This is a genomic window from Bradyrhizobium shewense, from assembly GCF_900094605.1.
GTDB classification, from domain to species: domain Bacteria; phylum Pseudomonadota; class Alphaproteobacteria; order Rhizobiales; family Xanthobacteraceae; genus Bradyrhizobium; species Bradyrhizobium shewense.
The window spans coordinates 112471-168004 of sequence record NZ_FMAI01000005.1; the positions used below are offsets into that span (position 1 = coordinate 112471).

The window sequence follows — 55534 nt, forward strand, 5'->3', positions numbered from 1 at the left end:
TGCGCCTTGCGCCAGGCGGCGAGGCGATCGGACAAGGCCGGGTCGGACAACGCCAGGACGGCCGCCGCCAGCAGTGCGGCGTTGGTTGCGCCGGCCTTGCCGATGGCGAGGGTGCCGACCGGGATGCCGGCGGGCATCTGGACGATCGAATAGAGCGAATCGAGGCCTTTGAGCGTCTTGGATTCGACGGGAACGCCGAACACCGGGAGTTCGGTCAGCGCCGCCGCCATACCGGGCAGGTGCGCAGCGCCACCAGCGCCGGCGATGATGACCTTGTAACCCGCGGCCTTGGCGCCCTTGGCGAAAGCAAAGAGACGGTCGGGGGTGCGGTGGGCCGAGACGATGCGGGTGTCGGCGGCGACGCCGAGCGCGGCAAGCGTGTCGGCGGCATGCCGCATCGTGTCCCAGTCCGACTGGCTTCCCATGATGATGGCGATCGGCGCGGTCATGACGTTAATTGTGCCCGAAAAACAGAAAGATAGGCCAGATTAACGGTTCCGGCCGGCGGCTCGCAAGGCGGTGGCAAGGAGAAGGGAATCCACTATCCTGTCTTGGTGAATCCCCGCAAGCCTTCATTGAGCAGGATGCCCATGAAGAAACCAAAAAGGGCAGGCGCTGCGAAGGCCAAAAAGGGCCGGAAGACCAGCGCCGGCCGATCCAAAGCCGCCGCCAAACGGCTGACCACGCGTTCGGCGAGGCCGCCGGGGCGCGGCGCGTCGGGCGATGGGGTCACGGATACCGTCAGGGCGACGATCCGGGGCTTGCGGACCAAGCTCAAGGAGGCGCAGCGCCGTGTCGCGGAACTGGAAGCTGCGGCCGACACCGATTTCCTGCTGGAGATTCCGAACCGGCGCGGCTTCGAGCGCGAGCTCGCGCGCGCCATCGCCTACATGAAGCGTTACCGCGCCAGCGGGGCGCTGATCGTGCTCGACGTCGATCGGTTGAAGCCGATCAACGATTCGTTCGGTCATGGCGCCGGCGACGAGGTGCTCAAGGCGATTGCCGCCACGCTGACGCGGCAGGTCCGCGCCTCCGACGTGGTCGGCCGGCTCGGGGGCGACGAGTTCGCGCTGCTGCTGTGGAATCTCAGCGAGACCGACGCCAAGGCGAAGGCGGCCATCTTCGAGCAGGCGGTCGACGAATTGTCCTTTGTCTTTCGCGGCCAGGAGGTGACCGCGGGCGCCTCAGCCGGTGTCGCGCTGCTGGGGGCGCAGTCCGACGCGGGCCGCGCCCTGGAGGAGGCGGATGCCGCCATGTATGTGCGCAAGGCGCACCGGCGGCACGAGCCGCGGGTCAGGCTGGTCGGCAGCTAAAGCGCGCTGAGATATGGCGGTACGTTACCGAATTTCCGCAGCAATTTGGCGTCGCCAAACTCGCCGGTCAGGGGATCGCCGCTGCGGCTGAAGGCGACGGCGCCGATATGGCCGGCGCCGTGCGCCAGCATTTCCGCACGACGCAGGGCGGCAGCCGACGTCTGGCATTCCTCGGCAGCGCCCGCCACCGGCGATCCGTCCTCGTCGATCAGGAAGGGCAATGCAACGTAGTAGGTGACGTCGGGCATGGTCGGCTCCGATAGCTGACGGTTCAGGCGGCGCTGCTCTTGCTCCGCATCTTGCTGCGCGAGGTGTCCGGAATGCAGCCGGCGGAAATCGCCGCCTGCAATTCCTCCAGCTCGGCCTCCAGATATTCGTTGGCCATGATCAGCGCCTTGATGGTGCTGCGCAGATTGCCGTCGCACATCGCGATCGCCTGATCGCAGGCCTGTTCATAATGGCTGTTGTCGAGAAGGGCGGCTGTCGACATCTGCATTGTCCTTGTCAGTTGTCCTGGGCGTTTTCTGGGGGCGCTGGGGTCCTCAAATGTTCCTATTTTGTTCTTTTGGAGTCAAGCGGATTCATCCGCGCGAGGGAAAACCGGATCGCAGGTCAGGCGATGATGTCGGGGGTGATCTGGTCTTCGATGAACGCGATGCGGTCTCGTAACAACAGCTTGCGCTTCTTCAGGCGCTGTAACCGCAATAGGTCGGGGGCGGGCGATTGATGCAGTGCATCGATCGCCGCATCGAGATCTCGGTGTTCCTGCTGCAACCGGGTGAGCTCGGCTTCGAGCTCACGCTCGTCTTCATTGGTCATGTCTGCGGTGGCCGAAAACCGATAGGCGTGGGATTAAGGCTGTGGATGCCCTGTGGAAATTATCGTCCTTGCGCGGCGCGATCGCAAGCGATCTGCGACCATCGTTCGCCGATCTCCAGCGACATATTTCCGCTGATCGCTGCGGCGCTGCGCAAGCGCATTGATATCATGGATTTTTCCCGCGCGGTTCCTTTACTCACGCTTCGTTACATATGAATTTTCAAAAATGAAGCTGCGCCGGCGGTTACCCATCGACAGAACGAATCGCTGATGTACACTTCGGTGTCCGGATCGAATCCTGAGGTTCAACCCTACCGAGGAGGTTTCGAATGACAATTCAGGCACATCTCGTTGAATTGGAGCGGAAGCACAAACTTCTCGAAAACGAATTGCACGAAGCTCTCGTGCACCTTTCAACAGACGACCTGCAAATTGTTGAGTTGAAGCGCCGGAAGTTGATGGTCAAGGACCAGATCGAGCGTCTGAGGCACGGCGACACGCTCCACTAATAACCCCCGTAACAGCGTAGAGTTGAACGTACCCTTATCCCGCAGGGGTGAGAGCTTTTGCGCTCATCCCTGCAGCAAGGTGCGAAACCGTGCAGGAAGTTTGCGCGGTGTTTGGTTTTTGTCGCAACGCGTAGTCTTGCCGCGAACTGATATCCACGTCGCTCGAAAACGCTTCAGATGTCTGCGAGCTCGGCGACGTGATCTGCGATCGCGAGCGACGACGTCAGTCCCGGCGATTCGATGCCGAACAGATTGATCAGGCCAGCGACGCCGTGATCGCGCGGGCCCTGCATCAGGAAGTCCTGCGTGGCCACCGCGGGCGGTACGATCTTCGGCCGGATACCCGAATAGCTCGGCATCAACGCGCCGTCAGGCAGCGTCGGCCAGTATTTGCGGATCGCCGGGTAGAACCGCTCGGCGCGTGACGGGTCGACCTCGTAGTCGATCGTCTCGATCCACTCGACGTCAGGGCCGAAGCGCGCTTGGCCTGCCATGTCCAGCGTCAAATGCACTCCTAACCCGCCGGGTTCGGGCACCGGGTAGATCAGGCGCGAGAACGGCGCCTTGGCATTGCAGCTGAAGTAATTTCCCTTGGCGAGATAGGCGCGCGGAATTCGGTCTAGCGGCATGCCGTCGATGTTGCGCGCCACATTGGTCGCCGAGAGCCCCGCGGCGTTGACGAGGAGGCTGCATTGCAGCGTCATTGGCGCCTCGCCGCCGGCGTCGATCTCGATCAGGCCGTTTGCCGCCTTGGCGCGGATCAGCGGAGTGTGAAACGCGAACGCCGCGCCGGCTTCCTCGGCTTCGCCGCGCAGCGAGAGCATGTAGGCGTGGCTGTCGATGATGCCCGTCGATGGCGACAGCAGCGCGGCGTCGCAGGCCAGCGCCGGCTCCAGCGCGCGTGCCGCCTCGCCCGTGAGCTGCTGCATGTCGAGCACGCCATTGGCCTCGGCATGCGCCTTGATCGATTGCAGCTTCTCGGTCTCCTGCGGGCTGGTCGCGACGATCAGCTTGCCGCAATTCTTGTGCGGGATGCCGCGCTCGGCGCAGTAGCGGTAGAGCGCGTGCTTGCCGTCGACGCACATGCGCGCCATCCAGCTCCCGGCGCGATAGTAGATGCCGGCATGGACCACCTCGCTGTTGCGCGAGGAGGTGATGGTGCCGATCGCCTCGGCCTCTTCGAGCACGATGACCTCGCGTCCGGCCTGCGCAAGCTTTCGAGCCACCGCGAGCCCGACCACGCCGGCTCCGATGACGACGCAATCGACCTTATCCATGGTTGTGCAGGAGGTCCGCTGGAGGCGCCGGTGGCATCAGGCCTGGAGAGAATGCCGCGGGGCCATTTTCCGTTAAGGAAGAATTTATCATGTCAGGGCAATTGCCGCATTTCACGTCACATTTTTCTGTTGCGCGTACAGGCGTTTACCCGATCCAAACGCGTGAAGCCAGACAATCCGACGTTGAAATCGCGGGTGGCTGATGGCTGAGAAGAACTGGCACGAGGGCAGCACGCTTCCGATTGCTGTGCAGGCCGTTGTGTGCCTGGCCGGCACGGTTGCGCCCGCGCGCGCCTTTGCGCTGTCGGACAGCTTCGCCGCGCCGAGCTATCTCGGTCAGCTCGATCCCAACGTCGTCTGGGAAGTCCTGATCGCGGGCATCGTCGTCTGCGCCTTCCTCGCCGCGATCGTTCTGTGGATCCATTCCTCGCTGCGCCGGACCAGGCGCTTGCAGTTGCGGCGCAACGCCTTCGTCTCCTCCGCCATGAACAATCTCAATCAGGGCGTGGTGATGACGGATGCGCAGCGCCGCATCATCTTCTGCAACGACCGCTATCTCGATCTCTACGGCCTGATGCGGTCGGAACTCTGGGCCAATATGGACGGCTATGAGCTTCTCGAGCTCAGGCGCAAGCGCGGGGTGCTCGGCGGCATCTCCGACGACGAATTCTACGAGAAGGCGGCAAGCCACAACGGCCTGATCACCGAGCTGCCCGACGGGCGAGCCATCCTGGTGAAGTTTTTCGTGCTGCCGAACGGCGGCTCGGTGGCGACGCATCTGGATGTCAGCGAGCAGCGCAAGCTGTCGCGACAGCTCGCTTCCACCAAGCAATTCCTGGAATCGGTGCTGGACCATGTGCCGGCCTGCGTGGCCGCGAAGAACATCGAGGACGGCTGCTACATCTTCGCCAACAGCGCCTATGAGCGGTTCTGGGGGCTCTCGCGGGATCATGCCGTCGGCAAGAACGCACGCGAGCTGTTTGCGCCGGTCTCGGCAGCCAGTATCGAGGCGACCGACCGGGCGGCGCTCAACTCCCCGGACGGCCAGTTCCGTAACGAGTTCGAGGTCGACCGCGGCGGTGAGCGCCGCATGGTCGCCTCGATCCGGATCGTGGTCCGCAACGAGAGCAACAAGCCCGAGTTTCTGCTGCTGGTGTTCGAGGACATCACCGATCGCCGGTCGCTGTCGCAGGAATTGGAGAGCACCAAGAAGTTCCTCGAACTCGTGGTCGACAACATCCCGGTGGCGCTGATCGTCGAGCAGGTCAAGGACGGCCGCTATCTGCTCGCCAATCGCAGCGCGGAGACGATCCTCAACCGCCGGCGCGAGGAGGCCACGGGCCTGACCGCGTCCGACATCTTCAACCCCAAGGAAGCCAAGCTGATCATCGCGCGCGACGAGGCCGCGATCAAGAAACGTGGGATGATCACCGAGGAGCATCCGATCTCCACCAAGGACGGCCTGCGGCTGTTCCTGACCCGCCGCGCCACCGTGCTCGGCGATTCCGGCGAGCCGCAATACCTGATCAAGACCCACGAGGACGTCACCGACCGACGGCAGACCGAGTCGCGCATGGCGCACATGGCCTATCACGACGGCCTCACCGATCTGCCGAACCGCGCCGCCTTCCTTCAGGCGCTGACCCAGATGATCGAGGCCTGCGAAGGCACCGGCGAGGAGTTCGCCGTCCTCTGCGTCGACCTCGACGGCCTCAAGGAGGTCAACGACGTCTTCGGTCATGCGCTCGGCGACAAGCTCCTGATCGAGGTGGCCCAGCGGCTCCAGGACTCCGCCCGTGGCGGCGTGGTGGCGCGCCTGTCCGGCGACGAATTCGGCCTGATCATCGACGGCAAGCAGCCGGACGCGGGTCTTGCGCTGGCGCAGCAGATCGGCGACGCCGTCGCGAAGGACTTCCAGATCGACGGCCGGCCGGTCCGCGCCGGCGTCACCACCGGCATGTCGATCTTCCCGCACAATGGCGCTGACGGCGCCTCGCTGCTCGCCAATGCCGGTGCGGCGCTGTTCCGCGCCAAGCAGAAGTCGCGCGGCACGATCAGCCTCTACCAGCCCGAGATGGACCAGCAGATCCGCGACCGCCGCGTGCTGCACCAGGACCTGTCGGTGGCCATCAAGAACGGCGAGCTCTCGCTTGCCTTCCAGCCGCAGGGCGCCGCCGGCCACAGCGTCGCCGAGAGCGAGATCATCGGCTTCGAGGCGCTGGCGCGCTGGCAGCATCCGGTGCGCGGCCAGGTCTCGCCGGCCGAATTCATCCCGATCGCCGAGGAGAGCGGTCTGATCGTCGAGATGGGCGAGTGGATCCTGCGCCAGGCCTGCCGCGAGGCGGCGTCCTGGCCGAAGCCGCTCCAGGTCGCGGTCAATCTGTCGCCGGCGCAGTTCATGCACGGCGACGTGGTTGGCCTCGTCCATTCGATCCTGATCGAGACCGGCCTGGCACCCGGCCGGCTCGAGCTGGAGATCACCGAGGGCGTGCTGATCGAGGACTTCGACAGAGGCCTCGCGCTGCTGCGCCGCCTGAAGGCGCTCGGCGTGCGTATCTCCATGGACGATTTCGGCAGCGGTTACTCCTCGCTGAGCTACCTCCAGGCGTTCCCTTTCGACAAGATCAAGATCGACCGGGCCTTCATCACCAATCTCGGCCGCAATCCGCAATCGGCTGCGATCGTTCGCGCGGTGATCGATCTCGGCCACGGCCTCGAAATGTCGATCATCGCCGAGGGCGTCGAGACGGTCGAGCAACTCGCCTTCCTCGCCAAGGAGGGCTGTGACGGCGTGCAAGGCTATCTGCTCGGCAAGCCCCTGCCGATCGGGAAATATGCCGGGCTCGTCGGCCGCGCTGAAGTCATGGAGCTTGCGCTCAAGACCGGCTAGAGCGTTTTCGAGCGAAGTGGACGCCGGTTCGCGTCAAGAAAAAACCGTCAGAGTAGGAATCTAGAGCCCCGTTCCGATTTCATCGGAACGGAAATGGCTCTAGTGATGATGGGGCGCTTTGCTCCCATTCGACGGCTTCATGGCGGATTACGATCTCGCGATCATCGGCGGCGGCCTGAACGGTGTCAGCCTCGCGCGCGATGCGGCAGGCCGCGGCCTGCGGGTGATCCTGTTCGAGCAGGGCGATCTCGGCGGCGCGGCATCCTCGGCAACACCGCGGCTGATCCACGGCGATCTGTCGGTGCTGGAGCGGCGCAGGTTCCGGCGGGTGCGCCGGGCCCTGGCCGAGCGCCGGATCTGGCTCCGGATCGCGCCGCATCTGGTCCGGCCGATGCGCTTCGTGATCCCCGCGCATTCCGACGAGCGGCCGCCATGGCTGCTGCGCGCCGGCCTGTATGTCTATGACGGTCTCACGAACCGGGGCGGCCTGCCGCCATCGGCCACCCTCGACATCACGCATCATCCGGTCGGCAATGCGCTGAAGCGCCCGTTCGGCACGGCCTTCGAATATTCGGACTGCGTTGTCGATGACTCTCGCCTCGTCGTGCTGACGGCACTGGATGCCGCTGAGCATGGGGCGGCGATCCGGACTGGTGCGCGTTGTGTCCGTGCGGACAGAACCGACACATGGCGGCTCGCGGTGGTCGATCGCGGCCACCGCCGCACCATCACGGCGCGGGCGCTGGCCAACGCCACCGGCGGCTGGACGCCAATGGTCGCTGAGACCGTGCTGCGGCAGCCGCAGCCCGCGATGGCGGCCACGCAGATGAGCCAGATCATCGTGCCCAGTCTGTTCGACTCCGAAAATGTCTACGTCTTTCAGAACAACGATGGACGGCTGATCTTTGCCCGGCCCTTCGAGCGCGACTTTACGCTGATCGGCACGGTCACACACGCCTTCACCGGCGATCCCGCAATTGTGGCGATGCCGGGGGCCGACGTCGGCTATCTCTGCGAAGCGGCGAGCCGCTATTTTCGTGAGCGCGTCGCCCCGACCGACGTGGTCCGGACGGTCTCCGGCGTCAACCCGACGCTGGCGTCCGCGCGCGGCCGCGACGGCACGATGCTGTTCCATGCGCGCCGGCGCAAGGCGCCGCTGCTCACGATGTTCGGCGGCGACGTCACCACCTCGCGCCTGCGCGCGGAGTGGGCGGTGACGAAGCTGACGCCGTTCTATCCGATGTCGCCGCCCTGGACTGCCGGCGCCGCGCTGCCCGGCGGAGATTTTGCCTGGGACCGTTTCGACACCGAAGTCGACCTCGCGCGCGACCGCTGGCGCTTTCTGTCGGAGCCCGAGGCGCAGCGTCTGGTCGGGGCTTATGGGACGCGATTGCCGGCTGTGCTAGGCGAGGCGAAGACCCGCGACGAACTTGGCCCGGTGTTCGGCCCCGAGCTGACCGGTGCCGAGGTGCGTTATCTGATGGCTCGCGAATGGGCGCGCTTCCCCGAGGACGTCCTGTGGCGCCGCTCCAAGCTGGGCTTGACCATGCCTGCGGCGGACCGCGACGCGCTGGCGTCGTTCATGGCGAATGTGATGTGATCGATCTCTTCCGGCACGGTTGAGCTGGGGACGATCGGCGGCTAGCGTGCGGCGGAATCGGGGTTGGCAGGATCATGACGGACGAGTTGCCCAGAACAGGGGCCGCGGCTGATGCGGCCGGCGGAGATGCGCTTCCTGCGGCGGGCCAGCCGCTGCTGCGCATCGAGGGCGTTGCCAAAACCTTTGGCACCTTCCGCGCCGTGGATGGCGTCTCGCTCGACATCAAGGCCGGCGAGTTCCTTGCGCTGCTCGGCCCGAGCGGCTGCGGCAAGACCACGCTGCTGCGTATGCTCGCCGGCTTCGAGGCGCCGGACGAGGGCCGCATCCTGCTCGGGGACAAGGACATCGCGCAGGCGCTGCCGCATGAGCGCCCGATCAACATGATGTTCCAGAATTACGCGTTGTTTCCGCATCTGTCGGTACGCGACAACATCGCCTTCGGCCTGAAGCGCGCCGGCATGGCACGCGCCGACATCGCCGCCCGTGTGGCCGAGATGGTCGCCCTGGTGAAGCTCGAAGGGCTCGAGAAGCGCAGGCCGGATCAGCTCTCCGGCGGCCAGCGCCAGCGCGTCGCGCTTGCCCGCGCACTGGCGCGCCGCCCGCAACTGCTGCTGCTCGACGAGCCGCTCGCGGCGCTCGACAAGAAGCTGCGCGAGAATACGCAAGGCGAGCTGATGGAGCTGCAGCGCCGTCTCGGCATGACCTTCATCGTCGTCACGCACGACCAGGAGGAAGCCATGACGATGGCGAGCCGGATCGGCGTGATGAACGCCGGCAGGCTTGCTCAGGTCGCAAGCCCCCGCGAACTTTACGAAGCGCCGCGCTCGCGCTGGATCGCCGAGTTCGTCGGCGACGTCAATGTGTTCGACGGCGAGACCAGATTGCGCGACGGTCATCGTCTGGTCATTGGCACGCGTGATGCGGGTACGTTGGTGGTGGCCGAGCCGCGCGAACCGGTCGGTGCGGGAAAATTCTCGATCGCGATTCGTCCCGAGAAGATCAAGTTGTCGCGCCGCGCCCCGGTGAGCGAAGTCGGTCGTGAAACCACGATCAACATCATAGACGGCGTGATCGCGGACATCTGCTATCTTGGCGGCACCACCACCTACAAAGTGAAGCTCGATACCGGCGGAATCGTCCGGGCCTCTGTCGCCAACAGCGCGCGTCTGGACGTCGACGCCTATAGCGTGGGCCAGCAAATCGTCGCCTGGTTCACGCCCGATGATTGCGTGGTGCTGCCGTCATGAGCTCCCGCCGCATCTTCGCGCGCCCGGCGCGCTTTGCCGCGATCGCGCCCTATGTCTGGATGGCGCTGTTCTTCCTGGTGCCGTTCGCCTTCGTGCTGAAGATCAGCCTGTCGCAGACGGCGATCGCGCAGCCGCCTTACGAGCCGGTATTCGACCTGACCGCGGGGTGGGATGCGCTCAGGGCGGCCTTTGCCGCACTGTCGATCGACAATTTCAAGCTGCTCGTCTCCGACGACATCTATGTGTTCGCCTATGTGCGCAGCCTCACCGTCGCTCTGACCGCGACGGCGCTGCTGCTGCTGATCGGCTATCCCATCGCCTATGGCATGGCGCGGCTGCCGAAGAGCTGGCAGGCGGTGGCGATGGTGCTGGTGATCGTGCCGTTCTGGACCTCGTTCCTGATCCGCATCTATGCCTGGATCAACATCCTCCAGCACGACGGCCTGCTGAACCAGATCCTGCTGGCTCTGCACCTGGTCGGCCAGCCCGTGGTCTGGCTTTCCACCGACAGCGCGATGTATATCGGCATCGTCTATTCCTATCTGCCGTTCATGATCCTGCCGCTCTACGCCACGCTCGCCAAGATGGAGCCAGCGCTGGAGGAGGCGGCTGGCGATCTCGGCGCGCCGCCGTGGCAGGTGTTCTGGCTCGTCACCTTCCCGTTGTCGCTGCCCGGCGTCGGTGCCGGCGTGCTCTTGTGCTTCATTCCCATCGTCGGCGAATTCGTCATTCCGGACCTTCTGGCCGGCTCCAATTCGCTGATGATCGGCCAGACCCTGTGGCTCGAATTCTTCACCAACAAGGACTGGCCGGTCGCCTCTGCCGCCGCCATCGTGCTGCTGCTGGTGCTGCTGGTGCCGCTGCTGCTGTATGAGCGGCTCCAGAAGCGGCAGCTGGAACAGGGGCGCTGACGCGATGCGCAAGGTCTCGCGCCTGTCCCGTTTCAACGTCGCCTCGCTCGCGCTGGGGCTGGCGTTCCTTTATTTGCCGATCCTCATTCTCGTCATCTATTCCTTCAATGCCTCGCGGCTGGTGACGGTGTGGGGCGGCTGGTCGCTGCGCTGGTATCACGAGTTCTTCAATGACCGCGCCATGATCGAGGCGGCCTGGATGAGCTTTCGCGTCGCGGTCTCCTCCGCGACCATCGCCACGCTGCTCGGCACGCTCGCCGCGGTCGCATTGTCGCGCGGTGAGCGCTTCCGCGGCCGTACGCTGTTCTCCGGCATGCTCTACGCGCCGCTGGTAATGCCCGAGGTGATCACGGGCTTGTCGCTGCTGTTGTTGTTCGTCGCGCTGAACGCCGAGCGCGGCTTCTGGACGGTGACGATCGCCCATACCACGCTGACGATGTGTTTCGTCGCCGTGGTCGTGCAGTCCCGCCTCGGCTCGCTCGACCGTTCGCTGGAGGAGGCGGCGATGGACCTTGGCTGCGACCCGGTGCGCGCCTTTCTTTCGGTGACGCTGCCGTTGATCGCTCCCGCGATCGTCGCGGGCTGGATGCTGGCCTTCACGCTGTCGCTGGACGATCTCGTCATCGCGAGCTTCACGACCGGGCCGGGCTCGGCGACCTTGCCGATCCGGATCTATTCCGAGGTGCGGCTGGGCGTGAAGCCGGAGATCAACGCAATCTGCACGCTGGTGATCGCCCTGATCGCGGTGGTCATCGTGATCGCCTCGCTCGCCTCAAAACTGTCGAGCTCGCAGGGCGAGAGCGCGGCGCCGCTGTAAGCCGAGGAGGGCGACCATGACGATGGCCTACCAGATCCTGACCCATACGCCGCTCTGGGTCTGGATCTTGCTCGCTTATCTCGTCTGGCAGGGTATCCAATCGATGCAGCCACGCACGACGCCGATCTGGCGTGCGCTGATCCTGCCGGTCGTGTTCATCGTCTGGGGGGTGTCCCGGATCGGCTTCGGGCCTCAGGGCAGTGCGTGGCCGCTGATGGCGTGGATCGCGGCCGCGCTGGCACTGCTGCCGCTGGGCGTGCTGACGCCGCGTCCTTTCGACGTCGATCACAAGACAGGTGAGATGATCCGCCCGGGCAGCGCGTTTGCCCTGATCCGCAACCTTGTCGTGTTCTCGCTGCAATATGCGGTCGGCGTGATCTCGGCGATAGACGCGGCCGACCGTGCATTTGCGATGATGTTCGGCCGCGCCGTCTCGGGCGCGACCGCCGGCTACTTCATCGGCTCGACGATCGCGCTGGTGATTGCCTATCGACGAAAGCGCGCCCTCGGATAATCAGCGCGACCGGGGCGGACGTTTCGAGCCTCTGGTGCCTGTGGGGCGCGGCCGCGTTGCGGTGGCTGCGACGGGGGCGGCATACCGCGCGCGCACTGCGCCCTGCACTGCCGCCCCGAGCTGCCGCAGCGCCAGGGCGTCGAGCGGAAATTCCAGCAGGATATGGATCAGGCTCAGCGCCAGCAGGAAGGTGAAACCGAACGCGTAGTCGTAGAAATAGAGCGCGGTGGAAGCTGCGCTGGCGGCGGCCATCGCCGCCAGCCGCGCCTTCGGGACTGCGGTCCAGCGGATCACGTCGGCTTTGATGAACCAGTTGAGGTAATGATAGGTGTAGACGAAGGCCAGCAGGCTCGTCAGCCTGGTGTCGAGGACGAGGCCGGGCACGCCGAACAGCCGGCTGAGCGCCGGGCCGACATTGCCGAAATAATCCTGTCCGACCCGGGCAAAGCTTGCGATCCGGATTTCAGCGGTTGGCGGCAGCAGCAGGATCGTAGCAATCGCGACGAGGTAGACAGCCACCAGCGCAGCCTGGACGCGGCTGCCGGATCGGTGCGCGCCGAGCACCATGAAGATCAGCGTGAACAGCGAGACGTGGATCAGGGTCGGAATCAGGATGCCGATGACCGCGAGCGAGGACCCGCTCGAATACATGAGCGCGGACAGGGCGAGTGCCGTCATGAACAGCAGCATGCTCTCGATCGCCGAGGTGGTGGCCGCTAGCATGGCGCAGACGATCAGCGCGCCCCACATCGCAAAACCGAACCAGGAGGCGTTGTCGATCAGGGCCGCGATCACGGCGATGATTGCGAGGGCTGCCGCAATCCCGCGATGTGGCAGGTAGTAGCTGCGGTCGTGCAGCCACGAAATCTCGGTGAAGTAGTGCGCCGGGCCGAGCACGACATAAGCCAGCAGCAACAGCTCGAACGGCATCAGATAGGCTGCCGCGAGCGCCAGCAGCATCAGGCCGAGATGGATCGCGTCGTTGCTGCGCATGATGCCGTGCCCTGCATTGGGGCACGGAGGTTAGAGCAGGCGTGGACAACCCGCAATTGTCCACGTTGTCGCTCGAACGTCCTGCTTGCGGCGACTCGATGCGTCCTGTCGCGTCAGGACTTCACCGCACCTGCCGTGAGCCCGCCCACCATGTAGCGGCGGAAGGCATAGTAGATCGCGGCCGGCGGCAGCGCATAGATGAAGCCGGTCGTCATCAACAGCTCCCACGGCGAGTCGTCGGCGGCGAGGAAGTTGCCGAGCGCGACGGGGAGGGTGATCTCGCGGTCGTTCGACAGCAGCAGGAACGCGTAGAGATATTCGTTCCAGGCCAGCAGCACCGCATAAGTGCCGATCGCGACCAGCGAGGGCATCATCAGCGGCAGATAGACCAGGCGGAAGATCTGGAGCGTCGTCGCACCGTCCATCACGGCGGCTTCGTCCAATTCGACGGGCAGCTTGTCGGAGGCCTGTTTGAGCACCCAGATCGCGTAAGGGCTGGCGATGGTCACCATCGCCAGGATCAGCGACCAGTGATTGTTGAGCAGGCCGTAATTGCCCATGGTGCGGTACATCGGCACGGCAAGGAACGCCGCCGGGATGAAATAGGTGAACAGCGCGAGATTCATCACGGCCCGCCCGCCCGGCACCTTCAGCCGCGAGATCGAGAACGCTGCGGCGGTGGCGATGAACAGCGTCAGCACGCCGACGGATGCCGCGATCACCAGCGAGTTCCAGAACTGGATGTAGAAGTCGCGCAGGAAGTAGTGCTGCTGCTTGAACACGATTTCGAAGTTGTGCAGCGTCGGATGGTCCGGCCACAGCTTGCCGGAGAATGCGTCCTCCTTCGGCGAGATCGCGAACAGGAACATATGGTAGATCGGAATCATCGTCCAGAGGAAGACGGGAATGCCGATCAGCAGCAACCGCGCTTCGGTTGCGACTTCGCGCAGGGTGGGGAGCTTCATCGCGACAACCGTTTCATCATGAAGTACACGAGCGGCAGGACGAACGGCATTGCGCAGACGATCGACGCCATGGCCAGGCTGAGCTGGTCGAGCCGGAGATAGCGGATGCCGAGCGTCGCCAGCACATGCGTGAGGTCGGCCGGGCCGCCGCCGGTGAGCAGATAGACGCTGTTGAAGTCGCCGAGCGTCCAGATCATCGAGAGCAGCGTGCAGGTGATGTAGAGCGTCTGCATCGACGGCCAGGTGATGTAGCGGAATTTCTGCCACCAGCTCGCGCCGTCGACCTCGGCGGCCTCGAACAGATCGTGCGGGATCGCAAGGCGGCCGGTGATCAGGATCAGCGTCCAGAACGGCAGCGACTTCCAGATGTGCACGCCGATCGCCATGGTTAGCGCCACGGTCGGGTCGTTCAGCCAGTTCGGGCCGTCATCGCCGGTCAAGGAGAAGATGAGGTGGTTGATCACGCCCCATTCGGGATTGAGCATGAACCGCACCGACAGGATGGTCGGGATCGACGGCACCGCCCAGGGCAGAATGAAGATCACCGAGAGCCATTTGATCCAGGTGCGCTGCACCGCGAAGAAGCCGGACAGGAACAGCGCGATCAGCATCTTCACGTTGATGCCGATGACCAGGAAGATCAGCGTGTTGACCGCGGCGCGCGCGAAGATCGGATCGTTGTAGAGCGCGACATAGTTTGCCGGGGCGCGCGCCAGCCAGAGCCCGTAGCAGACGGGATAGACGACGAAGGCGAGGAAAACGAGCAAATAGGGCGCGAGTAGCACGATGCCCCAGACCTGCGCCGGGGTCAGCCGTGACGACAGGGGCGGGGCGGGCATTGCCTGATCGCCAGAGAGCGTGATCGCCATTCTTTTCGGACTCTTCAAAGAGATGCCGGCCGCGAAACGCGGCCGGTGTTGTTCTTACACCTCTCCCCGCACAGCGGGGAGAGGGAAAGGATGATTTAGCCCGCGACTTGCTTGATGCGGGCGATCAGTTCGTCGACGGCCTTGTCGACCGGAACCTTCTCGCTGACGACGCGATTCATCGCCTTCGCCCACACGTTCTCGTTGTTGAGGATCGTAAACTTCCAGTTCTTGGTGAAGTCGAACGCCGCGGTGCCGCCCTTGAACTGCGTGTAGACGGCCTTGCGGTGCTTGTCAGCCTGCCAGAACGGGCTTTCCTGGCTTTCCTTCGTCACCGGGAACCAGCGGCCGAGCGCGCCCTCGATGTAGGGACGGACGTTCTCTTCCTGGAGCAGGAAGCTGATGAACTGCTTGGCCTCGGCCTTGTTCTTGGCCGCGGTGAAGACCAGTCCGGTCTTGACGTCGGAGCGGTAGCGGATGGTCGAACCATCCGGCGCCTTCGGGAAGGACGCCGTCACGATGTCCTGCTCGTAGGCCTTCTTGCCGGCTTCGCGCTGCTCGGGCGTGAGCGCCTGGTTCTGGGAGTCCTCGAACCACTTCGCGGCGATCGAGATCGTGAAATTGTGGGTCATCACGATGGTCTTGTTGTGGAACGCGACGTTGTTGTCGGGGTCCTTCCAGGTCGTGGAGGATGGCGGCGTGCAACCCTTGATGTAGGTGTCGGTGTAATCCTTCATCGCCTTGATCAGGTTCTCGCGAACCTTGGGATCGTCGACCGTGAGCTTGCCGTCGTCGTCGACCAGCTTGACGTGGTAGGCGTCCATGAAGGTGTAGAACGACTGGAAGGCGTCGGTGGATTCCACGCCCATCGGCTGGCCGACGGCATAGATGCGCTGGCCGGTGGCCTTGCGGATCCCCGGCTGCACCTTGTCGCACCAGAACGTCCAGTAGCCCGTCCAGTCGTTCGGGATATCGGTGAGCTTGAAGCCGGACTTCTCCAGCATGTCGTTCCAGATCTGGACGTGCATGCTCTGCTGCTTCAGCGGGAAGCCGTAATAGGCCTTCTTCTTGGTGACGTCGTTATAGAGGATCGACGCATCCAGCGTGTTCTGCACGAACCGGCCCTTGATCGGCTCCATCACGTCGGAGAGATCCTCGAGCTTGCCTTCATAGGCCCACTTGCCCTGCGCCTGGACGTCATAAGAGTCCGAATAGGCGACATCGGGCACGGTGCCGGCATCGAGCGCGGCGACCGTCTTCGGAATCATGTCCTGGATCGCGTATTGCGACAATTCGACCTTGATGCCGGTCTTGGCTTCGAACTTCTTGATGGTCTCGATCAATGCGTCGTCTTCGGAGCGATAGAAGCCCTTGCCCCACCAGACCGTGATCGTCTTCTGCTGCGCAAATGCGGGTGCAGCGGCTGCAAACAGCCCGGCCGCAGCGACCGCCAGTGATACTGCGCCAATAACCTTGGATTTCACGTTTTTCTCCCTCAAACGGCCGGTGTTTTTAACCGGTCGTATAAAACACTAGCGCATGGCGTTAGCTCGATCTAGCGACATGTTGTCAGACATAGGTCGTGGGGATGGGCCTTGCGGAGATGCTTAACCCGTGCATCGATCCAATCGCCGCATCAATTCGCGGCAATCAATTCGCGCCATGCGAGGAACTCCAGTTTGGGGAACGGTCTCGTCCCGCTCTGGCGAGCCGTCAGCGTTTCCGCTTTAGACCCGTCGATATCGTGTTCGAACTTGCCTCAGCGGATCGGGGCCGCGGCTTGCCATGCCCGCTGGCTCGAGAAGGAGAGCGCCATGCCTCGAGGAGCATCTTCAAAAACTGGCTGGCATGCGGCGATAGCGTCGCCCCGCGCCTGCGCACGATTCCGATCGTCCGCGACACTTCCGGCTCGATCAGCCGAACGGTGTGAATGATCGGATGACCGGCGGCGGGCGTCGCGAGCCTCGGCAGCACGGCGATGCCCAATCCCTCTTCGACCAGACCAAGCGAGCCGGAGAGGTGAGCGACTTCATAGGACCAGTTCAGCTGCAGGCCCTGCCGCGCCAGCGCATTGTCGATCAACGCGCGATTGCCGCTGTTGCGACCGACAGTGATGACCCGGTGCGACACGATCTCCGACCAGCTCACCTGCTTGCGCGATGCCAGCGGATGGTCATGACGGCAGGCCAGGACGAAAGGGTCCTCGACCAATTTCTCGAATTCGATTTCGGCATGCGAAGCGCCGATGAAATTGATGCCGAAGTCAACTTCTCCGCGCGCCACCGCTTCCAACCCCTCATTGGCGCCGATATCCAGAATGCGGATGCGGATGCGCGGATAGGCTTCGGCGAACCGGCCGATCGCTCGCGGAAGAAAATAGAACACCGCCGTCGGCACCGCAGCCACGGAGACCAAACCCGAACTTCGCGCTCCGATATCATGGATGGCGAGCACCGAGGTCTCAAACTCGTCGATGAGGCGGCGGACCTTCGGCAGGAAGTCGCGGCCCGTCATGGTGAGATTGACGTGGCGCGTGGACCGTTCGAGCAACGGCGCACCAAGGCTTTCCTCCAGCTTCTGAATGCGTCGGCTGAGCGCCGGCTGTGACAGGTTCAGCGCCTTCGCGGTCCGGACGAAGCTGCCCATCTCCGCGACGGTGATGAACGCCTTGAGGTCGAGCAATTCTGCGTTCATGGCAAGGCTCCATTATGTCGGTCAGCGAAATAATACCTCAGATATTTGCATTTCACAAAAGAGTTCGGAGATAGGATGCTCTGGTTCAGGCGAACATGTCGCCGAACGGAAGAACATCATGAACGATCAGATTGCCATTCCCTGTGTGGTCATGCGCGGTGGGACCTCGCGCGGACCGTTTTTCCTGGCCCGCGACCTTCCTGCAGACCCCAGCTCGCGCGACGCGGTCCTGTTGTCGGTGATGGGAGGTGGGCACGATCTCGGAATCGATGGAATCGGCGGCGGCAATGCCGTGATCAACAAGGTCGCGATCATCGGACCGCCATCGGTGCCCGGCGCCGATGTCGACTACCTGTTCGCCCAGGTGCGCGTCCGTGAAGGGATCGTCGATACCTCGCCGAACTGCGGAAACATGCTGGCGGCCGTCGGCCCGTTCGCAATCGAAGCCGGCCTCGTCGCCGCTACCGCAGATCGCACCCATGTACGCATTCACAATGTCAATACCGGCAAGCTGATCGACGCGACGGTCGCCACCCCCGGAGGACGGGTGACCTATGAGGGCGAAGCGCGGATCGACGGTGTACCGGGAACGGCCGCGCCCATCGAGCTGTCGTTCCCCAACGCGGCCGGCGCACGCACCGGTCGCCTGCTGCCGACAGGACGTCCGGTCGACCGCATCGGAGGGATCGACGTGACCTGCATCGACGCAGCCATGCCCGTCATGCTGGTCCGCGCGGCAGATCTCGGATGGAGCGGCCGCGAGGCGCCCCCGGCCTTCGCCGACGGCGCCTTCCGCGGGCGGCTCGAAAATTTGCGCATCGAGGCTGGACGCCGGATGGGTTTTCCGGATTCCGCGTCAATGGTGATTCCGAAGCCGGTTCTGATCGCGCCCGCAAGCGGGGCGACGTTGGACGTCAGGTACTTCATGCCGCACGACTGCCATAGCGCGCTGGCGGTGACCGGCGCCGTCGCGATCGCGACCGCCTGTGTGACGCCCGGGACGATCGCCGCAGAGATGATTGGATCGCTGGCACCGCCGGTACCGATCACGCTCGCTCATCCTTCCGGCCAGCTCGTGGTTCGGCTGGAGCCCGGTCCGGTTGCCCGGGTGCAGCGGACAGCCCGGCGAATTCTCGAGGGCCATGTCTTCGCCCGTCGATCGCACGTCCCTCATTCGGTCCTGGCGGCCTGAAGCCGGACCGCTTTCAAAGCCTTCAAAAATCAGAGCCTTCAAAAAATCAGAGCCATGGGAGAAACGAGAATGCAGAAGCAAGCGCTGGTCGGGCCCGCGAACGGTGAGGCGCGAAAACCATTCTACCGGATCCTCTACGTCCAGGTGCTGATTGGCCTCATGCTGGGCGTCCTCACCGGCCATCTCTGGCCTGACTTCGGTGCCGCGTTGAAGCCGTTTGGAGACGGCTTCGTCAAGCTGGTCAAGATGATGATCGCGCCGATCGTGTTCTGCACCATCGTCAGCGGCATCAACAGCATCAGCGATTCCCGCGAAGTCGGTCGCACGCTGGTGAAATCCATGGCGCTGTTCTACCTGCTGACAGTGCTCGCACTGCTGGCCGGCCTGGTCGCCGTGTCGCTGATCCAGCCGGGTGTCGGCATGCATGTGTCCGTCAGCACGCTGGATCCGTCGGTGGCTGCGAAATTCACCAAGCAGGCGAGTGCGACCGGATTTGCGGACTTCATGCTGCACATCATCCCGCATTCCTTCTTTGGCGCGTTTGCCGATGGTGAAGTGCTACCGGTCCTGCTGGTCTCCATCCTGATCGCCTTTGGCCTGAGCCGTGCCGGCGATGGGGGTGCCGTGGTGACGAAGGCCGTCGATTCCTTCTCTCAGGTCCTGTTTGTGTCCTTTGGCTTCGTCATGAAGCTCGCGCCGCTCGGCGCCTTTGGAGCCATGGCGTTCACCGTGGGTCGCTACGGCATTCGATCGATTGGCTCGCTCGGATTGCTGATCCTGACCTTCTATATCGCCTGCTCCGTCTTCGTGGTCGTCGTGCTCGGCACGCTGGCGCGGCTGAACGGCTTCAGCCTGTGGAAGACCATCCGTTACTTCAAGGAAGAGCTGCTGATCGTGCTCGGCACGTCATCGTCGGAACCGGCGCTGCCGGGAGCGCTGCGCAAGCTGGAGCAGCTCGGATGCCGGAAAGGCGTGTCCGGCCTCGTGTTGCCGATGGGATATTCCTTCAATCTGGACGGCAGCGCCATCTATCTCACCCTGGCTTCCATCTTCATCGCGCAGGCCTGCGACATCCACCTGTCGTGGGGGCAGATTGCGGCGATGCTCGGACTGATGCTCCTGACGTCCAAAGGCGCGGCCGGCGTCACCGGCAGCGGCTTCGTGGCGCTTGTCGCAACCCTCTCCGTCATGCCGGATCTGCCGGTGACCGGCGTGGCGCTGCTTGTCGGCATCGACCGTTTCATGTCGGAAGCGCGGGCGCTGACCAGTATGATCAGCAACTGCGTCGCAGCCATTACCGTTTCGCTCTGGGAGGACGCCTGTGACCGCGAGGTGTTGGCTCGCGAACTGGGAGGGAGCGGCTCTCTCAAGGTCGCGGCCGGATCGAAGATCGGCGGAGGAGCAGTGCTGCAGGGGGACAAGGCCTGGATTTCGACGACGCAATCGGCCGCTTAACGCCACCTCCGGGATGAAATCGGCCGCACTGCTCGATTTGGATTTGGCAAGTCGCTGGCATGTCGAGCTTGTCGAGCTCGGGCTACCGAAATCCGCGAAGGCTGCGTTGATCAGCCTAGTTGGATTTGGCGTTTTCCTTCGCGTTCTCTTTGGCGTTCTCCGCCGTCGGAGATTCCGCCGGTGGAGGACGCTTTCCGCTGCCGGTGATGCGCTCGATCGCGGAGCGCACGGCGTCGCCCCCCTTGCGATCCTTCAGCATGTCGAGCAGCGGCGCGGAGGCCGGCGAGCGGCGGATCAGGCTTTCCGGGTCGGGGAAGATCAGGGGATCGTCCCAGGGACCCTGCACCACGAATGGCAATTCGAATCCCGACGTGCTGTTGAGGCTCGCCACGCCCTTCATGTCGTATTCGCGCGTCGGCACCGAGGCGGTGCCGGTGAGCGTGATCTTCGCCGCCGGCCCTTCGACACGGATGTCTTCGGCGGTGGCGACCCCATCGGAGAATTTCACGGCGATGGTGAGATTGTTGTACGGCGTCGAACCGTTGCGGAAATTGCCGCCGCCCGACAGCGGCCGCCGCTCCAGGCGCTTCAGCAGCTGCTCGGCATTGAAGCCCGAGATCGCGCCGTCGTGACCGGTGACGGTGGCGCTGCCGTCGAGCGACTGCACGAGGCCGAACGGGCTCGAGCCCGAGGCGAAGAGCGACACGTTGATGTTGCCGCGACCGGATAGCTTGCTGAGGCCGAACAGTTCGGTGGCGCAGGCCTGGAGATCGACATCTGTGAACTGGAATTGCGCCTTGATGTCGGCGACGGTGTCGGAGCGCGCGATGCCGAACGAGCCCTTGGCGATGCCGCCATAGACCTGCGCCTCGCCGACCGAGAGCGCCAGCGTGCCGTTGCGCAAATTGGCGCCGATCGCGGTGCGGCCGAGCCTGGTCGGCCCCACCGTCAGCTTTGCTGCCGACAGGCGCATGTCGAGGTCGGTCGTCGACAATCCGTTGAGATCGAACAGCTGCCTGTTCCAGTCCCGCGCGCCGCTCGCGAGCAGGCGGAAGGTGGAGATATAAGGAGTGAAGTCGAGCGCGTCGGCGGCAAGCGTCGCCTGCAGCGTCTGCCGGCCGTTATTTGCGTAGGTCATGACGCCTTCGGCGGCGTTGCCGTCGAGCTCGACATTGACGTTGGTGAGTGCGATCGAGGCGCCGACGACGTTGGCGCGCGCCTTCAGCACGAAGCGGCCGAAGCCGCCGCTGGCGGGTTGCGGCTGCCCGGTCCAGCGCAGCGCGTTGCGCAAGGAGGGGCTGTCGATCGTCAGCGTCCCTTCCATCATCGGGCTGGTGCGGTTGGCGACGCTGCCGTCGAAAGCGAGCTTGAGCGGTGCGCTGGCGATCCGCGCCTTCAACCCCGAGCGCTCGCCGGAGAGGGCGGCGACGAAATCGGAAAAGCTGATCGAGCCGTCGACACGCTCGCCGCGCCAGTCGAATTGTCCGGTCGCGGCGAAGGAGCGAGAGATCGAGGGCCAGGCCAGCGACAGGTCGATGTCCTCGAATTTCTCGGTGCCGTGCGTGGCGGCGTCCTGGTAGTCGAGCACGCCGTCCTGGATCCGGATTTCAGAGAACGAGACCTGGTTCTCGGCGCCGGGCTTCATGGTGCGCGCGATGGTCTGGATGAAGGGCGTCCAGTTGCTCTGGCCGTCCGGCTTCAGGCTGACATGGATGCGCGGCCGCAGCAGCGTCAGGTCGGCGATCTCGAACCGTTGCAGCAGCAAAGGCAGCAGCCGCAGATTGGCGGTGAGCACGTCGACCTGGAGCGCGGGATCGCTGGTGCCACCGCCCTTGAGGCCGACGTCGCGGAAAGAGATGTAGCTCGCCGGCAGCACCGAGATGTCGATTGCGCCCGCGACACTGAGCTCGAGCCCGGTGACGTCGCGGATCTGCGCTTCGACCGCCTTGCGCAGCGCGTCGCGGTTGATGAGCCATGAGGTCGCGATCAGGGCGATCAGCGCGACGCCGAGCAGCGCCGCGATCGGCGTCCCGAGGCGCTTCATTCCTTGGGCCATGGTCAATGGCATGTCCTGATCGGGTTGGTCGTTGGAGCCAGGAGGGCGGGTCGGAAAACCTGCGTGCCCACGCCCAACCCCCGCAACTTGATGGGTTTTCTTGTCGCTTTCAAGGCCGGGGACGGTTCTGCCCACGGTGTGGGCAGCTTCTATCACCCGGGCGCGGTGCGGAGAACCCCGTATCATTGACGGCTTTGGAGGATTTCGCCTAATAATCGCCGCCAATAGGGCGCGCCGCCTCCAAGCCGAAGGTTCAGTCGAAGGTTATTTGCATGAACAAGGTCTATCCCGACGCCAAGTCGGCTCTGTCAGGCATTTTGAAAGACAACATGATGATCATGTCGGGAGGCTTCGGCCTCTGCGGCATCGCCGAGGAGCTCTCGGATGCGATCCGCGAGTCCGGCGTCAAGGGCCTGACGGTGGTCTCCAACAATGCCGGCGTCGACGGCATCGGGCTCAGCCGCCTTTTGGAAACCCGGCAGATCAAGAAGATGATCTCGTCCTATGTCGGCGAGAACAAGCTGTTCGCCCAGCAATTCCTCGCCGGCGAGCTGGAACTCGAATTCAATCCGCAGGGCACCCTTGCCGAGCGCATCCGCGCCGGCGGCGCCGGCATCCCGGCCTTCTACACCAAGACCGGTGTCGGCACGCTGATCGCCGAAGGCAAGGAAGTGAAGGAATTCGACGGCGAGAAGTATCTGATGGAACGCGGCCTGTTCGCCGACCTCGCCATCGTGCATGCCTGGAAGGGCGACACCGCCGGCAACCTCATCTACCGCAAGACCGCGCGCAATTTTAACCCGATGATGGCGACCGCCGCCAAGATCACCGTCGCCGAGGTCGAGCATCTGGTTCCGGCGGGTGAACTCAATCCCGACCACATCCACACGCCCGGCATCTTCGTGAAGCGCATCGTCGAGGTCGGCACGGCCAAGAAGCGCATCGAATTCCGCAACACCCGCCCGCGTACCGCCGCTTAAGCGTATCAGGAGACACACATGGCCTGGACCCGTGAACAGATGGCCGCGCGCGCCGCAAAGGAACTGCGTGACGGCTACTACGTCAATCTCGGCATCGGCATCCCGACGCTGGTTTCGAACTTCATCCCCGACGGGGTCGATGTCAGCCTGCAGAGCGAGAACGGCATGCTCGGCATGGGCCCGTTCCCCTATGAAGACGAGGTGGACGCGGACCTGATCAACGCCGGCAAGCAGACGGTGAGCGAGCTGCCCTCGACCTCGTATTTCTCGAGCGCGGATTCCTTCGGGATGATCCGCGGCGGCCACATGGACCTGTCGATCCTCGGCGCCATGCAGGTGGCCCAGAACGGCGATCTCGCCAATTGGATGATCCCCGGCAAGATGGTCAAGGGCATGGGCGGCGCGATGGACCTCGTCGCCGGCGTCAAGCGCGTCGTCGTGGTGATGGAGCATTCGGCCAAGGACGGCTCCAAGCTCCTGAAGAAGTGCAATCTGCCGCTGACCGGCGAGCGCGTGGTCGACATGGTCGTCACGGATCTGGCGGTCTTCACCATCGACAAGCACGGCGACGGCGGCATGGCCCTGATCGAGCTCGCCGACGGCGTCTCGCTCGACGAGGTCAAGGCGAAGACCGAAGCCGAGTTTCGCGTGGCGCTGAAGAACACGTAGGGTCTTCGAGAATAGGGCGCGTATGACGATAAGGTCAGCGCGTCCCGAGGACGCTGCTTTCATCGCAAGAACCATCCTGTACTCGATGCGCGGCTATCGGCCGCGCGGCTGGTTCGACGTGGCGCTCGGCTGGCCGGAAGCGGAGTGCCTCGATTTCATTGCGCGCGTCGCCGTCGCACGCGCGGTGTCGATGTGGCACGTGTCGCAGTTCCTGGTCGCCGAGATCGATGGCAAGCCTGCTGCTGCACTTTGCGCCGTGCCTGCGGCCGGCACCGGACCTGCGGCCTGGCGCGCGCTCGAAGAGGTCGGTCTCTCAACTGGGCTCACGGCGTCAGAGCTGGACGCCATCCGCCGGCGCGGCGCCTATTCGCGGGCTTGCTGGGTCCAGGGCGGCGAGGGCGACTGGATGATCGAGCATGTCGCGACCGATCCTGCCCATCGCGGTCGCGGCCTGATGCAGGTGCTGATCGCGCACGCGCTGGACAAGGGACGGGCGGCCGGGTTTGCCCGGACGACGATATCGTTCCTGATCGGCAACGAGCCCGCCGAGCGCGCCTACGCCAAGGCCGGATTTGTCTTTGCGGAGGAGAAACGCGATCCCGCGTTCGAGACGATCATCGGAGCACCGGGCTTTCGCATGTTCGCGCGCGCGATTTGACGTGTCCGTAGCCCGCATGTGCGAAGCGATATGCGGGACCTTCCCGGGTGTCGCTTCGCTCACCCGGGCTACGCGGCGATAATCTTGGCTACGACCTCACCGCCCACACCTTGCTCCACCGCGCCGACACGCTCGCGACCCAGGAGGTCTCCTCGCGCACCAGGCGGAAGCCGAGATTGGCGGGCGGCACGCCCTGGGCGCAGCCGCCGGCGCGGGCGTCGCGGATGAAGTCGGTGACATAGGCGCGGTGGGCGCCCTCGGCGACACGCACGCCGCAGTTCACGGTGGGGCGGCCGGCATTGCCGGCGGCGTCGACACGCGAGCGCACGAAGCAGGTCGAGGTCCATTCCCAGACGTTGCCGGCGAGGTCTTCGACGCCGTGCTCGTTCGGGCCGAACTTGCCGAACGGATAGGCCGTGGTGTCGGAAAGGTCGCGTTCGGATTCGCGCTCGTAGCGGCTGATCCAGCGTTTTGAAGGATCGTCGGCATCGACAGCGACGCCATCGTCCTTGAATCTGGAGCCGGCTGCAAAGGCCCATTCTGCATCGCTCGGCAGGCGGTAATGGTGGCCTGTCTTGCGCGACAGCCAGCCTGCGTAAGCCTCGGCATCGTGCCAGCTCACCTGCACCGCGGGACGATCGGGAGCGACCGCCACGTCGCGATCGAGCGCGCGGCAGGCGCCATCCCGCACGCAGAGCTGATAGTCGGATGAGGAGACCTGATTTCGCATGATGTGGAGCGGCCGGTCGACGCGCATCGCGCGCAGTGGCGCTTCCGCCTGCTGTCCGCCGCGCGTGAAATCGCCGGCCTCGCGATAGGACAGGCTGCCCGCTGCGACCCTGACGATCGCAGGCTCCGACGCCGTGCCGCGGACGGTCATGTCCGAGACCAGCGGCGCCATCGCGATCGGCCCGGCGAGTCCGGCGGCGCAGGCGAGTGCCAGTTTGAGTTTGAATGCGATCAGCATGGTCATTCCTCGAAGAAAGAAGGGGCCGGTGATGACCGGCCCCTTGTCGCGTTTAGTTGGTGTTGGCTGCCGGTATGTCGGCAGGGGCCTTCACCTGCATCATCAGATCGTCGTTCCATTTGCCTTCGACCTTGAAGTGCGCGGTGGCGCCGAGGTCGGCGGCCTCGATCAGATTGTGCGTGACGTAGGCGTAGATGCCGGGCTGCTGGAACTTGTACAGTGCAGCTCCCGCCGAGCCGCCGCGGATGAACCAGGTCTCGAGCCCGACTTCGGGGGCATTGCCGAACTTGCCGGTCTCCCAGACATAGTCGCCATGGCCGCCGATCAGATGCGGACGGCTGTCGCGGTTGGCTTGCGAATGCACGATCAGCACGTTCTCGCCGACATTGGCCGTCAGCGCGTTCTTGCCGGTCAGCGCACCGGCCTTGCCGTTGAACACGACATGGGTCGGGATCAGCTTCTTCATCACCTCTTCGGTCTCGGTGAAGGCCTCGCCAGGCGATTCGTAGGACTTGAAGTTGCCTTTCTCGTCGCGCGGCACGTACATGTCCTGCTCGCCGATGTAGTAGACCTTATCGTATTTCAGCGCGCGGCCTTTGCCGTCGTTGAGGCCGTCACGCGGCAGCACCATCACGGCGCCGTTCATGCCCGAGACGACGTGCCAGGGGATCATCGGGCCGCCCGGAGCGCAATGGTAGACGAACACGCCGGTCTTGGTTGCCTTCCAGCGCAGCACGACCTGCTCGCCGGGATTGACCAGGGTGAGCGCGCCGCCACCGAGCGCGCCGGTCGCGGAATGGAAGTCGATGTTGTGCGGCATGGTGTTGGTCGCGGGATTGACCAGCGTCGTTTCGACGTAGTCGCCCTCGTGCACGACCATCAGCGGGCCCGGCATCGAACCGTTGAAGGTCATCGCCTGGAAGGTGGTGCCCTTCTCGTCGATGACGACCTTCTTCTCCTCGATCGTGAGCTTGAACTCGATGATCTTGGGGCCTTGCTTGGTCGCCTGCTCGTGCGCATGCACGAAGGGCGGAGCGACCAGCTCTACCTTCTGGCGCGGCAGTTTGAGATCATCGGCCGCGAAGGCGGGGGTCGCCAGCATCAGCGCGGTCGCGGCGGCGCTGATCAATGCGGCTCTGCGGGTGAACATCGGAAGCATCCTTCATCTGGAAAGGTTTTTGATGACGGATGCAGTGTGCGCCGATCGTGGCAAGAGTGTTTGCGCTGCGACAAGGTTTTGCCGGATTCGGCTCCGCAACAGTCCTTAGGTGCCTCAACGGAGCAGGATCGGTGACACGACCTTGACTGCATCCGAGGGCGTGATGCGGATGTCGAGGCCGAGCGACCAGCGGCCTGACAGCGGTGCCGACATTCTGACTCGCCACTGATCGTTGCCGACGCGTTCGGCGTTCGCGGTGATCGGCGCGACGCCGTGCTCGGGGTTGCCGAGCGTGACAGCAACCGCGTCGGCGCTCAGCGGCAACTCATTCGCATCTTCAAGCTGGATTGCGATTTCAACCGGACCGGCGCGCCCGGGCGAGACCGTGACGTTGGCCATGGCCTTTTCAGCATGGAGATGCGTGAAGAAGCTCTCGTCAGCTTCGGTCGTCGACGCGGGTGGGACCGCCGCAGCCTGCTCCACGCGATGTGCAGGCTCTGCGGCCGCCGTTGTCTTCGTGCTTGCGGGAGCCTGTGCGCCGATGGCCTGCACGTCCAGCGTCACTTTCACCGCGCCGGCGTGCTCGAACGACAGCGTCACGGGCATCAGGTCGCCGGCATGGAGCGGCACATCGAGACCGATGAACATCAGGTGTCCGCCGCCGGGCGCAAGCGTCACGATTTGTCCGGGTGCGATGACAAGGCCCTTGTCGAGCGGACGCATGGTCATGACACCGTCGTTGACGGTCATCTCGTGGATCTCGGTTCGAAGCGCATGGGCGGCCGATGCGGCCTGCAGCCGCTCCGGCGCGTGGCCCCTGTTCTCGATCGTCAGATAGCCGCCGGCGACCCTGGCTCCGCCGGGCGTCGCCCGGCTCCAGGCCCTGGTAACGACCAGATCGCCGCTGGTCGTGTCGGCCGCGAAGGCCGGCGCTCCGGCAAGACATGTCAGGATGATCGCGCCGGCGAATGCGCGCTTGGATGAGATCATGGTCGAGGCCTTCGCGAAGACGTGACTAAAATAGATGTGTGGCAAACCAGACCGTTGCCCAGATCGCCAGCGACAGCACGGCGAAGACGGCAATGGCCGCGGCCAGAGCGCGCACGGTGCCGGCCGGGGCCGGTGCGACCGGGGCCGGCCGAAAGTCGTCGAAACGCGGGATATGGCCGCGGACGTCGAGCAAGGAAAGAATCAGTTCGAGTGCGAGAAGCCTCATGGGCAAACGCTCCGGATGGCGTGCGAATTACCATGATCATGACCCCGAACCGGCCGCTGCGCTTTGCGCGAGCGCAATGTCTGCTGCACCCCCGGCCGACTTTGCGCGAGCGCAAGGTCGCCTCCGCGGATCCGGGTTATTGGAGTGCATTCCGTGATTTGCCGTGATGTCTGCGCACGGCGGAAATTTACGAATGGGTAAGACATGAGAGCTGATCTTGCGGCGAGCTACGGCGAAGAACGATTGCCACGCTACACGAGCTATCCGACCGCACCGCATTTTTCGACGGCGGTCGGACCGGACGCCTACGCCAGCTGGTTGGCGGAGCTGCCGGCGGGCGCCAGCGCGTCACTCTATCTCCACGTGCCGTTCTGCCGTGAGATGTGCTGGTATTGCGGCTGCCATACCCAGATCGTCCGCCGCGACGAGCTAATCGCCGGCTATCAGCGGACGCTGCGCAACGAGATCGTGCAGGTCGCCGAAACCATCGGCCGCCGCATCAAGGTGGAGCACATCCATTTCGGCGGCGGCACGCCGACGATCATGCAGCCGGAAGCTTTCGCCGAGTTGATGGCGACGATGCGCCAGAAGTTCTTCGTGCTACCCTCGGCTGAGATCGCGGTCGAGATCGATCCCCGCACATTGACCGCCGACATGGTCGATGCCATGCGGCTCTCCGGCGTCAACCGTGCGAGCCTTGGCGTGCAGAGCTTCGATCCCGTGGTGCAGCGTGCGATCAACCGCGTGCAAAGCTTCGAGCAGACGGCTTCCGTGGTCGACATGCTCCGGCGCGCCGGCATCGAGGGTCTCAATTTCGACCTGATCTACGGGCTGCCGCACCAGACCGTCGCGTCGTGTCTGGATACGGTCCGGCGCAGCCTCACGCTCGCGCCCGACCGCTTCTCCGTGTTCGGGTACGCTCATGTGCCCAGCTTCAAGAAGCACCAGCAGATGATCAACGAGGCCGTGTTGCCGGACGGACTCGCGCGCCACGACCAGGCTTGCGCGATCGCGAATGCATTGAAGGAGGCCGGTTACGTGCAGATCGGGCTCGATCATTTCGCGCGACCCGACGATTCCATGGCAGTGGCCTTCGAGGAACGGACGCTGCGGCGCAATTTTCAGGGCTACACCACCGACAAGAGCGAAGTCCTGCTCGGTTTCGGCGCGAGCGCGATTGGGCATTTGCCGCAAGGTTACGTCCAGAACGAGGTGCAGATCGGCGCCTATGCGCAAAGCGTCGCCGCCGGCCGTCTCGCCACCGCCAAGGGCTATGGGCTCACCGACGACGACCGGCTACGCGCCGACATCATCGAACGCATCATGTGCGAGTTCAGCGCCGATCTCGGCGACATCTGCGCGCGCCATGGCGCGGAGGCGGGGGCGATGCTGAATTCGGCGGCGCGTCTGAAGCCGCTGATCTCCGACGGCATCGTGAGGCTGGATGGCAACCGCCTCGCAGTTGCAAAGGATTCGCGCTTCCTGGTCCGCAGCGTCGCGGCCGCGTTCGACGCGCATCTCAATCCGGCGAAGCAGCTGCACAGCCGGGCTGTGTAAGGTCTCTCCTCCTGTCATTCCGGGGCGCCGGCAGGGGGAACCCGGAATCTCCACGTCACCTGCTGCGCGATGGATTCTCAGATGCGCAATTGCGCATCATAGTTCGCGCTTCGCGCGCTCCCGGAATGACAAGCCAGCTTGCGCTTCGACAAGGAGCCTTCGGTCCATTCTGCTATCGTCGTTGCGGAACGGAGTTGTCCATGTCTTTTGGATCCGACGATCTGGTCGATGACATCATGCGTACCGCGCCGCACACGATCCGCGTGTTTCTGGCCTTCAGGATGGCTTGTGTCGGTTGCCCGATCGCAACCTTCCACACGGTGGATGATGCCTGCCGCGAGCATGGCATCGACCGCGAAAAATTCCTCGCCGCGTTGTGCGATTGCGTGCCGGCGTGAAGCGGTCCGGAATTCGCGCGGGCGCGCGCGGATTCCCGGGTGAGGGACGGCTTTCGCCGTAAGCGGAAGCGCCCCTCACCCCTATCTCGATCCCTATCTTAATCCCTATCTTGGGTGGAGACGTCCCGGCGCGCGCCGCTGTCGGCGCTCCGCTCCGCCAACACGACGATCCTGTGCGGATCGCGCAGGATGATGCGCTGACGGCCGCTCTCGACGAGGCCCTGGCTCTCCCAGCCGCTCAGGATGCGGCTGACGGTGTGCAGCGTGGTGCCGGTCATCTGCGCGATGTCCTGGCGGCTGATCGGGAAGTCGATCTCGATGCCGTGGTCGAGCTTCTTGCCGGACTGCTTGGCGAGGCGCAGCAGCGCATGCGCGACGCGCTGTTCGACTTGCTGCGTCGACATTTCTAGGATGCGGGTGTGGCTTTCCTGGAGCCGCGTGCCGACAGTCTGGAGCGTGTTGGCGGCCAGGGAGGGAAATCGCTCGATCAGCCGCGGCCAGGCCGAGGTTGGCCAAATCAGCACCACGCTGTCATCGACCGCCATCGCCGTCGCCGGATACTGCACGGCTCCGATCGCCATGGCGAGCCCGAACGTTTCGCCGGGCGCGACGTAGCGGACCACGATCTGCTCGCCGGTCGGCGTGGTCTTGGCCGCGCGGACATGGCCGTGCAGCAGCAGGAAGAAGGACTGCGCGTCCGCGCCCTGCTCGAAGATGGCACTGTTCTTGGGATAGCGCGCCGAACGGGCCTCACGCAGGATCTCATCCAGAGCTTCCGGCGTGACCCCGGCAAACAGCGGCAAATGCGCAACCAGCGATGTGTCGACCTTGGCCATTCTGCCTCCTTGGCATCAGGGAGTGTGATGGCACCAGCAATCGTTCGATAGTTTGCGATAGCGCAAAACGGGACGGCTGGGTGGCAGTATTTTTCCAGACAACGGACTGAAATTTATTGGAGTTGACCCCATGGCTGGCGCCCGATCCCGCAACTTTGAGGGCTGGCCGCTGTTTGCGAACAGTTTTCGGCCCTTTTTCCTGCTCGCCGCGATCCAGGCGGGCCTATCGATCCTGGCCTGGCTGCCGATGTTCTACGGCGAATTGTCGGTGAGTTCCGCGTTCGCGCCGCGCGACTGGCACGTCCACGAGATGCTCTACGGCTTCCTGCCGGCGGTGATCACCGGGTTCCTGTTCACGGCCATCCCGAATTGGACCGGGCGGCTGCCGATCCAGGGCACCTCGCTGGGCGCGTTGGTGATGGTCTGGCTTGCCGGACGTGTCGCGGTGACGTTGTCGGCCGATACCGGCTGGGCGTTCGCGCTTCTCGTCGATGCCGCCTTCCTGGCGCTGGTCGTCGCCGCCGCGGCGCGCGAGATCATCGCAGGCGGCAACTGGCGCAACCTGCCCGTGGTGGCGCTGGTGTCCGTTCTGCTCGCCGGCAACGTCGCTTTTCATCTGGAGGCGCACTACCAGGGCGCGGCTGATTTCAGCATCCGCGTCGGCATCGGTGTGGTCATGCTGCTGATCTCGCTGATCGGAGGCCGCATCATTCCGAGCTTCACTCGCAACTGGCTGGTCAAGTTCAATCCCGGCCGCCTGCCTGTGCCGTTCGGACGCTTCGACGGCGCAGTGATCGGATGCAGCGCGCTCGCGCTGATCTTCTGGATCGTGGCGCCGCTGAATGCCGTCACCGGTGTCCTGATGGCGCTGGTCGGCGGGCTGCATCTGGTGCGGCTTGCGCGCTGGGCCGGCGATCGCACTTTTCGCGAGCGACTGCTGGTGATCCTGCATATTGGCTACGTCTTCGTGCCGCTCGGCTTCATCCTGCACGCCGTCGCGGTTTTCGGAGCGCTGCCGCCAAGCGCCGGCATCCACGCCTGGATGACGGGCGCGGCGGGAACCATGACGCTGGCGGTAATGACCCGCGCGAGCCTCGGCCACACCGGACAGGCGTTGACCGCTTCGCCGGCGACCCAGGGAATCTATGCTGCGATCATCATCGCGGCTCTGGCACGGGTCGCCGCCGTGGTGTTGCCAGCGCACAGCGATCTGTTGTTGCACATCGCCGCCTGCGGCTGGCTCGTCGCGTTCCTCGGATTTGCCGTCGCGTTCGGCCCGCTGCTCGCCGGCAGCCGGCGGCGTGCCCTCGCCACGATGGGCGTGCCTGCTCCGGCGCGCTGAAACTCAAGCTGCGGTCGCCGAGGGCGCATCGGGCGGCGGTGTCGGAGGCCGAACGCCCTTGCGCCAGTCGGTGACGGTGCAGCCGAACCGGCCGCGGAACCAGCGCGCCATGGCGCTCTGCGCGGAGAAGCCGAGTTGGGTCGCGATGTCAGCCAGCGGCCGGTCGGGGTCCTCGATCAGCTGGATCACGAGATCGGCGCGTTGCGCATCCAGGATGGCCGAGAAGCTGGTGCCTGATGCGGCCAGATGCCGGTGGATGGTACGGCGGGTGCAGGCAAGATGCTCGGCGACGCGCTCGACGGTGCAGTCGCCGCCGGCGAGCAGGGTCCGTACGACCTCGTCGACCTTCCCTTCCCAACTTGCCGGCCGGGTCTCGATCGCCTCGATCCGCTTGCGCAGATAGCTCGCGATCAGGGGATGCGCGCTCGGGATCCGGCGCTCCATGTCGCGCGCCGAGAGCAGCATCGCATCGTGTTCGGCGTTGAAGGTCACGCGGCAGCCGTAGAACTCGCGATAGCGCTTGCGATCGCGCGGCGGCGGGTAATGCAGGTGGACCTCCTGCGGCCGCCAGTCATGGCCGTACAGCGATTGGATGATGCGGTGGATGCTGCCGAGCACCATGTCGATCGCCTGGCGCGGCGCGCTCGGCCGCCGGTCGCGCAGGTGCAGCGTGGCCGTCACGATCTGCCCGTCGCGCGCAACATCCAGCCGCATGCCGTCATGATGGATGTGGATGAAGCGCGAAAATGCGTCGATCGCCTCGCCGACGGTCGCCTGTTCGCGCACGATCAGGCCGACCGCACCGAAATTGGTCAGGCCGCCACGCTCGGCGAGACGCAAGCCGAAATCTTCGGCGCCGGAGGCCTCCGCCGACAATTCGAGCAGACGGCGCAGGCCGGCGACGGCAATGGGCGTATCGGGCTTGTCGAGGCAGGCCAGCGGCAGCCTGGCCTTGCGCATCATCTGTTTGGGATCGAGCCCGACCGACCGGGCGATCTCCGGGTAGTAGCTCAAGCCTGCGCTGCGAACGAGGTCGGTCATGCGAACCGTTCCTGCCAGCCATTCCCGCAGATGTCCCGAAATGTAAAGTTTCTGTCTCGATCCGTCAAATCCAGGAACCGGCCGGAACATACATAGGGGAAACCGAAGCATTGGCGTGAATGCCGTGCTCACGACGGCGCGGCAGGGCGATGCGGCCCGCTTTCCGTCTCGGACCATTTGACCAAGACATTGCTGGATCGGAATTATGCCGGGAAACATGCTTTCCAAGGGCGAGGTATTCGTCATCGACACCGACGCTGCCTCCCGCGAACAACTTTCGACTGCGCTCCAACAGAGCGCCTATGACGTGATCTGCTTCGCTGACGGTGACTCACTCCTGTCCGAAGCAAAGGCGCGGATGCCGGCCTGCGTGCTGATGGAGCTGCCGCCCGATCGCTCCGGCCTCGACATGCTGAGGCGACTGCGCGAGGAGAACTGCATGGCGCCGGTGCTGGTGACCTCGGCGAATGGCAGCATCGCCATGGCGGTCGACGCCATCAAGAGCGGCGCGGCCGACTTCATCGAAAAGCCGTTCCGCACCCACGACATCGTCGGCCGGATCGATGCCGCTATCGACGAATTTGCGCAGCCCGGCACGAGCAGGCAGCGCTGGCTCCCCGGCTGCGAGCCCTTGACCGAGCGTGAGGGCGACGTGCTCGAGCACCTCGCTGCCGGCCTGACCAACAAGGAGATCGCCCGGCGCATGCATCTGAGTGCACGGACCGTCGAGGGCTATCGCGCCGGCGTCCTGAAGAAAGCCGGGGCCAAGAACGTGACCGATCTGCTCCGCCGTATCTTCGGCCAGGGGGCGTCGACCCAGGCCTGAGCCCTGCCGCGGGGGACTGCGATACGTTCCGCAGCCTTGGTGCCGCCGCCGCGGCGCCCCATGGAAACCCCAATCGAACCAGTTCCTTCCCTGCCGCGTCCAACCATGTTGGCGGGCATTTGATCGCGCGCGTCCGGCTGGCGGCGCGGCGATACGGCAGGAGGGACTTCATGCGCATCACCGCAAGATATTTGGCAACGACGAGCCTGGTTCTGGTCACCATGGCGGCGGCGTCGCCGTCATGGGCCGCCGATTTGGACGCCAATTCGGCGATCGATACGGTCACGGTTTACCCCGATGGTGCCACCGTCACCCGCGTCATCACGGTCGATTTGCCGTCCGGGGATTCGACGCTTGTTGCCAAGGACTTCCCGCTTGGTCTCGATGCCTCCTCCATCCGGGTCGAGGGTGAGGGCGGCGCAAAGCTCACCATCGGCACGATCGATGCGCGGTCGCCTCGCGCCGCGCCGGTCAATCTGCCCGAGCTGGAAAAGCGCATCGAGGCCTTGAACGATCAGCGCGCCGATTTGCAGGGCGCGATCGACTCGGCGAATGCGCGGCGCAAGTTTGCGGAGCACTTTGCGGAAACCTCTCCCGCGGGGATCGGCGACAAGGGCGAGGCGCGGCCGATCGCCGAATGGCGCGCGGCCTTTGCTGCGGTCGGCGAAGAAATTGCGAGCGCCGACACTGTCGTTCGCGATGCCACGCGCAAGACGCGGGAAATCGAGCGGCAGATCGCCCAACTCGAGGTCGAGCGCAAGGCCAAGCCGCCGAGCAAGCTCGAGGTTCGCATGGACGTTGCCGCGACTGCTGCGGCGAAGGCGACGCTGCGCGTGACTTATGCCGTGCGCAATGCGCGCTGGATGCCGCTCTATGACGCCCGGCTCGACACCGGCGCCAAGGATCGCAAGCCGCAGCTCGAGCTGATCCGCCGCGCCGAGATCACGCAATCGACCGGCGAGGATTGGTCCAACGTGACGCTCGGCGTCTCCACAACCCGAATCAGCCGCGGCGGCAGTGCGCCGGAGCTGCATTCGCTGGTCGCGCAATATCCACAAGTGCCGAAGCCGCTGGCAGCAGGTTCGGTCTCTGATCTGGCGCGGCCCGCGCCGGTCCTGCGACAGATGCAATCGCCAGCGATGGCCAAGATTGCGGAGGCGGCCGAGCCGCGTGAGCGCGCCGACGAGCAGCAGGCAATTGCCGAGATCGGGGATTTCCAGGCGACGTTCAAAATTCCCGGCCGCGTCAGCCTCGGCGCCGCCGAGGGCGCCAAGAGCCTGCGGATTGCAGCGATGACGGTGCCCGCCGACCTCGCGGTCCGCGCCGCACCGGTACTGGACCCGACCGCCTTCCTCGAAGCCAGCTTCAAGCAGACCGATGATACGACGCTGCTGCCCGGCAAGGTCGCGATCTACCGCGACGGCGTCTTTGTCGGTCGCGGCAAGCTCTCCGCTTCCGCCAAGGACGACATCGTGCGGCTCGGCTTCGGCGCCGACGACAAGGTGAGAATCGAGCGCGCCGTGCTCAAGCGCAACGAGGGCTCGGCCGGCCTGCTTGTCACGACATCCAAGACCGACGAGCGCACGTTCAAGACCACGATCCGCAACGGTCATGATTTCCCGATCAAGGTCGCGATCGAGGATCAGTTGCCGGTCAGCGAGAGCGAGGACATCGTCGTCGAAATGCTGCCCGCGACCACGCCGCCGACCGCCAGCAACATCCGTGACCGCCGCGGCGTGCTGGAATGGTCGTTCGACGCCAAGCCGGGCGAAGTCAAGGATATCAACTTCGCCTGGCGCATCCGCTGGCCGAAGGACAAGAGCATGGTGATCGTCCCGGCTGGGTAGGTTGCTAGCCACGAACGAGGTGCGCCCCCTCTCCCGCAAGCGGGGGAGGGAGCGCACCTTCATCGTGGCGGCACCATCGCCCGCATCGACTGCGGCAGCACGTAAGGCACGCCGTCGTCGCCTTGATGGACGACGGCATCGATCTCGAAGATGTCGCGGATGATCTCGCGGGTGACGACATCCGCGCGCGGGCCATCTGCGGCGAGCTTGCCGCCGGCCAGCACGACCAGCCGGTCGGCGAAGCGGATCGCGAGATTGAGGTCGTGCAGGATCGCGATGACCGCCGTGCCGCTGGCCGCACGGCGGCGCGCGGCCTCGACGAGGTCGATCTGGTGACGCAGGTCCAGGCTCGAGGTCGGCTCGTCCAGCAGCAGAAGTCCCGGGCCATGCTCGGCTTCGCCGAAGGCGAGCTGCACCAGCACGCGGGCGAAATGGGCGCGCTGCTGTTCGCCGCCGGACAGTGTCGGCAGTTGCCGTTCGCGGAAATGCGCGAGCCCAACCTCGTCGAGGGCAGCGTCGACGAGCGAGCCCGCGTCACGCGCGCTGCGCTCGCCCGCGCCCATCAACACGATCTCCTCGACGGTGAAAGGGAAGGTGACGTTGATGTGCTGGGACAGCATCGCGCGGCGCGCGGCGAGCTCCCGGGGCGTATAGCTGCTGATATCGCGCTGTTTCAGGCGCACCGCGCCCTCGTTCGGGCGGAGATCGCCGGAGAGCAACCGCAGCAGGGTCGACTTGCCGGCGCCGTTCGGGCCGATGATCGCGACCATCTCGCCGGCCGCAACCGTCAGGCCGACGCCATCGAGCAGCGTCGCGCGGCCGGCGCGCTTGCTCAAGCCACGCGCCTCGATCACGGCGCTCATAGCGAGGCGAGCCCGCGCTGCCGCAGCAGGATGAAGAGGAAGACCGGCGCGCCGACCGCTGCGGTCAGGATGCCGATCGGCATCTCCGCCGGTGCCACGATGGTGCGCGCCAGCGTGTCGGCGCCGACCATCAGGATCGCGCCTGATAGCACGGAGGCCGGCAACAGCAGGCGATGCGCAGGTCCAATGACGAGACGGAGCAGATGCGGCACGACGATGCCGACGAAGCCGATGACGCCGCTGATCGACACCGCGACGCCGGTCATGGCGGAGACCATGACGATCGAGATCCGCTTGAGACGTTCGACGTCAACGCCGCCGTGAAAGGCGTCGGCCTCGCCGAGCACCAGGAGATCGAGGCCGCGCGCGATGAAGGCGCAGGCGCCAAGCCCGATGATGAGGACCGGCGCCAGCACGGCGTCCTTGGTCCAGGTCACCCCGCTCATGGAGCCCAGCAGCCAGAACGTGATATCGCGGAGCTGGCGGTCGTCGGCGATGAACACCAGAAGCCCGATGCCGGCATTGGCGATGGCGGTGATGGCAACGCCGGCGAGCAGGAAGACCGCGATCGAGGTGCGCCCCGAGCGGCTCGAGATGCCGTAGAGGATCGCGGTCGTGGCCAGCGATCCCGCGAATGCCGCGAGCGGCAGGAGCTCGGTCTGGAGGAAGCGCAGCGTCTCGCCGAAGCGCGAATCGGTGAAGACGATCGCGCTTGCGGCTGCGAGCGCGCCGCCGCTGGAGACGCCGACCAGCGCGGGATCGGCGAGCGGGTTACGAAACAGCCCTTGCATGATCGCGCCGGCCGCGGCGAGCAAGCCGCCGACCATCGCCGCCGCCGCGATCCGGGGGACGCGGATCGACCACAGCACGAGCTGGTCGCGGGCCGTCATCGCCGTGCTTTCGCCTGATAGCCCGAGTGCAGCAGGCAGGCGGGAGAGGGGGATGCCGGCGGCGCCGAAGCTCAGCGCGACGATCGCGGCGACCGCGAGCACCGCGATCAGGAGAGGGATTGCGAACGATGCGGACCGCCGCCGCGCGCTGGGGCGTCGTTCCGTGCTGCGCGCTTCCGTGCCGATCGCCACGCTCATTGCCGGCAATTCGCCGCCGACAGCGCCGAGGTGAATGCATCGCCCGGTTCGGCCAATGCCGGATACAGTTTTACCGAGAGATCGCGCGCCGCCGCGGCCGTCCGTGGCCCGAAGCCGAGCAGATAGAGCCCGTCCATTGTGATGAGGCTCTTGTTGGCCACGACCGGCGTCAGGGCGAAGCCGGGATGGGCATAGATCGCGTCGGCCTGCAGCGAGTCCTTGCCGCGCTCGATCGACAGCACCACGTCGGGCCTTGCCGCCGCGATCGCCTCGTCACCGATGATCTTGTAACCGTCGAAATCGTCGACGGCGTTGGCGGCGCCGGCGAGCTGGATGATCTCGTCGGCCGCGGTCTTGTGGCCCGCGACCATGGCGCGTCCGTTCTGCAGTGACATCACGAACATCACGCGCACCGGCTTGGTCACCTTGGCACGCAGGGTGCGCAGCTGCGCAAGATCGGCGCCGACCGCGGCGCTCAGGCACGCGGCGCGCGCGTCGACACCCATGGCGTGGCCGACCAGTTTTATCTTCTCGATCAGGCCGTCCTCGGAGAAGGTGTCGGGCACCAGCACCAACGGCACTTTCGCCGCTTCCAGGATCTCCATGGTCGCGTGCGGGCCCGAGCCCTGGATCGCCAGGATCAGGGTGGGGTTGAGGCCCAACACGCCTTCGGCGGAGATCTGGCGCATGTAGCCGACATTGGGTTTGTCGTGCAGCGCCGCCGCTGGATAAAGGCTCGTCGTGTCGACGCCGACCAGCCGGTTCTCGAGCCCGAGCGCATAGATGATCTCGGTGATGGCGCCGCCGATCGAGACGGTGCGCGCGAAGTCGGTCACGGCGATGTCGCGATTGCGCGCGTCATGCACGGTGATCCCGGCGGCGTGCGCGACAGAGGCGAGCGCGATCGTGCTGGAGAGCAGGACGCTTGTGAGGGTGCGACAAAATGTCATTACAGGTCACTTCGTCAGGATCAGCTTGTTCTGCGAGGTCAGGCGAAGCCGATAGCTGTCCTCGCCATGCGCGATGATGATCTCGCGCTCGGCCGCAAACAGCTCGCGACTGTCGATCCGGCTCCCACGCATGGTGAGGGTTCTCGTTGTCGCAGAAGGGCTTCCTGCCGACCCCGCCGCGCTGCCGCTGCTGTCTCCTGATGTTGCTGACATGTCGGGTGTGATGCGCTTTCGAAACTCTGGAGTGCTGCTTGCTTGTTTGTATAAGCGGCACGAAGCGCATTCCAACGGCTGCAATTTACAATCGATATAAACTGCAACCTGATGTCATTGACCGTCAGAGTGTTGCCACGTAACCAATTATGGCGGCGGGGTGACTTGCCCGCGTCTTGAGAAATCAGCCAGCCAGTCGTTCGCGTTGCGAACGCACGCCAGCCAAAAGACCTGAAATAATAGAGTGAAGTGCAGGCTAGGGCTGATATGGCTGACGGGGCTAGGTATTCGCGCGCCTTGATTTTGGGCGCGTCGGTAATTTCATTTGCGGCAATGACGACGGAAAGCGGTCTTGCACAGACCGCCGAGCCGCAGGCTGAGCGCGCGTCGACGGAACGGCCGAAGCAGGCCAAGCGCAAGCCGGCGAAGCCGCTAGCCGCGCAGCAGGCAACGCCGGAGGTCCTCAACGCCCGAGCCCAGGCCGGCGGCACGGCGCAGGTTCAGGCGCTCGACACCATCACCGCGGCTGCAACGAAGACCAAGGAGCGCGCCATCGACTCGCTCGCACCGGTCAGTTCGATCTCGCTCGACCAGATCCAGGGTCTTCAGCCGAACCGGCTGTCGGGCATCTTCTATGCTGTACCCGGCGTGTCGTTCCAGGAACGCGGCGATGATCCAGCGACTGTCATCAACATTCGTGGTCTGCAGGATTTCGGACGCGTCGCTGTCGTCGTCGACGGCGCGCGGCAGAATTATCAGCGCACCGGCCACAACGCCAACGGCTCCTTCTTCCTCGATCCCGAATTGATCGGCGGCGTCGACGTCGTGCGCGGTCCGACCGCCAACATCTACGGCTCCGGCGCAATCGGCGGCCTGGTCTCGTTCCGCACCAAGGACATCGACGATGTGCTGCGTCCCGGCGAGCGCTGGGGCGTCGATCTCTCCGGCTCCTACGGCTCCAACAACAATCGCGGCCTCGGCTCGGTCTTCGGCGGCGTGCGCGCCACGCCCGACGTCGATATCTTCGGCGGCGCGGTCTATCGCACGCAAGGCAATTACAAGGACGGCAACGGCACCGAGATCGGCAACACCGGCAACCAGGTCGAAGGCGGGCTGATGAAGCTCACCGTGCGGCCCGCGATCGGTCACGAAGTCAAGTTCGGGGCCGTCTTTCAGGACTACCAGTACGATGTCGGCCAGTTCAACCGGGGCCCGGTCGCGACGGCGGCGCAGCGCGCGCTGTATCAGGGCTCGTCGGTCTATGCGTCCGATACCAAGAACTACACCGGAACGGTGACCTGGAACTATTCGCTGCCGAGCGACAATCTGTTCGACTCGCACATATCGCTCTACGGCAATCGCACCGACAACGACCAGACCAAGACCTATCACTACTCGACATCCGGCTCGGCCTATTGCGGCGCCGGCAATGTCGGCAACAACATCTCCGGCTGTGTCGGTGACAAGCGCGGCTATATCCTCGATACGTTTGGCTTCGACGCCAACAACACCACGCGCTTCAACGTCGGCGACTGGCGCAACGCGGTGACCTACGGCGTCGACGCATTCCAGGACGACGTCATCACGACCGACCGCCGCGGTAATTCCAACATCACCACGCCGGGCGGCATCCGCACCGTGTCGGGCGGCTTCATTCAACTGAAACAGAACTACAACACCTGGTTCGAGGCGGTGAGCGCGATCCGCTATGACCGTTACAATCTGCAGTCCGGCGGTACCAATGCGAGTGGCGATCGCTTCTCGCCCAAGATCACCCTCGGCGTGACTCCGGTCCCGGGCTTCCAGCCTTATGTCAGCTACGCCGAAGGCTATCGCGCCCCATCGATCACCGAGACGGTAATCTCCGGCGCGCATGCGACCGGTGGCGGACCGGCCTTCTTCCCTTGTCCGGACGGCACCGTCGGCCTGTTCTGCTTCCTGCCCAACCCTAACCTGCGTCCTGAGGTCGGCAAGAACAAGGAGGTCGGCTTCAATCTGAAGTACGACAACATATTCAGCGCCAGTGACTCGTTCCGCGGCAAGATCAATCTCTTCCGTAACGACGTCAGTGACTATATCGACCTCGTCGCCTCGGCGCCGGTCGCGGTGCCGCCGTTCGGCTCTTTCAGCCAGTTCTACCAGTACCAGAACATCGCGCAGGCCCGCATCCAGGGCTTCGAAGCGGAGACGATGTACGATGCCGGCAACTGGTTCATCGGTGTCGCCGGTCACTACATCCAGGGCAAGAACGCTGTCACCAATGTCGGGCTCGCGACCATCACCCCGCGCAAGGTCGTCACGACCGGCGGTGTCCGCTTGCTCGATCGCACCCTGATCCTGACGGCGCAATGGGCCTCGTTCGGTGCCAACAACGATGTACCCGTCGGCTATCTGCCTGCGACCGGATACGAGCTGGTCAATTTGTACATGACCTACAATGCGACCAGGGACATCGTGTTTACGGCCTCGATCGACAATCTCTTGAACCAGTACTACCGGCCTTACGCCATTCCCGGCAGCTCGACCGACGGCACGTCGCAGAACGATGTGCTGTGGTCAGCCCCGGGACCGGGCAGGGTCTACAAGGCCGGCATGAAGATCCACTTTGGAGGTGCGTAGCCGCCAGCTTCGCAGCGCCACATCTCCGCCGGGCCGCGCTGATGCTCCAGCGCGGCTTCGACGTGTTTCGTTTTGATCAGAAGGAGAGACTTTGATGTTCATCGCCATGAATCGTTTCCAGGTGAAGAAGGGCGCGGAGACCGCGTTCGAAACCGTCTGGGCCACCCGTGAGTCCTATCTCGGCAGCATGCCGGGCTTCGTCGAGTTTCACCTGCTGAAGGGCCCGGAGGCGGAGGACCACACGCTCTATTCGTCGCACACCACCTGGGTCGACAAGGCGGCGTTCGAGGCCTGGACGCGCTCGGACCAGTTTCGTCGTGCCCATGCCCGCGCCGACAACTCGACCGGCGAGAGCCTGTATCTCGGCCATCCCAAGTTCGAAGGCTTTGAGGTGATCCAGAGCGAGCGCAAGGCCGCAGCCGCTTAGATTGCAATGGCAGAGGAGCCGGACATGTTGAGTACCGATCTTGCCGATCTCAAGGTCCATATGGCCGACAATCCGGGCGCGGTGATCGAGGACGTTGCGCGCGAGCGCAAGGTCAGCCCGCGCAGCGTGATCGAGGCGCTTCCATCCTCCATGGTGCACATTGGCGGCGGCGAGCATTTTGCCGCTGCCATGCAGGACATCGCGGAGTGGGGCGAGGTCACGCTGATCGTGCACAGCGATGATGCGATCTTTGAGTTCACGGGCGCTATTCCTGCGGGCGAGATCGGCCGCGGCTATTTCAACCTGATGCAGCCGAAGGGTCTGCACGGCCATCTTCGCCACGAGCGCTGCGCAGGCGTCGCCTTCGTCGAGCGCCCGTTCATGGGCAAGTCATCGGCCTTCGTCGCGTTCGTGAACGTCGAGGGCGGCATCATGTTCAAGGTCTTCGTCGGCCGCGACGAGACAAGGGCGCTGCGGGCGGATCAGCTGGCGCGGTTCCGGCAACTCGCGGCCCGGATCGCAGCACAGCCCTTGGCGTAGCTTCCCTCTGTTGTCGGGAGATCAGGATGCAAGGCAAGTCCAGGCTTCGGCACGTGGTCATTGCAATCGCGCTGGCGCTCGCGACGACACCAGCCTTCGCGATCGACGAAGCCCTGTTACCGCGCAATTTGTCGCCCTGGGGCATGTTCGTCAGCGCCGACATCATCGTGAAGACGGTGATGATCGGGCTCGCCGTGGCCTCGCTGGTGACATGGACGGTGTGGCTCGCCAAGACCATCGAGCTGCGCCGCAAGGGCGCGCTCGCCTTGCAGCGGACGCGCGGGCTCGAAAGCAACATGACGCTGGCTGAGGCATCGGCACGGGCCGGTGACGCGCACGATGCCGTCGCCCAGCTGATCCAGTCCTGCGCCAGGGAAGCCGAGCTCTCGGGCGGCATCCTCGATGACGGCCTTCAGGACCGGGTGGCGCTGCGGCTGGAGCGGGTGGAGGCGGCAATGTCGCGGCAGATCGCGCGCGGCACCGGCGTGCTCGCGACCATCGGCGCCACTGCGCCCTTCGTCGGCCTGTTCGGGACCGTCTGGGGCATCATGAACGCCTTCATCGGCATCTCCGAGAGCCACACCACCAGCCTTGCGGTGGTCGCGCCCGGCATCGCGGAGGCGCTGCTCGCCACTGCGCTCGGACTCGTCGCAGCGATCCCGGCGGTCGTGATCTACAATCACCTCGTCCGCGGCATCGCCAATTACCGCGCACTGCTCGGCGATGCCTCGGCGCAGCTCATGTTGTTGGTCAGCCGGCAGCGCGACCACAGAGAATTCCGCCTGGCTCGGGCGGCGGAGTAGGCCATGGCCGCAAAGCTCGGCGCACGCGCGGGATCGCCGCTCAAGCGCGGTGGCCCGGATGATCTCGACGTCACCCATGAGATCAACGTCACGCCGTTCATCGACGTGATGCTGGTGCTGCTGATCATCTTCATGGTGGCGGCCCCGCTCGCCACCGTCGACATCGGCGTCGATCTGCCCGCAACCGCGGCCGAGCCGGCGCCGCGGCCCGACAAGCCGGTCTTCGTCACCGTCAAGCCGGACATGTCCATCGCAGTTGGCGAAGACGTCGTCGCCCGCGACGCACTCAGCACCTCGCTCGATGCCGCCACCAAAGGCCGCAAGGACGAGCGCATCTATCTGCGTGCCGACAAGGCGGTCTCCTATGGCGACCTGATGGAGGTGATGAACACCTTGCGCAATGCCGGCTATCTCAAGGTCGCCCTTGTCGGCCTCGACGGACGCAACTGATGAGCGCCAACGCCTTCGCCCTGCACGAGCCGCTCTGCGAGAGTGAAGCCACGCGCTGGGGCCTCTCGGCGGTGGTGATCGTGATGTTGCATGTGGCCGCCGCGCTGCTTGCGATGAATTGGATCAGGTCGCAACCGGAACAGGGCGTCAGCCTGCCGGCGATCATGGTCGACATGGTACAGGTGACCTCGGCGCCGCAGTCGACGCAGGACGACGCCGCGCCGGGACCGGTGATGCAGGAGGCCGACGCCTCGCCGCCGGAGCCGGTGCAGCAGCTGATGGCCGAGGAGACCATCGCTCCGACGCCGCCTCAGGAGAAGCCTGATGTCGTGGCGCCGCCGGAGCAGAAGCTGGAGCCGACCCCGGCCAAGCCGGAGCCCGCGAAGATCGTGCCGGTCGAAAAGCCGGCCCCAGCGAAGCCGAAGGTGGTCCGCCGCGAGGCCAAGAAGCCGTCCGATGCGACGCCCGCGCCGCGCACCAGCGCACCACCGCGCGCCGAGCGTGATGCGCCGATGGCATCGGCCCAGAGCGCCGGCGCGGCGGCCACCGCGATTGCATCCTACAATCAACGCGTCCGCGCGCATCTGATGCGCTTTCATCAATATCCGAGCGGTGGCGGCGGTCAGCGCGGCGTTGCCAGGCTGAGCTTCACCCTCAGCCGCAGCGGGCAGGTCACGTCCAGCCGCCTTGCCGGCTCATCCGGCGTTGCCGCCTTTGATGCCCTGGCCATGTCGACGGTGCGTCAGGCCTCGCCGTTTCCGCCGTTCCCGGATGAGATCAAGAACGGGTCGATGAGCTTTTCGATACCGGTGGAGTTTACGGTGAGGTGAGGCTCGCCTCACCTCGCCCCGCAAGCGGGGTGAGGGGGACACTCCACGAATCGTCTCTCACCGTGATCGTTGAAGCAGCCCCTCACCGCAACCCTCTCCCCGTAAGAACGGGGAGAGGGGGAGGAGAGAGCGATCCGCTCACTTCGCCTTCAGGAAGTCCGCGACTTCGAGCAGCATGAACTCGTCGTCGTCGGCCTTGTTGGGATCGCGGCTGGAGGAGAACGGCAGATTGTTGTCGTTGCCGAGGATGATGTGGGTGTCGTCGACGCGATCGACGTTCTCGATGGTGAAGAAGGGGAAGGTGTAGACGCCGTCGTTGAGCGGCTTCCTCGCCTTCTTGTCGGGATCCCTGATCTTCATGAGGTCGATATAGCCGATCTTGCGCACCGGCTTGCCGACATTGGCCTCCGTGAGCTCGATCTTGTAGATGCGCTTGAACTTGGCAAGATCCGGAAAACAGTTCTCGCCGCGCTGGCCTTGCGGGCAGGCCTTGTCGGCCGTGCCTTCGCCGTTGTCACGCTCGATGATGAGGCCGGAGGCCTGATCGATCATGTTGAAATCGCCGATGGCGTTGCCGTTCTGCTCGAACACATACTGCCAGTAACGGCCGGTGAATTTTTCCACGGTGACGTCGAATTCGAGGATGCGGGAGGCTTCCTTGCCGTCGACCTTCTCCCAGTCCTTTTTCTCGGCATCCCACAGCGGTCCCTCGAGCAGGCCGTAGAGGAATTTGCCGTCCTTGGAGGACGCAAAGCCCTCATAGCCCTTGGAGCGGCGGAGGTTGACGTTGGTGTAGGTCGCGCCCGGCGCGCCCGGCGTCGCCACGGCCCAATTGTCCGGCGACCGCACCGGCTTGCCGTCGGCAACCGTATCGAACACGGCCAGGATCTTGCCTGACTTGTCGGCCTTCAGGATGTAGGGACCGAACTCGTCGCCGATCCAGAAGGTCTCGCCGATGATCTGGAAGCCTTCGGTGTCGAAGTCGGAGCCGGTGAGATAGCGCTTCTGCGTGTCCTCGTGCACGATGCGGAACGGGACCTTTTTGTCGGGGTCGTGCAGGAAGATCGTCTCCAGCCGCTCGATCTTGCCGCCGGCCCAGTCCATCCTGTAGCGGTTGAGGTACAGCATCGAATCCGGCGAGTTGGCGCGTGCGCCCATGCCGTTGTCGGTGATGACCCAGAAGCTGCCGTCGGGCATGGTCTTGATGCCGGAATGGCCCTGGAGCGGCTGGCCCTTGAACGGCAGCGACACGCCGGTCGCGCGCTCATAGGACTTGCCCATCACGGTGCCGAGCGCGTCGACCCGCTTGCCGGTGGTGTATTTCCCTGAAGTCTTGAGATCGGCGGGGGCATCGGCGGGGGCGTCGATGAACGTGGCGGCCGGCATCACCACGTGGCCGGCGAGCTTGGCGGGGAATTCACCTTCGCTCTGCGCGAGCGCTGGGCTCGCGGCGAGAATGATCGTTGCGACGGTGCTGAGAAAAGTCGCGCGCATGTGCGTCTCCTGTTGGCGGACGCACGCGTTATGCGGATCGCGTGTTGCAGTTTTGTGAATCCGGGCCAAACGCCGCAGCCGCGATCTACTCCTTTACCGCGCCGGTCAGCGAGGACACGTAGTAGTCCACGAACAGCGAGTAGAAGATCGCGACCGGCAGCGAGCCCAGCAGCGAGCCTGCCATCAGCGCCCCCCATTGGTAGACGTCGCCGGTGACGAGCTCGGTCAGGATTGCGACCGGCACGGTCTTGTTGGCGCCGCTCTGGATGAAGGCGAGCGCGTAGATGAACTCGTTCCAGGACAGCGTGAAGGAGAAGATGCCGGCCGAGATCAGCCCGGGCACCGCGAGCGGCAGCGTGATCCGCCGCAGGATCTGAAGCCTGGTGGCGCCGTCGACCAGCGCGCATTCCTCGAGTTCATAGGGGATCGACTTGAAGTAGCCGATCAGGAGCCAGGTGCAGAACGGCACCAGGAAGGTCGGATAGACCAGGATCAACGCCAGCGGTGAGTCGAACAGGCCGAACTGCACCACGACGGTGGCGAGCGGAATGAACAGGATCGACGGCGGCACGAGATAGGCCAGATAAATGCCGAGGCCCACATAAGGACTGCCGCGGAATCGCAGGCGCTCGATCGCGTAGGCGGCGAGCGTGCTCGCGATCAGGGACAGCGTGGTCGAGCCGATTGCCACCAGCATCGTCGTCTTGAGCCAGCGCGGATAGGCAGTGTCGAACAGCAGATGCTTGATGTGCGCCAGCGTCGGCGAGGAGATCCAGAACGGATTGTGATCCTTGTAATTCATCAGCTCCGCGTTCGGCTTGAACGAGGTGATCGCCATCCAGTAAAACGGGAACAGCAGGATCAGCACGAAGCAGCCGAGCGGCAGATAGATCATCATCAGCCGCCGCAGCCCGGAATCCCAGGCCATGGTGTCGGGTGCCGCTTTCGCGTCGGCCACAGTGGCGGTTTGCGCGACGGTATCAGTCATTGGCCTCTCCCTGCTGCCATTTGCGGCGCGCCAGGCCGAAATATGAGAACAGCGTCGCGAATATCAGGAACGGGATCATCGACACCGCGATCGCCGCACCTTCGCCGAGCTCGCCGCCGGCGATGCCGCGCTGAAACGCCAGCGTCGCTAGCAGATGGGTCGAGTTGACGGGCCCGCCGCGGGTGATGGCGTAGACCAGCTGGAAGTCGGTGAAGGTGAAGATGATCGAGAAGGTCATGACGATGGCGAGGATCGGCATCATCATTGGGAAGGTGATGTAGCGGAAGCGCTGCCAGGCGCTGGCGCCGTCGAGCATCGCGGCCTCGTAGAGCGAGGGCGAGATGGTCTGCAGGCCTGCGAGCAGCGAGATCGCGACGAAGGGAATGCCGCGCCAGATGTTGGCGGCGATCAGCGAGAAGCGCGCCGGCCAGGGCGAGCCGAGGAAGTCGACATTGCCCGACCGCCAGTGCAGCACGTCGACCAGCAAATAGGAGATGATCGAGAACTGCGGATCGTAGATCCACCAGAACGCCAGCGCCGAGAGCACGGTCGGGACGATCCAGGGCAACAGGATGATCGCACGCAGGATGCTCTTGAACGGAAAATGGTTGTTGAGCAGCAGCGCGAGCCAGAAGCCGAGCGCGAACTTCCCGAAGGTCGCGATGCCCGTATAGACCACGCTGTAGAACACGGCGTTCCACCACAAGGGATCGGTGAGCAGATACTGGAAATTCTCCAGGCCGACGAAGACGCCGCGCCGGCCGATCGTGGTGTCGGTGAAGGCGAGCCAGATGCCGAGGCCGAGTGGATAGGTCAGGAACACCGAGAGCAGCCCGACCGCGGGCGCCAGGCACATCACGATCAGGAACGGCTTGTAGTCGAACAGCCGCACCAGCCAGTTCGGTTGCCGCTGGGCAAGTACGGGAGAGGAGAGTGTCGTCACGGACATTAATGTGTTGTCCTATCGTTGAACGTCACCACACCGTCATTGCGAGCGAAGCGAAGCAATCCAGTCTGTCGCCGCGGCTGCAGTCTGGATTGCTTCGTCGCAAGTGCTCCTCGCAATGACGACGGCTCTATCGTCGCGCGTTACCGCTGTCGCCGGAAGTACCGCTTGCAGCGCTGCTCGGCTTCCGCGGCGGCGGCCTCCGGCGTGGCCGCACCGGTCGCAACGGACGCGCACATCTGAATCAGCACGTAGTCGGCGCTGACAGCTCCGGTCGCCGTCGAGATCGGGCCTTTGTAGCCGTCATAGTAAGTGCTGTTCATCGTGTCCTTGAACAGCTTCACCTTGGGATCCTGCGACCACACCGCGGCCTCGGCATAGGCGGCCAGCGGCTGCGACCAGTAGCCGGAATTGGCGTTGAGCCAGGGCTCGTACTGGTCCTTTTCCAGCATGTATTGCAGGAAGGCCTTTGCGGCGTTGGGGTACTGGCTGTGCTTGAACACCATGGCATTAAGGGTCAGGCCCGCCATCGGAGAGACCTTGGCCAGGCCCTTGGGCAGCAGCTGATGCTCGCTGTCCTCGGCGATCGCCTTGGTCGCCGGGTCGTTCTTGAGCGAGAAGTACAGCGAGACGCCGTTGGCGGTCAGGGAGATCTCCTGCGAGGAATAGGCGCGGTTGTTGCTGACGTCGTTCCACGACGGCGTGCCGGCGATGAAGGTCGGGTAGATCTGCTTGACCCAGTTCAGCGCCGCGATGGTCTCCTTGCTGTTGATGACGACATTGCCTTCCTCGTCGAGCAGGGAAGCATTGTGCGACCACAGCGACCAATTGGCGAAGCCGTTGCCATCGCCCTTGGCGTTGCCGAGCGCGAAGCCGGCTGGTTTGCCGGCCTTGTGCAGCTTCTGGCACAGGTCGAGGATTCCGGCATGGTCTTCCGGCACCTTGTCGAAGCCGACCGATTGCAGGATCGACTTGCGGTAGATCAGGGGCCCCGCGGTTGCACCGAACGGCAGGCCGATCCAGGCGTCGCTCTTGTTCTTCTTGCCGTAGCGCTGCGCAAGCGGCAGCCAGCCGCCATAGCGCTTGCCGACATAGTCGGCAACGTCGGTCAGCTCGATCAGCTTGTCGACGTAGATGTGGGGAGCGTCGGAGAAGCCGATGATAATGTCGGGGCCCGCGCCGGAGTTCGAGGTGACCGCGGTCTGCTGGTTGATGTCCTCCCAGCCGACGAAATCGACCTTGACCTCGACGCCGGTCTCCTTGGTGAACTTTGCTGCATTGGCGCGGAACACATCCTCGTCGGCCTGGACGAAGCGCACCGGGCGCAGCATGCGCAGGGATGCGCCCTTCTCGATCTCGCGCTTGGGCGCCGCCACGTCGGCGGCCTTGATATTGGATGTTTGCGCTGCAGCACCGGTGGCGGCGAACGTTGCAGCGGACAGGCCCAGCGCCAAGGCATCACGACGGGTGATGTCGTTCCTCATCAGTTCCTCCCTATGATATCTCCCTTCCCGGCGTTGATCGCCGGTGAAGGGTCGTTTCGGATATCGGCGCCTCGGCGCCTGCCGCTCAGCTGTTCGGCCCGCGATCCATGCTGACGGGTTGCCAGCGACGGAGCGTGGTGTCTTGCAGCACCGACGGATTGACGCAGCTTACCGGCCACATGCCCTGAAGCACCAGTGACAATTCGTAGCCCACCCGGCGCTTGCGCGCTTCGTCAAACCGTGCCGAGGCCGAAGCGACGTGGGCGGTCAGGGTCACGTTCTCCATGCCGAGAAGGGGATTGTTGTGCGAGGGCGGTTCCTTCTCCAGCACGTCGAGGGCGGCGTGCGCGATCCAGCCTTCCTGCAGCGCCTTGATCAGGCTCTCCTCGTCCACGGTTGCGCCGCGCCCGGTGTTGATGAAGATCGAGCCCTTCTTCATCTGCCGAAAGTGCTTCTCGGTCAGCATGTGATGCACCTCGGGCCTTGCCGGGGCATGCATCGAGACGAAGTCGGATTGCGACAGCACCTCGTTCAGCGTCGCCGGGATCACGCCGTGATCGTACATCAGCGTTTCCTGGATGAAGGGATCGTAGGCCATCATGCGCAGGCCGAACGGCGCCGCGCGTTTCGCAACCGCACGCGCCACGCGGCCGAACGAGACGAAGCCGAGCGTCTGGCCCATCAGCCTCGGGACCTTGAGCAGCGCCGGCCGGCCCTCGGCCCAGCGGCCGCTGCGCACCATGCGGTCCTGCTCGACCAGGCGGCGGAAGCCGGCGAGCAGCAGCATCATGGCGTGGTCGGCGACCTCTTCGATGAAGGTGTCCGGAATGTTGGTGACGGGAATGCCGCGCGCGGTGGCGGCCTTGACGTCGACGCTGTCGACGCCGACCGAGCCGAGCGTGATGACCTTGCAGGTCTGCAAGCTGTCGATGATGGTCTTGGTGATCGGGATGCCCTTGGCATAGATGGCGTCCGCGGTCTTTGCGGCGGCGATGAACCCGGCCTCGTCGGCGGGAGCCTCGATGATCTCGGCGTCGATCGGATCGAGCGCCTCGCGCTCAAAGGAATAGTCGCTGCCCGCGACCGTGAAGCTCGCGCCCTTCGGCGTCACCACCCTGTATTTCGGCATTTTCTCGCTCCCGATTTGGTTTGTCGGTTCTTGTTGTGACCCGCCTCCGCGGGCGGGCCTTTGCGTCTTTTACGCGAAATCGGAGCGGTCGCGTACAATCGTTGGTTGCCGGCGCGGAGATAAATTGCCGTTTTTGCGGCTGCGTCAGGGCTTCTACGGAGGCACGTAAGTAACTTGCTAAGGCTCTCTCCCTAAAAGTTATTTCGATTTCGATCGATCTGTCGCGCGCCCGTATCCCATTATTTGCCGGAGCTAATCGTGAAATTGAGCAATCTGAAGATCGCCCCGAAGCTCGGCATCCTTGTCGGCGTCACCTTGTTCGGCCTGTGCATCTCCGGTGTCCTCGCCGGCTATCTGATGAAGCGCGAGATGGTGAATGCGCGCATCGATCAGGCCAAGGCGATCGTCGAGCTGGCACGCAATTATGCGGGCGCTCTGAAGAAGCGCGTCGACGCCGGCGAGTTGACGAAGGACGCGGCCATGGCCGAGCTTCGCCGCTACGGCAATTCGATGACCTACGACAACGGCGCGGGCTATCTGTTCGGTACGTCGTATGAAGGCATCACGCAGCTCGCGCCGGATCCCAAGCAGATCGGCACCAACCGTATGGATGTCGTGACCAACGGCCGCAAGCTGTCCGTCGAGCTGATGGACGGCGTCAAGGCCAACGGTTCGATCCTGCTGCATTATGAATATATGAAGCCCGGTCAGCCGACGCCGATCCGCAAGATCGGCTACGCGGTGGCGGTGCCCGGCTTCGACATGTATCTCGGCACCGGCGCTTATCTCGACGACATCGACGCCAAGATGGGCCCGGTCTATTGGCTGCTCGGCTTTGCCATGCTCGGCATTTTCATTGTCGCCGGCAGCGTCGCCTGGCTGATCGGCCGCGGCATCAGCCGTCCGCTGGCGCTGCTTGGCCCGCATGAAGGATCTCGCCGACGGCAAGCTCGAGGGCGACATTCCCGGCGTCGGCCGCGGCGACGAGGTCGGCGCGATGGCCGCCACCGTCCAGATCTTCAAGGACAACGCGGTCCGCATCCGCGACCTCGAAAGGACCGAGGCCGATGCCAAGGAGCGCGTCGCAGCGGAACGTCGCAGCGCGATGGAGGGCATCGCCAGCGACTTCGAACGCAGCGTCAACGGCATCGTCCGCTCGGTCTCCTCGGCCGCGGCCGGCATGCAGACGACGGCGCAGTCGATGACCGCAACCGCCAGCGACGCCTCCTCGCGCGCGGCGACGGTCGGCGCTGCCTCGCAAAAGGCCTCCGGCAATGTCGGCACGGTCGCGGCGGCCGCCGAAGAGCTGTCGAGCTCGGTTGCGGAAATCTCCCGCCAGGTCACGCGCTCGACCGAAGTCGCCAGCCGCGCCGTTAGCGACGCCGAGCGTACCAACGCCACCGTGCAGGTGCTCTCGACCGGCGCAGAGAAGATCGGCGAGGTCGTCAAGCTGATCCATTCGATCGCCGCGCAGACCAATTTGCTCGCGCTCAACGCCACCATCGAGGCGGCACGCGCCGGCGAATCCGGCCGTGGTTTCGCGGTCGTCGCCTCCGAGGTCAAGGCGCTGGCCAACCAGACCGCCAAGGCGACCGAGGAGATCTCCGCGCAGGTCGCTGCGATGCAGACCTCGACCAGCGACGCGGTCACGGCTATCTCCGGCATCACCCAGACCATCGCCGAGATGAGCGAGATCACCGCCGGCATTTCCGCATCGATCGAGCAGCAGGGCGAGGCGACCCGCGAGATCGCCCGCAACATCCAGTCGGTCGCGGCGGGCTCCAGCGAGATCAACGCCCATATCGGCAGCGTCACCTCCGCTGCGGAAGCAACCGGCACCGCGGCCACCGATGTGCTCTCCAACGCCCGCGAGCTGGACAACCAGTCCGGCGCGCTGCGCAGCGCCGTCGACGGCTTCCTCGCCAAGGTGCGCGCGGCGTAAGGCCAAACGCTCGAAATTCGTAGGGTGGGCAAAGGCGCGGAAGCGCCGTGCCCACCTTTCTTTTTTGCGACGACCTAACGGTGGGCACGCCTCGCTTTGCCCACCCTACGAGAGCCTGGGCCTTGCGCCGTCATTCCGGGGCGATGCGAAGCATCGAACTACGGTGCGCAATTGCGCACCTGAGAATCTCGAGATTCCGGGTTCGTGCTAGCGCGAACCCGGAATGACGGAGCTCACTGCTTCTCGATCTTCGCGTTGGTGATCAGCTTCTCCCACAGCACGAGCTGTTCGTTCACGAACGTGCCGAGCTGCTCCGGCGTGCCCGAGAATGCATCCATGCCGAGGGTGGCGAGCTGGGCCTTGATCTCCGGCTTCTCGACGATCTTCCGGATCTCGGCGTTGAGCCGGGTCACGATCTCCTTCGGCATGCCAGCGGGGCCGAAATAGCCCTGCCAGGACGAGATGTCGAAATCAGGCACGCCGGCCTCCTGCATCGAGGGCAGGTTCGGCACCAGCGGCGAGCGGTCCTTGGTGGTGACAGCGAGCGCGCGCAGCGCGTTGCCGTTGACGTGGGGCAGGCCGGTCAGGATGTCGACGAACATCATCGAGACGCGGCCGCCCATGACGTCATTGAGCGCCGGCGGCGAGCTCTTGTAAGGCACGTGCAGCAGGTCGAGCCCGGCATTGTGCGCAAAGGTCGCACCCGACACGATCGCGGAGGACGATCCCGAGGCGTAGCTCAGCTTGCCCGGATTGGCCTTGCCGTAGGCGACCAGCTCGGCGACGGTCTTGGCCGGCACTTCCGGATTGACGACCAGCATGAAGGGCAGGTCGCCGGTGCGCGCGATCGGCGTGAAGTCCTTGACCGGATCGTAGGTCAGGTTCTTGAGCAGATAGGGATTGGCGGAATGCGTGGTGTTGGTGGTCACCAGCAGTGTGTAGCCGTCGGGGGCGGCCTTCGCGACATAGCTTGCGGCGAGCATGCCGTTGGCGCCCGCCTTGTTCTCGATGATGATGCCGACGCCGAGCGCCTGCGACAGATGCTGCGAGATCAGCCGTGTCGTCGTGTCGGTGCCGCTGCCGGCCGCGAACGGCAAAACCAGCGTGATGTTTCGGCTCGGCCAGGTATCGGCCTGTGCAGTGGATGCGGCGGCGAGGCACAATGCGGCCGCGCTGGCGGCACGCAGGTTTCGAATCAGCCCTGAAAGCATCTTGAGACGTTCCCTCTTTTTGGTTGGCGGGGAACCTAGCGCCTCCTCGTTGAAATCGGAAGGCGCGAGTTTGTCGCCTTCTCTCCGCGTCGCGGAATTTACTTCACCGCCGAGCCCTGGCGTGAGGCGATCACGACGCCGGCGAGCACCAGCGCGTAGCCGATCAGGTGGAACGGCTGCAGCTTTTCGCCGAGCAGCACGATCGCCATCGCCGAGCCGAACACCGGCACCAGATGGAAGAACGGCGCGGCGCGGTTCGGGCCGATCAGCGCGACGCCGCGGTTGAAGAAGAGATAGGCCAGCGTCGAGGGAAAGATCAGGATGTAGCCCAGCGTCGCCAGCGTCGTCCCGTCGAATTGCAGCACGCGGCCGCTTGCCGCCTCCCAGATCGCGGTCGGCAGCAGCATCGTCGCGCCGCAGCAGGTGGTGAAGGACAGAAAGGAGAGCTGGTGGATCTTGGGCCGACGGGGGATGAATGCCGAGTAGATCCCGAACGCCACCAGCGAGGAGGCGAACATGATGTCGCCCCTGTTGAAGCTGATGCTCGCGAGCGCGGCGAGGTCGCCGCGCAGAATGATGATCAACACGCCGAGAAGCGAGATCGCAATGCCGGCGAACTGAGCACCCGTCAGCCGCACGCCGAACAGCACCAGCGACCACAGCGCCACGAACAGCGGTCCGGCCGACTGGATCAGCAGCGCATTCAGCGCCTCCGTATATTGCATCGCCCAGTACGAGATCGCGTTGTTGAAGGCGAAGCCCACCAGCGACAGGAACAGCATCAGCGGCAGGCTCTTGCGCAGGGCAGGCCAGTCGCGTTTCAGATGCGGCCAGGCGAACGGCAACAGGATCAGGAAAACGCCGAACCAGCGGATCGTGGTCACAGTCAGCGGCGGCACATGCGCGCCGACATGGCGCGCGAGCACGATGTTGCCGGCCCAGAACAGCGAGCTCAGGCTGAGCAGCAGATAAGGCTGGTTGTTGAGCCAGCTGGCCGGACTGGAGGCTGGTGGCGCGGGCGAAGCGGTCGTCATTGGCGTTGGATACGAGCTTGCGCCGGATCGGCGTCGTGGCACAAGTCACGCCGCCGCAATGCTACAATGCAGGCAAACCCTGAGGAGGCGCCTTTGGCGGTTAATATGTTGAACATGGTGACGCGGTGTGGGCTTTGCCCCTCTCCTCTGTGAGTGAGGGGTAACTCTCCGCTCGCTTGGACTCGTAGGGTGGGCAAAGGCGCACTTGCGCCGTGCCCACCATCTCTCTCGATCGCAAAAGTGCGTGGGCACGCTTCGCTTTGCCCACCCTACGAGAGTTCGGATAAACTACGTCGCCTGCTTCCTTGACGCCGCGAACACGCCGGCCAGCACCAGCGCGAAGCCGATGAAGTGGAACGCCTGCGGGTGTTCACCCAGGAACGCCATCGCCATGATCGAGCCGAACACCGGCACGACGTGGAAGAACGGCGCGGCGCGGTTGGCGCCGATCAGGCGGACGCCGCGATTGAAGCAGAGATAGGCCAGCGTCGAGGGAAACACCGCGACGTAGAACAGCGTCAAGAGGTTCGGCCCGTCGAGCTTCATCACGGGCCGCGCGGACAATTCCCAGATCTCCAGCGGAATGAGGCAGGCCGCGCCGGCCCCGAAGGTGAAGGCGAGGAACGACAGGCCGTGCATCGGCGGCCGTTTCAGCGTCAGCACCGAATACAACGCGAAGATGACGAGCGCGACGATGAAGATGAGGTCGCCCTTGTTGAACTCGATGTTCGACAGCGTGGTGAAATCGCCGTGCAGCAGAATGGTCAGCACGCCGCACATCGACAGCAGCACGCCGAACGCCTGCGCCGCGGTGAGGCGGATGCCGAGGATGGCCAGCGACCACAGTGCCACGACCAGCGGCGCGGCCGACTGCAGCAGCAGCGTATTGAGGGCCTGGGTATGCTCCAA

General features: G+C 64.6%; 53 protein-coding genes and 1 pseudogene (2 of these 54 running past the window's edge). 25 read left to right on the forward strand and 29 right to left on the reverse strand.

Translation table 11 applies throughout. From position 1 onward, the window contains the following. Positions 1-449, reverse strand: partial view of a 5-(carboxyamino)imidazole ribonucleotide mutase gene (purE, locus tag GA0061098_RS11585; protein ID WP_018317812.1) — the 5' portion only. It extends 40 nt beyond the left edge of the window; 449 of the gene's 489 nt are visible here — the first part of the coding sequence; it begins with the start codon at positions 447-449; the stop codon falls past the left edge of the window. Positions 450-590: 141 nt separating this feature from the next. Between purE and GA0061098_RS11590 the strand changes: the two genes are divergently transcribed. Further along, on the forward strand, positions 591-1313 hold the full coding sequence (locus tag GA0061098_RS11590) for a GGDEF domain-containing protein (RefSeq protein ID WP_208610640.1): 723 nt from the start codon (positions 591-593) through the stop codon (positions 1311-1313). On the opposite strand, the gene GA0061098_RS11595 is transcribed toward GA0061098_RS11590, so the two are convergent. The 3 genes from GA0061098_RS11595 to GA0061098_RS11605 form a co-directional block, all read right to left on the reverse strand. After that, on the reverse strand, positions 1310-1561 hold the full coding sequence (locus GA0061098_RS11595; RefSeq protein WP_091956454.1) for a hypothetical protein: 252 nt from the start codon (positions 1559-1561) through the stop codon (positions 1310-1312). The genes GA0061098_RS11590 and GA0061098_RS11595 overlap by 4 nt on opposite strands. Before the next feature lie 23 nt (positions 1562-1584). Beyond that, a complete protein-coding gene (locus GA0061098_RS11600) occupies positions 1585-1803 on the reverse strand; it encodes a hypothetical protein (RefSeq protein ID WP_028140284.1) in 219 nt (72 codons plus the stop codon). Between the two features lie 122 nt (positions 1804-1925). Continuing rightward, a complete protein-coding gene (locus GA0061098_RS11605) occupies positions 1926-2132 on the reverse strand; it encodes a YdcH family protein (RefSeq protein WP_008546179.1) in 207 nt (68 codons plus the stop codon). A 329-nt stretch (positions 2133-2461) separates the two neighbouring features. Here GA0061098_RS11605 and GA0061098_RS11610 point away from each other — a divergent pair, with 329 nt between their 5' ends. Continuing rightward, complete coding sequence (locus GA0061098_RS11610) at positions 2462-2641, forward strand: YdcH family protein (protein WP_026201910.1); 180 nt, start codon at positions 2462-2464, stop codon at positions 2639-2641. 173 nt (positions 2642-2814) lie between these two features. Here GA0061098_RS11610 and GA0061098_RS11615 read toward each other — a convergent pair whose 3' ends face one another. Beyond that, positions 2815-3918: an NAD(P)/FAD-dependent oxidoreductase gene (locus tag GA0061098_RS11615; RefSeq protein WP_091956455.1), complete on the reverse strand. Its 1104-nt coding sequence runs from the start codon at positions 3916-3918 to the stop codon at positions 2815-2817. Positions 3919-4120: 202 nt separating this feature from the next. Here GA0061098_RS11615 and GA0061098_RS11620 point away from each other — a divergent pair, with 202 nt between their 5' ends. The 6 genes from GA0061098_RS11620 to GA0061098_RS11645 all read left to right on the forward strand — a co-directional run bounded on the left by GA0061098_RS11620 (position 4121) and on the right by GA0061098_RS11645 (position 11897). Beyond that, on the forward strand, positions 4121-6808 hold the full coding sequence (locus GA0061098_RS11620) for a sensor domain-containing protein (RefSeq protein WP_091956456.1): 2688 nt from the start codon (positions 4121-4123) through the stop codon (positions 6806-6808). A gap of 139 nt (positions 6809-6947) precedes the next feature. Continuing rightward, positions 6948-8408 carry a glycerol-3-phosphate dehydrogenase gene (locus GA0061098_RS11625; RefSeq protein WP_091956637.1) on the forward strand — a complete coding sequence of 487 codons (1461 nt, stop codon included), beginning with the start codon at positions 6948-6950 and terminating at the stop codon, positions 8406-8408. A gap of 74 nt (positions 8409-8482) precedes the next feature. Further along, positions 8483-9655, forward strand: coding sequence for an ABC transporter ATP-binding protein (locus tag GA0061098_RS11630; RefSeq protein WP_091956457.1), 1173 nt, complete (start codon positions 8483-8485; stop codon positions 9653-9655). Then, positions 9652-10566: an ABC transporter permease gene (locus tag GA0061098_RS11635; protein WP_091956458.1), complete on the forward strand. Its 915-nt coding sequence runs from the start codon at positions 9652-9654 to the stop codon at positions 10564-10566. The genes GA0061098_RS11630 and GA0061098_RS11635 overlap by 4 nt, the downstream gene beginning before the upstream one ends. A gap of 4 nt (positions 10567-10570) precedes the next feature. Then, positions 10571-11383, forward strand: coding sequence for an ABC transporter permease (locus GA0061098_RS11640; RefSeq protein ID WP_091956459.1), 813 nt, complete (start codon positions 10571-10573; stop codon positions 11381-11383). Between the two features lie 16 nt (positions 11384-11399). After that, complete coding sequence (locus GA0061098_RS11645) at positions 11400-11897, forward strand: DUF6622 family protein (protein ID WP_091956460.1); 498 nt, start codon at positions 11400-11402, stop codon at positions 11895-11897. Here GA0061098_RS11645 and GA0061098_RS11650 read toward each other — a convergent pair whose 3' ends face one another. From GA0061098_RS11650 to GA0061098_RS11670, 5 genes are all read right to left on the reverse strand, one after another. Beyond that, positions 11898-12890: a hypothetical protein gene (locus GA0061098_RS11650; protein ID WP_091956461.1), complete on the reverse strand. Its 993-nt coding sequence runs from the start codon at positions 12888-12890 to the stop codon at positions 11898-11900. Positions 12891-13003: 113 nt separating this feature from the next. After that, complete coding sequence (locus GA0061098_RS11655) at positions 13004-13855, reverse strand: carbohydrate ABC transporter permease (RefSeq protein ID WP_091956462.1); 852 nt, start codon at positions 13853-13855, stop codon at positions 13004-13006. Next, the gene (locus tag GA0061098_RS11660; protein ID WP_091956463.1) at positions 13852-14724 is read right to left on the reverse strand and encodes a carbohydrate ABC transporter permease; all 873 of its coding nucleotides are present in this window, start codon (positions 14722-14724) and stop codon (positions 13852-13854) included. Before GA0061098_RS11660 ends, GA0061098_RS11655 begins: the two co-directional genes overlap by 4 nt. 95 nt (positions 14725-14819) lie before the next feature. Continuing rightward, the gene (locus tag GA0061098_RS11665) at positions 14820-16205 is read right to left on the reverse strand and encodes an ABC transporter substrate-binding protein (RefSeq protein ID WP_091956464.1); all 1386 of its coding nucleotides are present in this window, start codon (positions 16203-16205) and stop codon (positions 14820-14822) included. Between the two features lie 229 nt (positions 16206-16434). Further along, a complete protein-coding gene (locus tag GA0061098_RS11670) occupies positions 16435-17415 on the reverse strand; it encodes a LysR family transcriptional regulator (protein WP_091956465.1) in 981 nt (326 codons plus the stop codon). Between the two features lie 118 nt (positions 17416-17533). Here GA0061098_RS11670 and GA0061098_RS11675 point away from each other — a divergent pair, with 118 nt between their 5' ends. Further along, complete coding sequence (locus GA0061098_RS11675) at positions 17534-18607, forward strand: 4-oxalomesaconate tautomerase (protein ID WP_091956466.1); 1074 nt, start codon at positions 17534-17536, stop codon at positions 18605-18607. A 69-nt stretch (positions 18608-18676) separates the two neighbouring features. After that, entirely contained in the window at positions 18677-20062 is a 1386-nt protein-coding gene (dctA, locus tag GA0061098_RS11680) for a C4-dicarboxylate transporter DctA (RefSeq protein ID WP_091956467.1), read from the forward strand. 115 nt (positions 20063-20177) lie between these two features. Here dctA and GA0061098_RS11685 read toward each other — a convergent pair whose 3' ends face one another. Next, positions 20178-22118 (reverse strand): AsmA family protein, encoded by a 1941-nt coding sequence (locus GA0061098_RS11685; protein ID WP_165637319.1) that lies wholly within the window; start codon positions 22116-22118, stop codon positions 20178-20180. Positions 22119-22390: 272 nt separating this feature from the next. Between GA0061098_RS11685 and GA0061098_RS11690 the strand changes: the two genes are divergently transcribed. Genes GA0061098_RS11690 through GA0061098_RS11700 form a run of 3 tightly spaced genes read left to right on the forward strand, consistent with a single transcriptional unit; the run spans position 22391 to position 24425 of the window. After that, entirely contained in the window at positions 22391-23098 is a 708-nt protein-coding gene (locus tag GA0061098_RS11690; RefSeq protein WP_018317833.1) for a CoA transferase subunit A, read from the forward strand. An 18-nt stretch (positions 23099-23116) separates the two neighbouring features. Beyond that, complete coding sequence (locus tag GA0061098_RS11695; protein WP_011089829.1) at positions 23117-23767, forward strand: 3-oxoacid CoA-transferase subunit B; 651 nt, start codon at positions 23117-23119, stop codon at positions 23765-23767. A gap of 22 nt (positions 23768-23789) precedes the next feature. After that, a complete protein-coding gene (locus GA0061098_RS11700) occupies positions 23790-24425 on the forward strand; it encodes a GNAT family N-acetyltransferase (RefSeq protein WP_091956469.1) in 636 nt (211 codons plus the stop codon). 88 nt (positions 24426-24513) lie between these two features. On the opposite strand, the gene GA0061098_RS11705 is transcribed toward GA0061098_RS11700, so the two are convergent. From GA0061098_RS11705 to GA0061098_RS11720, 4 genes are all read right to left on the reverse strand, one after another. Next, positions 24514-25392 carry an SUMF1/EgtB/PvdO family nonheme iron enzyme gene (locus tag GA0061098_RS11705; RefSeq protein ID WP_091956470.1) on the reverse strand — a complete coding sequence of 293 codons (879 nt, stop codon included), beginning with the start codon at positions 25390-25392 and terminating at the stop codon, positions 24514-24516. A 52-nt stretch (positions 25393-25444) separates the two neighbouring features. After that, on the reverse strand, positions 25445-26542 hold the full coding sequence (gene nirK, locus GA0061098_RS11710) for a copper-containing nitrite reductase (protein WP_165637298.1): 1098 nt from the start codon (positions 26540-26542) through the stop codon (positions 25445-25447). 123 nt (positions 26543-26665) lie between these two features. After that, positions 26666-27541: a copper chaperone PCu(A)C gene (locus GA0061098_RS47195; protein WP_091956472.1), complete on the reverse strand. Its 876-nt coding sequence runs from the start codon at positions 27539-27541 to the stop codon at positions 26666-26668. 25 nt (positions 27542-27566) lie between these two features. After that, positions 27567-27767: a hypothetical protein gene (locus tag GA0061098_RS11720; RefSeq protein ID WP_091956473.1), complete on the reverse strand. Its 201-nt coding sequence runs from the start codon at positions 27765-27767 to the stop codon at positions 27567-27569. Positions 27768-27971: 204 nt separating this feature from the next. Between GA0061098_RS11720 and hemN the strand changes: the two genes are divergently transcribed. Both hemN and GA0061098_RS11730 read left to right on the forward strand, forming a co-directional pair. Further along, positions 27972-29324, forward strand: coding sequence for an oxygen-independent coproporphyrinogen III oxidase (gene hemN / locus GA0061098_RS11725; RefSeq protein WP_091956474.1), 1353 nt, complete (start codon positions 27972-27974; stop codon positions 29322-29324). Positions 29325-29524: 200 nt separating this feature from the next. Further along, positions 29525-29722 (forward strand): DUF1858 domain-containing protein, encoded by a 198-nt coding sequence (locus tag GA0061098_RS11730; protein WP_028140266.1) that lies wholly within the window; start codon positions 29525-29527, stop codon positions 29720-29722. Between the two features lie 98 nt (positions 29723-29820). On the opposite strand, the gene GA0061098_RS11735 is transcribed toward GA0061098_RS11730, so the two are convergent. Then, positions 29821-30558 (reverse strand): Crp/Fnr family transcriptional regulator, encoded by a 738-nt coding sequence (locus GA0061098_RS11735; protein WP_091956475.1) that lies wholly within the window; start codon positions 30556-30558, stop codon positions 29821-29823. Between the two features lie 130 nt (positions 30559-30688). Here GA0061098_RS11735 and GA0061098_RS11740 point away from each other — a divergent pair, with 130 nt between their 5' ends. Further along, positions 30689-31900, forward strand: a complete 1212-nt coding sequence (locus GA0061098_RS11740) for an NnrS family protein (RefSeq protein WP_091956476.1) — start codon at positions 30689-30691, stop codon at positions 31898-31900. Positions 31901-31903: 3 nt separating this feature from the next. Here the strand turns inward: GA0061098_RS11740 and GA0061098_RS11745 are convergent, their stop codons facing one another. Then, entirely contained in the window at positions 31904-32941 is a 1038-nt protein-coding gene (locus tag GA0061098_RS11745; RefSeq protein ID WP_091956477.1) for an AraC family transcriptional regulator, read from the reverse strand. Positions 32942-33146: 205 nt separating this feature from the next. Here GA0061098_RS11745 and GA0061098_RS11750 point away from each other — a divergent pair, with 205 nt between their 5' ends. Together GA0061098_RS11750 and GA0061098_RS11755 are read left to right on the forward strand one after the other, a co-directional pair. Further along, a complete protein-coding gene (locus GA0061098_RS11750) occupies positions 33147-33767 on the forward strand; it encodes a response regulator transcription factor (protein WP_091956478.1) in 621 nt (206 codons plus the stop codon). A 170-nt stretch (positions 33768-33937) separates the two neighbouring features. After that, positions 33938-35614: a mucoidy inhibitor MuiA family protein gene (locus tag GA0061098_RS11755; RefSeq protein WP_091956638.1), complete on the forward strand. Its 1677-nt coding sequence runs from the start codon at positions 33938-33940 to the stop codon at positions 35612-35614. A 59-nt stretch (positions 35615-35673) separates the two neighbouring features. On the opposite strand, the gene GA0061098_RS11760 is transcribed toward GA0061098_RS11755, so the two are convergent. From GA0061098_RS11760 to GA0061098_RS46015, 4 genes are read right to left on the reverse strand one after another with little or no spacing between them, the layout of a single operon-like run. Then, complete coding sequence (locus GA0061098_RS11760; protein ID WP_091956479.1) at positions 35674-36477, reverse strand: heme ABC transporter ATP-binding protein; 804 nt, start codon at positions 36475-36477, stop codon at positions 35674-35676. Then, a complete protein-coding gene (locus GA0061098_RS11765; protein ID WP_091956480.1) occupies positions 36474-37565 on the reverse strand; it encodes a FecCD family ABC transporter permease in 1092 nt (363 codons plus the stop codon). Before GA0061098_RS11765 ends, GA0061098_RS11760 begins: the two co-directional genes overlap by 4 nt. Next, entirely contained in the window at positions 37562-38515 is a 954-nt protein-coding gene (locus tag GA0061098_RS11770) for a heme/hemin ABC transporter substrate-binding protein (protein ID WP_091956481.1), read from the reverse strand. The genes GA0061098_RS11765 and GA0061098_RS11770 overlap by 4 nt, the downstream gene beginning before the upstream one ends. A gap of 6 nt (positions 38516-38521) precedes the next feature. Beyond that, entirely contained in the window at positions 38522-38728 is a 207-nt protein-coding gene (locus tag GA0061098_RS46015) for a hemin uptake protein HemP (RefSeq protein WP_165637320.1), read from the reverse strand. Positions 38729-38995: 267 nt separating this feature from the next. Here GA0061098_RS46015 and GA0061098_RS11780 point away from each other — a divergent pair, with 267 nt between their 5' ends. From GA0061098_RS11780 to GA0061098_RS11805, 6 genes are all read left to right on the forward strand, one after another. Then, a complete protein-coding gene (locus GA0061098_RS11780) occupies positions 38996-41347 on the forward strand; it encodes a TonB-dependent hemoglobin/transferrin/lactoferrin family receptor (RefSeq protein WP_208610641.1) in 2352 nt (783 codons plus the stop codon). 94 nt (positions 41348-41441) lie between these two features. Beyond that, the gene (gene hmuQ, locus GA0061098_RS11785; RefSeq protein ID WP_091956483.1) at positions 41442-41774 is read left to right on the forward strand and encodes a heme-degrading protein HmuQ; all 333 of its coding nucleotides are present in this window, start codon (positions 41442-41444) and stop codon (positions 41772-41774) included. A gap of 24 nt (positions 41775-41798) precedes the next feature. Further along, a complete protein-coding gene (gene hutX, locus GA0061098_RS11790) occupies positions 41799-42314 on the forward strand; it encodes a heme utilization cystosolic carrier protein HutX (protein WP_091956639.1) in 516 nt (171 codons plus the stop codon). Positions 42315-42340: 26 nt separating this feature from the next. Next, on the forward strand, positions 42341-43117 hold the full coding sequence (exbB, locus tag GA0061098_RS11795) for a tonB-system energizer ExbB (protein WP_091956484.1): 777 nt from the start codon (positions 42341-42343) through the stop codon (positions 43115-43117). A gap of 3 nt (positions 43118-43120) precedes the next feature. Beyond that, positions 43121-43567, forward strand: coding sequence for a TonB system transport protein ExbD (gene exbD / locus GA0061098_RS11800; protein WP_091956485.1), 447 nt, complete (start codon positions 43121-43123; stop codon positions 43565-43567). Continuing rightward, on the forward strand, positions 43567-44397 hold the full coding sequence (locus GA0061098_RS11805; protein WP_091956486.1) for an energy transducer TonB: 831 nt from the start codon (positions 43567-43569) through the stop codon (positions 44395-44397). Before exbD ends, GA0061098_RS11805 begins: the two co-directional genes overlap by 1 nt. 138 nt (positions 44398-44535) lie before the next feature. Here the strand turns inward: GA0061098_RS11805 and GA0061098_RS11810 are convergent, their stop codons facing one another. The 5 genes from GA0061098_RS11810 to GA0061098_RS11830 form a co-directional block, all read right to left on the reverse strand. Next, a complete protein-coding gene (locus tag GA0061098_RS11810) occupies positions 44536-45891 on the reverse strand; it encodes an esterase-like activity of phytase family protein (protein ID WP_091956487.1) in 1356 nt (451 codons plus the stop codon). A gap of 85 nt (positions 45892-45976) precedes the next feature. After that, positions 45977-46879, reverse strand: a complete 903-nt coding sequence (locus GA0061098_RS11815; RefSeq protein WP_038948453.1) for a carbohydrate ABC transporter permease — start codon at positions 46877-46879, stop codon at positions 45977-45979. Next, a complete protein-coding gene (locus tag GA0061098_RS11820) occupies positions 46872-47828 on the reverse strand; it encodes a carbohydrate ABC transporter permease (RefSeq protein ID WP_091956488.1) in 957 nt (318 codons plus the stop codon). The genes GA0061098_RS11815 and GA0061098_RS11820 overlap by 8 nt, the downstream gene beginning before the upstream one ends. A 140-nt stretch (positions 47829-47968) precedes the next feature. Further along, on the reverse strand, positions 47969-49309 hold the full coding sequence (locus tag GA0061098_RS11825) for an ABC transporter substrate-binding protein (RefSeq protein WP_091956489.1): 1341 nt from the start codon (positions 49307-49309) through the stop codon (positions 47969-47971). An 85-nt stretch (positions 49310-49394) separates the two neighbouring features. Then, the gene (locus tag GA0061098_RS11830) at positions 49395-50438 is read right to left on the reverse strand and encodes a C-terminal binding protein (protein WP_028140247.1); all 1044 of its coding nucleotides are present in this window, start codon (positions 50436-50438) and stop codon (positions 49395-49397) included. 258 nt (positions 50439-50696) lie between these two features. On the opposite strand from GA0061098_RS11830, the pseudogene GA0061098_RS11835 reads away from it, so the two are divergent. Further along, positions 50697-52380, forward strand: a pseudogene (locus tag GA0061098_RS11835) (methyl-accepting chemotaxis protein). A 233-nt stretch (positions 52381-52613) separates the two neighbouring features. On the opposite strand, the gene GA0061098_RS11840 reads toward GA0061098_RS11835, so the two are convergent. From GA0061098_RS11840 to GA0061098_RS11850, 3 genes are all read right to left on the reverse strand, one after another. Continuing rightward, positions 52614-53591: a Bug family tripartite tricarboxylate transporter substrate binding protein gene (locus GA0061098_RS11840; RefSeq protein ID WP_091956490.1), complete on the reverse strand. Its 978-nt coding sequence runs from the start codon at positions 53589-53591 to the stop codon at positions 52614-52616. Positions 53592-53689: 98 nt separating this feature from the next. Next, a complete protein-coding gene (locus GA0061098_RS11845) occupies positions 53690-54625 on the reverse strand; it encodes a DMT family transporter (protein WP_165637299.1) in 936 nt (311 codons plus the stop codon). Between the two features lie 288 nt (positions 54626-54913). Continuing rightward, positions 54914-55534, reverse strand: the 3' portion of a protein-coding gene (locus GA0061098_RS11850) for a DMT family transporter (protein WP_091956492.1). The gene runs 312 nt beyond the window's last position; the window shows 621 of its 933 coding nt (coding positions 313-933); its start codon lies off the right edge, out of view; its stop codon occupies positions 54914-54916.

Bases quoted from the DNA above. Each gene is read 5' to 3' on its own strand.
- GA0061098_RS11720 (WP_091956473.1), bottom strand. From the start codon at position 27,767: ATGAGGCTTCTCGCACTCGAACTGATTCTTTCCTTGCTCGACGTCCGC.
- GA0061098_RS11670 (WP_091956465.1), bottom strand. From the start codon at position 17,415: ATGAACGCAGAATTGCTCGACCTCAAGGCGTTCATCACCGTCGCGGAG.
- nirK (WP_165637298.1), bottom strand. From the start codon at position 26,542: ATGTTCACCCGCAGAGCCGCATTGATCAGCGCCGCCGCGACCGCGCTG.
- GA0061098_RS11620 (WP_091956456.1), top strand. From the start codon at position 4,121: ATGGCTGAGAAGAACTGGCACGAGGGCAGCACGCTTCCGATTGCTGTG.
- GA0061098_RS11810 (WP_091956487.1), bottom strand. From the start codon at position 45,891: ATGCGCGCGACTTTTCTCAGCACCGTCGCAACGATCATTCTCGCCGCG.
- GA0061098_RS11700 (WP_091956469.1), top strand. From the start codon at position 23,790: ATGACGATAAGGTCAGCGCGTCCCGAGGACGCTGCTTTCATCGCAAGA.
- hmuQ (WP_091956483.1), top strand. From the start codon at position 41,442: ATGTTCATCGCCATGAATCGTTTCCAGGTGAAGAAGGGCGCGGAGACC.
- hemN (WP_091956474.1), top strand. From the start codon at position 27,972: ATGAGAGCTGATCTTGCGGCGAGCTACGGCGAAGAACGATTGCCACGC.
- GA0061098_RS11780 (WP_208610641.1), top strand. From the start codon at position 38,996: ATGGCTGACGGGGCTAGGTATTCGCGCGCCTTGATTTTGGGCGCGTCG.
- GA0061098_RS11640 (WP_091956459.1), top strand. From the start codon at position 10,571: ATGCGCAAGGTCTCGCGCCTGTCCCGTTTCAACGTCGCCTCGCTCGCG.
- GA0061098_RS11595 (WP_091956454.1), bottom strand. From the start codon at position 1,561: ATGCCCGACGTCACCTACTACGTTGCATTGCCCTTCCTGATCGACGAG.
- GA0061098_RS11685 (WP_165637319.1), bottom strand. From the start codon at position 22,118: ATGGCCCAAGGAATGAAGCGCCTCGGGACGCCGATCGCGGCGCTGCTC.
- GA0061098_RS11610 (WP_026201910.1), top strand. From the start codon at position 2,462: ATGACAATTCAGGCACATCTCGTTGAATTGGAGCGGAAGCACAAACTT.
- GA0061098_RS11660 (WP_091956463.1), bottom strand. From the start codon at position 14,724: ATGGCGATCACGCTCTCTGGCGATCAGGCAATGCCCGCCCCGCCCCTG.
- GA0061098_RS11695 (WP_011089829.1), top strand. From the start codon at position 23,117: ATGGCCTGGACCCGTGAACAGATGGCCGCGCGCGCCGCAAAGGAACTG.
- GA0061098_RS11605 (WP_008546179.1), bottom strand. From the start codon at position 2,132: ATGACCAATGAAGACGAGCGTGAGCTCGAAGCCGAGCTCACCCGGTTG.
- GA0061098_RS11765 (WP_091956480.1), bottom strand. From the start codon at position 37,565: ATGAGCGTGGCGATCGGCACGGAAGCGCGCAGCACGGAACGACGCCCC.
- GA0061098_RS11590 (WP_208610640.1), top strand. From the start codon at position 591: ATGAAGAAACCAAAAAGGGCAGGCGCTGCGAAGGCCAAAAAGGGCCGG.
- GA0061098_RS11750 (WP_091956478.1), top strand. From the start codon at position 33,147: ATGCCGGGAAACATGCTTTCCAAGGGCGAGGTATTCGTCATCGACACC.
- GA0061098_RS11830 (WP_028140247.1), bottom strand. From the start codon at position 50,438: ATGCCGAAATACAGGGTGGTGACGCCGAAGGGCGCGAGCTTCACGGTC.
- GA0061098_RS11815 (WP_038948453.1), bottom strand. From the start codon at position 46,879: ATGACTGATACCGTCGCGCAAACCGCCACTGTGGCCGACGCGAAAGCG.
- exbD (WP_091956485.1), top strand. From the start codon at position 43,121: ATGGCCGCAAAGCTCGGCGCACGCGCGGGATCGCCGCTCAAGCGCGGT.
- GA0061098_RS11735 (WP_091956475.1), bottom strand. From the start codon at position 30,558: ATGGCCAAGGTCGACACATCGCTGGTTGCGCATTTGCCGCTGTTTGCC.
- GA0061098_RS11745 (WP_091956477.1), bottom strand. From the start codon at position 32,941: ATGACCGACCTCGTTCGCAGCGCAGGCTTGAGCTACTACCCGGAGATC.
- GA0061098_RS11730 (WP_028140266.1), top strand. From the start codon at position 29,525: ATGTCTTTTGGATCCGACGATCTGGTCGATGACATCATGCGTACCGCG.
- GA0061098_RS11650 (WP_091956461.1), bottom strand. From the start codon at position 12,890: ATGCGCAGCAACGACGCGATCCATCTCGGCCTGATGCTGCTGGCGCTC.
- GA0061098_RS11755 (WP_091956638.1), top strand. From the start codon at position 33,938: ATGCGCATCACCGCAAGATATTTGGCAACGACGAGCCTGGTTCTGGTC.
- GA0061098_RS46015 (WP_165637320.1), bottom strand. From the start codon at position 38,728: ATGTCAGCAACATCAGGAGACAGCAGCGGCAGCGCGGCGGGGTCGGCA.
- dctA (WP_091956467.1), top strand. From the start codon at position 18,677: ATGCAGAAGCAAGCGCTGGTCGGGCCCGCGAACGGTGAGGCGCGAAAA.
- GA0061098_RS11740 (WP_091956476.1), top strand. From the start codon at position 30,689: ATGGCTGGCGCCCGATCCCGCAACTTTGAGGGCTGGCCGCTGTTTGCG.
- GA0061098_RS11675 (WP_091956466.1), top strand. From the start codon at position 17,534: ATGAACGATCAGATTGCCATTCCCTGTGTGGTCATGCGCGGTGGGACC.
- GA0061098_RS11820 (WP_091956488.1), bottom strand. From the start codon at position 47,828: ATGTCCGTGACGACACTCTCCTCTCCCGTACTTGCCCAGCGGCAACCG.
- GA0061098_RS11760 (WP_091956479.1), bottom strand. From the start codon at position 36,477: ATGAGCGCCGTGATCGAGGCGCGTGGCTTGAGCAAGCGCGCCGGCCGC.
- hutX (WP_091956639.1), top strand. From the start codon at position 41,799: ATGTTGAGTACCGATCTTGCCGATCTCAAGGTCCATATGGCCGACAAT.
- GA0061098_RS11805 (WP_091956486.1), top strand. From the start codon at position 43,567: ATGAGCGCCAACGCCTTCGCCCTGCACGAGCCGCTCTGCGAGAGTGAA.
- GA0061098_RS11845 (WP_165637299.1), bottom strand. From the start codon at position 54,625: ATGACGACCGCTTCGCCCGCGCCACCAGCCTCCAGTCCGGCCAGCTGG.
- GA0061098_RS11615 (WP_091956455.1), bottom strand. From the start codon at position 3,918: ATGGATAAGGTCGATTGCGTCGTCATCGGAGCCGGCGTGGTCGGGCTC.
- GA0061098_RS11825 (WP_091956489.1), bottom strand. From the start codon at position 49,309: ATGAGGAACGACATCACCCGTCGTGATGCCTTGGCGCTGGGCCTGTCC.
- GA0061098_RS11645 (WP_091956460.1), top strand. From the start codon at position 11,400: ATGACGATGGCCTACCAGATCCTGACCCATACGCCGCTCTGGGTCTGG.
- GA0061098_RS11690 (WP_018317833.1), top strand. From the start codon at position 22,391: ATGAACAAGGTCTATCCCGACGCCAAGTCGGCTCTGTCAGGCATTTTG.
- GA0061098_RS11705 (WP_091956470.1), bottom strand. From the start codon at position 25,392: ATGCTGATCGCATTCAAACTCAAACTGGCACTCGCCTGCGCCGCCGGA.
- GA0061098_RS11840 (WP_091956490.1), bottom strand. From the start codon at position 53,591: ATGCTTTCAGGGCTGATTCGAAACCTGCGTGCCGCCAGCGCGGCCGCA.
- exbB (WP_091956484.1), top strand. From the start codon at position 42,341: ATGCAAGGCAAGTCCAGGCTTCGGCACGTGGTCATTGCAATCGCGCTG.
- GA0061098_RS11655 (WP_091956462.1), bottom strand. From the start codon at position 13,855: ATGAAGCTCCCCACCCTGCGCGAAGTCGCAACCGAAGCGCGGTTGCTG.
- GA0061098_RS11625 (WP_091956637.1), top strand. From the start codon at position 6,948: ATGGCGGATTACGATCTCGCGATCATCGGCGGCGGCCTGAACGGTGTC.
- GA0061098_RS11635 (WP_091956458.1), top strand. From the start codon at position 9,652: ATGAGCTCCCGCCGCATCTTCGCGCGCCCGGCGCGCTTTGCCGCGATC.
- GA0061098_RS11600 (WP_028140284.1), bottom strand. From the start codon at position 1,803: ATGTCGACAGCCGCCCTTCTCGACAACAGCCATTATGAACAGGCCTGC.
- GA0061098_RS47195 (WP_091956472.1), bottom strand. From the start codon at position 27,541: ATGATCTCATCCAAGCGCGCATTCGCCGGCGCGATCATCCTGACATGT.
- GA0061098_RS11630 (WP_091956457.1), top strand. From the start codon at position 8,483: ATGACGGACGAGTTGCCCAGAACAGGGGCCGCGGCTGATGCGGCCGGC.
- GA0061098_RS11770 (WP_091956481.1), bottom strand. From the start codon at position 38,515: ATGACATTTTGTCGCACCCTCACAAGCGTCCTGCTCTCCAGCACGATC.